We start from the raw sequence: 57,671 nt of genomic DNA on the forward strand, positions 1-57,671 counted from the left end.
CATCCGTCCTAACGTTCGGCGGTCATTATAGGGGGCGGGCTTTTGGTGTCAATAATATTTTTAGATATTACAGCCGGATGCTGCAAAAGTAGTCGTTTTTGTTGGCGTTGCTGACGCCTTGTCCAAAAGTAGCCGACGAAATCGCCATTGTTATTTCGCTGCGACCAAGCGGCCAAAGGAGCGGCAGAATGGCAGACAAAACACCGCCTTATTGCTACAATAGCGCCCATTTTTCGACAGACCTTCTGGAAGCCTTATGTCTACTGTGACCCGTTTTGCCCCAAGTCCTACCGGTTACCTGCATGTCGGCGGTGCCCGTACTGCGTTGTATAGCTGGCTTTATGCCAAAAAAACCGGTGGTAAGTTCATTCTGCGCATTGAAGATACCGATCTGGAACGCTCCACTCAGGCGTCCGTCGATGCCATTATGGACGGCATGAACTGGCTGGAACTGGACTGGGACGACGGCCCGTATTATCAGACCAAACGTTTTGATTTGTATAAAGAAGTCGTTGCTCAGCTGCTGGCCGAAGGCAAAGCCTATAAATGTTTCTGCACACCGGAAGAAGTGGACGCGATGCGCGAAGCGCAAATGGCCGCCGGCGAAAAACCAAAATACAACGGTATGTGGCGTGACCGCACCGATCATCCATCTGACAAACCTTATTGTATCCGTTTCAAAAACCCGCTGGATGGCGTGGTGGTCATTGATGACATGATCAAAGGCCGCATTGAAGTGGCGAATGCGGAGCTGGATGACCTGGTCATCGCCCGCAGCGACGGCACCCCAACTTATAACCTGACCGTCGTCGTCGACGACTGGAAAATGGGCGTGACGCACGTCATTCGTGGCGACGACCACGTCAATAACACACCACGTCAAATGAATATTCTGGCCGCTTTGGGCGCGACTTTACCGAAATACGCCCACGTGCCGATGATTCTGGGTGATGACGGCAAACGTCTGTCCAAGCGCCATGGCGCTGTCGGTGTGATGCAATATCGCGACAACGGTTTCCTGCCGGAAGCGCTGCTGAACTATCTGGTCCGCCTTGGCTGGTCGCATGGTGATCAGGAAATTTTCAGCCGCGACGAGCTGGTCGAACTGTTTGATTTATCCGCCTGTAACCGCGCACCATCGGCTTTTAATACCGAAAAACTGCTGTGGTTAAACCAGCACTATATCCGCACTTCACCGGTGGCCCATGTCGCCAAACACCTGCAGTGGCATGTCGAAGACCAGAAGCTGGATATCAGCAATGGCCCAAGCCTTGAACAGCTGATTGCGGTGCAGGGCGAGCGGGTGAAGACGTTAAAAGAGATGATCGAAGTCAGTCGTTATTTCTATGAAGATTTCTCTGCCTTTGAAGAAAACGCGGCGAAAAAGCATTTACGTCCGGTTGCCGCAGAGCCGTTAAAAGCCGTACAGGCGCATTTAGCAGCTCTTAATGACTGGTCGGCGGAAACTGTGCATGCGGCTATTAATGGCGCTGCAGAAAGCCTGGGCCTTGGTATGGGCAAAGTCGGCATGCCACTGCGGGTTGCTGTGACCGGCGGCGGCAATTCGCCGTCGCTGGACGTGACCTTAGCGCTGATTGGAAAAGCCCGTTGTCTGGCTCGCATCGATCTGGCGCTGGCCTTTATCGCCGAGCGCGGTGAAGCGGCCTGAGCCTGACTGGTTCTGTCCGAACAAAGCCAGTCAGTGACTGGCTTTGTTATTTCGGCATCCTGAGTGTTGGCAGCCGTGCTGCCGCAAGTTTTGAAAAGAGTGTGTTGTGAACAAGTTTTTATCTTTGATCATTTTGACGTTGAGTATTTCTGTGTCCTCAGCGTTCGCTGCTGTTAATCAGGCGGAATTTAGCAATAACGTGCAGGCGATCCCTATGGGGCAATCGGCATTGCCGCAGGAAAAACTGCGCTCTGGCCAGACGTATCAGCAGTTAAAAGAAAATGCCTTTTCGACGGACTCGGCGCTCGGTGGCGACAAAGTCCAGGCGATAGATCCGGATAAAATCTGGGGCGGCGACATTGAACTGGGGCTGGTGCTGAGCAGCGGCAACACCCAATCAACGGCTATTCGGACCAATGCCGAACTGATGCACGAATTGACAGATTTTCGGAACAAGTACCTGATCCAGACGCTTATTCAGCGCAACAGTCAGTTTGATGAAGCCACTGGCGAAAAAACGCGTTATACCACGGCGCAGCGCGTGAATCTGGTTGGCCAGAGTAACTACAAGTTCTATCAGAGCGAACACAGTATCTTCGGCCGTGCTGCTTATTTAAATGACCGCTTTGGTGCTTTTGAAGAGCAGGGCTCTCTAGCGGCTGGTTACGCGATGCGGGCCTACCAAAGTGGTGATGACTACCTGGATTTGGAAACCGGTCCAGGTATCGCTTATCAGCAAACCAGCGATAAAAATACCAGCACCGGTATGATCTGGTGGGTCGCAGCCAACCTCGATTATCACTTAACTGAAAGTAATAGTTTTCGCCAGGCGCTGGAATGGTCAGTGTCACTCGATGGCAAAAACTCCAGCTGGCAAAGCCGTTCCAGTCTGACGTCGCAGGTCAATGGCCGGTTGTCGATGCGGCTCAATTTCACTGTCAAATACGACTCAAACCCCGGCCAGTTCCGCCAGAAGACCGACACTGAAACCTCCGCAACCCTGGTGTATTCGTTCTGATGCGCGCTTTCATTCTTGTTGTTGGCTTGTGGCTGAGCACGGGTGTTAACGCCGGTGAGGCTTATCACTGGTTATTGCCAGATAGCTACCAGCCACAAGCGACCGATTCGGTGCTCAGTATCAACTTTAAAAATCCGCAGCAGGTGCTGCTGAACTTAAGTTTCCACGTTGACGATGAGTGGCGTGACGTGCCGGCAGAAACCATGCGCGATGAGTTTATCGATGGTTTATTGGCTGTGCCTGGCGTCAAATCCGGCCGGCGTTTTGTGATGAAACTACCGGCGCAGCAGCTGGGGAAACGCCAAATTCCGCCGCGCGATTGGTTTTGCCAGGACTGGCAGGGGCCGGGCCTTGGCAGCAAGCAGATTGGCCGCATTTGTGTGTTTGCCGACAAGGCGTTGCGGGTGGTGGTGAGTCTGAACAGTCCGTCGCAGTATGCTAAAACTGCAGCGGAAGATTATCAGGCCGCGCTCGCAGGATTAAGTTTAAATTGGAATGCACTGGTGGCGCTCAGGGACAGTCAGCCGTAGTCACTCCGTCATAAAAAAAACCGCCGATGGCGGTTTTTTCTGTTTATCTGCCAGCACTGTGATTAATGCAGTACCCGCGCTTTTAACGTGCCTGGAATGGCTTTTAATTCGTTCAATGCCAGTTCCTGGTCGTCGCTGTCGATATCAATCACCACATAACCAATTTCGGCGTTAGTTTGCAGATATTGGCCGGAAATGTTGATGCCGTGACGGGCAAAAGCTTCGTTGATTTTGGTCAGCATACCCGGCTGGTTTTTGTGGATATGCAGCAGGCGTGAGCGGCCTTTGTGCTCTGGCAGTGACACTTCCGGGAAATTGACTGCCGAAAGCGTGGAGCCGTTGTCAGAGTACTTCACCAGTTTACCGGCGACTTCATAACCGATATTTTCTTGCGCTTCCTGAGTGGAACCACCGATATGCGGTGTCAGGATCACGTTGTCAAATGCACGCAGTGGCGAGACAAATTCTTCGTCGTTGCCGGTCGGTTCTACCGGGAACACGTCAATAGCGGCGCCGGCCAGTTTTTTGCTTGCAAGCGCAGTGGCTAAAGCGTCGATGTCGACCACAGTACCGCGCGAGGCGTTAATCAGGATAGAACCGGCCTTCATCAGGTCGAGTTCTGCCTCACCAATCATGTTTTTGGTCTGCGGCGTTTCCGGCACGTGTAAAGTCACCACGTCGGAAGTTTTCAGCAAGGTTGAGAAGTCCACTTGTGTGGCATTGCCTAACACCAGCTTGTCTTCGATATCGTAAAACTGTACACGCATGCCGATATTTTCCGCCATGATCGACAGCTGGGTACCGATATGGCCATAACCGATGATGCCAAGCGTCTTACCACGCGCTTCAAACGACTGATTGGCGGTTTTTTGCCATTCGCCACGATGCGCGGCGGCGTTACGCTGTGGAATGCCGCGCAGCAGCATAATGATTTCGCCCAGCACCAGCTCGGCGACAGAGCGGGTATTGGAGAATGGTGCGTTAAACACCGGAATAGCCCGGCGCAGCGCCGCGTCTAAATCCACCTGATTGGTACCGATACAGAAGCAACCAATAGCCGCCAGCTTCTGCGCTTCTGCCAGCACTTTGTCGGTCAGCTGAGTGCGGGAACGGATACCGATAAAATGCACGTCGCGGATTTTTTCAATCAGCTCGGCTTCTTCTAATGAGGTTTTTAAGTATTCAATATTGCTGTAACCCTGATTTTTAAAGGTTTGCACAGCACTTTGGTGTAAGCCTTCCAGCAACAGGATTTTGATCTTGTCTTTGGGTAACGAGTACTTTTCCATCTTCACTTCTCTTAATGTTGCAAAATTCTGGCTCGGGCTTTGGTTGTATTCTTTTTTTAGTTTTGATTTTATTTGATCACGCGGGTGCCGTCCGGGCCACCAACCAGCACTATATCTGCAGCGCGGGCGGCGAACAGGCCATTACAGACCACTCCGGTGATTTGATTAATTTGTTGCTCCAGCGCCATCGCGTCGGTGATGTGTAAATCATGCACATCGAGAATGATATTGCCGTTGTCGGTCACCACCGCTTCACGCCAGACCGGGCGGCCACCGAGTTTTTCTAGTTCACGCGCCACATAGTTACGCGCCATCGGGATGACTTCAACCGGCAACGGGAATTTCCCCAGCACTGCCACTTCTTTGCTTGCATCGACGATACAGACGAACTTTTCCGCGACAGCTGCGACGATTTTCTCGCGGGTTAGCGCGGCGCCGCCACCTTTAATCATATGGCGGAGCGGATTGATTTCATCGGCGCCATCGACATAGACGCTGAAACTGTCGATGTCGTTCAGGTCAAACACCTGAATGCCCAGTGCCTGCATTTTTTCGGTACTGGCGATGGAGCTGGAGACTGCGCCTTTGATTTCATTTTTGATGCTGGCTAGGGCGTCGATAAAATGATTCACCGTAGAACCGGTGCCAACACCGACAATACTGTGGCGGGGGACAAATTCCAGTGCAGCCCAGGCGGCGCGTTTTTTCATTTCATCTTGAGAGATTGGGGTAGACATCAGACTGCTCTTTCACGTTTAGCCATACAGACGGATATTATATCGAAAGCGGGGGCCGGCAAAAGGCCAATTTTAGTTTGTGCTGATAAATTCAGTGAATAACCGGTATTTGCTGGTCTGTGTGACCGGACAAAACAAAAACGCCGCAACAAGGGCGGCGTTTTATCTGCATCAATCCAGATTAACCGGCGGTTTGTTGCCGGCGCTGGCGGAAATCATTAAGCAGTGAAAACACAACATACACGCCAATCACCGGCACTAAGCCGTACAGGATGTAATCCTGCAATTGCGCTAAGTAATCGAGTTTCAGTGTCAGTGCCACCAGATACCAGGTGTAAGCGACATAAGCGGCCAGGAAAAGCGCACCTTCGATGCGGTTTAAGATGGCGCCGGCGAAGAAGAACGGCACACACAATAAGGCAACGGTTAACATCACCGGAATATCCAGCGCCGCCATTTGGGCTCCGGCCAATAATGGGACTGGGGATACCAGGCCCGACAGGCCCAGCACACACAGGATATTAAAGATGTTACTGCCAACCACGTTACCCACGGCGATATCTCGTTCACCACGGATGGTCGCAACTATTGAAGTGACCACTTCAGGTAAAGAGGTGCCTGCGGCAACAATGGTCAGACCAATCACCGCTTCGTTGACACCCCATGCTGTTGCCAGCGCGACAGCGCTGTCGACCAACAATCGCGCGCCTAAAACCAGTAACCCAAGGCCGCCAACCACAAACAGCAAGTTTTGCCACATCGGATGTGGCTCTTTTAATAAAGCTTCGACTTCGTCATCACCAGCGTCTGCACCCTGTTTTTTACCCTGACGGAATAAAAATACCGTGTAGGCAATTAAACCGGCAAACAAGACACCCGCTTCCAGGCGGCTCAGTTGGCCATCTTGCACCATCCAGACGCATATAAAAGATGCTGCAACCATAATCGGCACATCTTGCCGAATCAGTTGCTTAGAAATAATCAGCGGTACAATGACTGCCGAAACACCGAGGATAAACAACACGTTAAAGATATTACTGCCAACGACGTTGGCAATCGCCAGTTCAGCCTGGCCAGCATAAGCGGCCTTTACGCTGACCGCCAGTTCCGGTGCGCTGGTGCCAAAAGCAACGACCGTCAGACCTATCACCAGGCTGGGAATACCAAAAGCACCTGCCAGACGCGCCGCTCCTTTGACCAGCGTATCCGCGCCCGCCACTAATAAAACCAGACCAAGGCCCAGCAATAACCACGTCATCATATTAAGTCTACCTGTTTGAAATATTTAGAAACAAATGTGACTAGCGTACTGGGACAAGCGTTGAAACTCAATCAAGATTAACCTGAGTGCGCCACAGCTTTGGTCGAAGATTTAAAGTCTGACCGGGCAGATTGGGTCTGATACAAAAACGGCACCCGCAGGTGCCGCTTGGTTTGCGCTGCGAACTCAGCGCAGTTATTTCGCCAGCGTCAGCTTAAAACCGCTTAAAGCGTTTTGCTCTTTTTCCGCAACCAACAGGTAGTTGCTGCCACTGACCAGCGCGGTCAGCTCGGTCTGCGCTAGCAGAATTTTGTTATTGTTATTGTCTTTATGCACGACGTACATGGTGTATTCACCGGCCGGTAAAGTCACGCTGGTTTGCGAGGCGTAGTTCAGCGTCGTGACATAATACGGCGTGTTTTCCATGGTGTAGCCAGGTTTAACAAAGTACAGGCTGACCTGGTCATAGTCCGGAATAGTATTGACGGCGTTAAAGACAAAGTCATACACCTGTGGTGTTTTTGAATCAGTCACGGTAATGGCCGCAGCTTTGGCATTGGCATCTAAATAAAACACCACAGATTTCACCGCGCCCTGACTTAACGTCATCAGGCCGTTGCGCATCACCAAAGTACCTTTGTCATCGGTCAGGCTGACGCGGTAATCACCGGCAACCACTTCGGTGTAGGCACTTAAAGTGTCAATCGGCAGTTTGGCGATAGCAGGCGTTGCGGTTACGTCACCGAGGAACACACTGCCGGTGCCGGTTTCATTGATGGAGTTATAAATCCGGAACTGGGCGTTGCTGGTGATATCTTCCAGTGTGGTGACAGTTGTCGTGTTACCAACCAGATCCAGCGCCAGTTTATCGCCGGCCGAAGGACCCGTCGCTGCGCGCAGTACCAGCAGGAATTCAGTTTCATAGCTTAATGTGACGGCATCAGATTTAAACAACACCGTTTTGTCGCCGCCTTTGGTAACGTAAAAAATGTAGCTGCCGGTGTCGTACGTCTGGAACTGCGTCAGTCCTTTAAAGCTCGCGCTATTGACCAGTTTTGCATCAGAAAAGGCCTGATCGTCTTCAGAAATGTATAAGTCGTAGCTGTTGCTGTTGTTGACCAGGTTCAACATAGCAACTTTGAACTGGTCGTCGAGTTCATCATCCCGGGTGAATTTAAAAGTCAGCAATTCTGGGCTGTTAAAATCGCCCAGCATCGCCAAAAAGGTTTTTTCACCGTCGGCTAAAGTCACGGTATCAGTCCGCACTGTGGCGGTCTCGCCACTGGCCGGCGTCCAGTTCAGTTCCAAATCGTAACTGCCGCCTTCCATCGTCACCAGGCTGGTGGCATCGGCAAACACGGCAGAACCGATAGCGATTTCATCGTCATCTGCCTCAATTAGCTGCAAAGTGGTGCTGGCACTGTTGGCTGAGCCGTTATAAAACTGGATGTAAGAATCAGGGTAGGTATCAGAACCACTGTTGTCTGAACTGCCGCCACAAGCGGTCAAAGTAAGGCTGCTGATGGCCAGCGCCAGGATACGGAATGTCGACATAACTGCTCTCTATTGACAGGAAAACCTGAGTTTAAACGCGCCAATAGGAGCAGATTTTTAAAGTTAAGTTTCTGATTTTACCGAGCTTTACTGCCCTTAATCTAAGTTTACATAAAGCTGCGTCAGCTTAATCCACCATGACATTTTCTTCATGTTGCTGCAGCGCCCACAGCGCGGCATAACGGCCTTGTTGCGCCAGCAGCTCGCTATGGCTGCCGCTTTCCACCAGCTGACCTTGCTCCAGCACCAGAATGCAGTCGCAATCGACGACCGTCGATAAACGATGAGCGATCACCAGTGCGGTGTGTTCACGTGCGGCGGCGCGAATGGCAGCCATCACCGACTGTTCGCTGTGACTGTCGAGGGCTGAAGTGGCTTCATCAAAAATCAATACCGGACTGCGTTTGAGCAAAGCCCGTGCGATAGCGATACGCTGTTTTTCACCGCCTGAGACTTTTAAACCACGCTCGCCAACCAAAGTGGCATCGCCCTCTGGCAGTTGATTGATGAAATCACGCAGGTGTGCCGCGTCAATTACTGCGTCGATGTCGGCATCTGTTGCCTCCGGCCGGCCGTAGGCGATATTGGCGCGGATGCTTTGATTAAACAGCACAGTATCTTGCGGCACTATGGCGATATTGCGGCGCAGACTATCGAGCGTGACGCGGCGGATATCCTGACCGTCGAGCAGGATTTCACCACGCTGTAAGTCATAAAAACGGTATAACAGCCGCGCTAAGGTACTTTTACCGGCGCCGGAGCTGCCAACAATCGCCACGCGTTGGCCGGGTTCGATGCTAAAACTCAGGCCGTTCAGAATAGAGCGCTGTGGCTGATAGGCAAAACCGACATTACGAAATTCAAGCCGGGCTTGCTGCAGTCTTAGCGGCTTCGCATCTGCTGCATCCCGCACTGCCGGTGCCCGTTTTAACAAACCGAGCATATTCTCAAGGTCGGTTAAAGCGCGGCGAATTTCCCGGTAGACAAAACCCAGGAAATTCAATGGCATAAACAGTTGCAACATATAAGCGTTGACCATTGCCAAATCCCCCAAAGTCAGCGCTTTACCGGCCACGCCCTGCGCGGCCAGCAACATCATCAGCGTCATCGCCAACGCGATGATCAGCGCCTGACCTGAGTTCAGGAAAAACAACGACATGCGGTTTTGTAGCCGGGCCTTTTCCCAGGCGGCCAGCGACTCGTCATAGCGGCTGGCTTCATACTGTTCGTTATTGAAATATTTAACGGTTTCATAGTTCAGCAGGCTGTCAACCGCCTGCGTATTGGTGCTGGAATCGGCCTGATTGGCGGCGCGGATAAACTGATTGCGCCACTCAGTGACGCGCACCGTGAACAGGATATAAATTGCGACAGCAACAGCGGTGATCACCGCATACCAGACCGAAAACAGATTCCAGAAAATCAGCGCCACCAGCACAATTTCCAGCACCGTCGGCACTATGTTAAACATCAGAAACCGCATCAGAAATGACAGGCCGTTGGTGCCGCGTTCAATATCGCGGCTGATGCCACCGGTTTGCCGGTCCAGATGAAAACTCAGTTCCAGCTGATGCAGATGTTGAAAGACCCGCAAACCGAGCTGGCGCATCGCGTGTTCGGTGACCCTGCCAAACAAGGCATCACGGACTTCACCAAATAACACCGAACCAAAGCGCAGCAGGCCATAGCCTAAAATCAGCCAGAGCGGTAGCAAGGCCGCGTTGTTAAGGCTGGGGTCGAGCGCATCAATAATCAGTTTCAGGCTATAAGGCAGCGCCAGCGTGGCGGCTTTGGCGGCGATCAACGCCAGAATGGCGCCTGTGACATGCCAGGGAAAGGCGGCGAAATAAGGCCGCATGTATCGAATGGTTTCGCCAAGGCTGGCAGCTTCGGGCCGGCGACTTGGTTCAGGTTGTTTGGCGGTTGAGCGCATGCCGCGCATAGCAAGTCCTTCAGAAAACAAGCAAATAGATAAGCTATTGTGCCTGTTTTTTCCGGCCGCGGAAAAACAAAATCCCGGCGCTTGCCGGGATTTTCAGGGATTGTTGCTATCCCCGTATCAATCAGCATAAGTACATAAGTAAGCTGTGTCCTGACTGACTTTGAGCTGAAATTTTTGCCCGGCGGCGACGGCAAACGACTGACCGCGCTGAAAGGTTTGCCATTGGCTTTCGCCCGGGAGTAACACGGTCAGCGCACCGCTGACGATAGTCAGCACTTCATGCTGACTGGTACCAAATTCATACTCACCCGGTGCCATCACGCCGACCGTAGCCGGCAACTGTTCACCGGCAAAAGCGATGGACGTCACTTTGCCATCAAAATACTGATTTACTTTAAACATAGAGCCCTCTGTTCGATAGTTTCCTGCAGTAAACCTGAAAAGCTGCAGCTTGAAAAGGGAAATGTAGAAGTTTAGACGGCTGAAATGTTTCGGTCTCCATTACAGATTGGGATCGCGGCGGTTTTTTGTGAAAAACCGGCAGAAAAACTGCCACTTCGCGATGAAGTCAGGCAGGCACTCAGTTATGCTGAGGCAAAGGGATATTGGGTTCTCTTTACGGAGTATTGATGACATTTCGCAATGTGCAGTTACTTGGCAATTATCTGGATTTACTGCTGGATATGTTGTGTGTCGTCGACGATGCTGGTCGTTTTGTTTATGTCAGCGCCAGCGCCGAACAAATCTTAGGCTATTTGCCTGCAGAACTGATTGGTCAGCCGATGCTGGATTATATCTGGCCCGATGACGTAGCGAACACGTTGGCCAATGCCAAAGCAGTGATGCAAGGGCAGAGTCTGGTGCATTTTGAAAACCGCTACCGGCATAAGCTGGGCCATGCCGTGTATCTGTCCTGGTCCGCGCGTCGCTCTGAAACAGAGCAGGTGCGGGTCGGCGTGGCACGTGATGTCAGTGCCGTGCATCAGGTGCAGGCGCGCCAGCAGCTGTTGTATGCCATTGCAGAAGCGACCCATCAGACCGAAGATTTACCCGCCTTGTACCAGCACATCGCTTGTTTACTCAGTCCGCTGCTTCCGCTGGCGCACCTGCGTATTGCCTTTGGCGGTTCTGCCGGGGAGCCATGGCAAGTTCTTGCTGTGCCGGTGGTTGGTCAGGAATCCGTTGCGCCTGAGCTTGATGCGCAGCGGTTATGCGAACGGGTGGTTCAAAGTGGGATGCGGCAATGGGCAGAGCCCGACCTGAACAGCAGCTGGCTGGCTCTGCCACTGCCGGGTGCTGAAACGCTACAAGGTGCACTCCTGCTGCACCCTGGTGCCGGTCAGCGCTATCAGCCCGATGATTTGGCGTTGTTGGATTATCTGGCGGTGCAGCTTGGCGCTGCAATTGAACGCAAAACGATGTTGCTGCGTTTGCAGCAACTGGCGCTTTATGACAGCCTGACCGGACTCGCCAACCGCACTTTATTGCTGGACCGTTTACAGTCTGGATTGCAACGAGCCAGCCGCGATGAACAGCCACTGGCGCTGCTCTATCTGGATTTGGACCATTTTAAACAGGTCAATGACAATTTCGGTCATGCGGTTGGCGATTTGCTGCTGCAACAGACAGCACAACGTATTTTGCAGGTGGTGCGGCAAACCGACACTGTGGCTCGCGTTGGCGGCGATGAGTTTGTAGTGTTGCTGGAACAATTGCATCAAGGGGATACTGCGCTGATAGTTGCCGAAAAAATCAGAAAGGTGTTGTCCCAGCCATTTTTACTGACCGGTCAGCAGTTTTTAATTGCGCCCAGTATCGGTCTTGCTTTGTTTCCACAGCATGGCGCAGACAGCCGGCAGCTGTTACACAGTGCGGACAGCGCCATGTATCAGGCTAAACGTGCAGGTGGTGGCCGGATACATCTGGCGTGACCCAGACTCAGATCTAAAAACAACGCCGGCAGATGCCGGCGTTGTTTTTTACAGTTTTAACTTGATTCAGACTTTGACACAGTCGACGTAATACACCAGTTTGCCGTCTTGCTGCATGGTACTGAGGCCGTGGATATAGGTCTCAAAACCCGGGAACTTATGGTTAAATTCGCGGGCGAACTTCAGGTAACTGACGATTGTCTCGTTAAAGACTTCGCCCGGTACCAGCAGCGGAATGCCTGGCGGATAGGGCGTCAGCATCACAGCGGTAATGCGGCCGGTTAACTCGTCCAGCGGCACCCGTTCAATGCGTTTGTGCGCCATGCGGGCAAAAGCATCAGCTGGTTTCATCGCTGGTACCATTTCAGATAAGTACATCTCAGTGGTCAGTTTGGCGATGTTGTTGGCTTTGTAGATCTCGTGGATCTGGTCGCACAAATCTTTTAAGCCAATGCGCTCATATTGCGGAAACTTCTGGATAAATTCCGGCAAAATCCGCCACAGCGGCGCATTCTTGTCGTAATCGTCTTTAAACTGCTGCAGCGCAGTGACCATGGTATTCCAGCGGCCTTTGGTGATGCCGATGGTGAACATGATAAAAAACGAATACAGACCGGTCTTTTCAATGACAACGCCGTGTTCAGCCAGATATTTGGCAACTATCGCCGCCGGAATACCGCTGTCGGAGAAGTTACCGTCCACGTTTAAGCCCGGTGTCAGAATAGTGGCTTTGATCGGGTCGAGCAGGTTAAAGCCCTCGGCGATATCACCAAAGCCGTGCCAGTTTTCGTCGGCATGCAGCATCCAGGACGCACGTTCATCCAGGCCTTCGTCGGTCAAATCATCCGGGCCCCAGACGCGGAACCACCAGTCGTCGCCATATTCCTGGTCAACTTTGCGCATGGCACGACGGAACTCCAGCGCTTCGTCCAACGATTCTTCCACCAGCGCTGTACCGCCCGGCGCTTCCATCATGGCGGCAGCCACGTCACAGGAGGCGATAATGGCGTATTGCGGGCTGGTCGAGGTGTGCATCAGATAGGCTTCGTTAAACAGATGCGTATCGAGTTTGTTCTGATTGGCGTCCTGCACCAGAATTTGCGACGCTTGTGAGATACCGGCCAGTAGTTTATGCGTGGACTGAGTGGCAAATACCATTGAAGTATCGCAACGTGGCCGGCCTTCACCGATAGCGTGGTAATCGCCGTAGAAGTCGTGGAAAGCGGCGTGTGGTAACCAGGCTTCGTCAAAGTGCAGCGTTTCAATTTCACCGTCGAGCAGCGTTTTAATCTCTTCAACGTTATACAAAATACCGTCATAGGTACTTTGCGTGATGGTTAAAACGCGCGGTTTGACGTTCGGATCTTTGGCCAGAATGTCGCGGATAAAAGGGTTGGCTTCCATTTTGCGACGAATGGTCGCCGGCTCAAATTCACTGCGTGGAATAGGGCCGATAATGCCGTAGTGGTTACGGGTTGGCATCAGGAACACCGGCACGGCGCCTGTCATCATGATGGCGTGCAGAATCGATTTGTGACAGTTACGGTCAACCACCACGATATCACCCGGCGCCACAGTGCTGTTCCAGACGATTTTGTTGGAAGTTGAAGTGCCGTTGGTGACAAAAAACAAATGGTCGCAGTTAAAAATCCGCGCGGCGTTGCGCTCAGACGCAGCGACCGGGCCGGTGTGGTCCAGCAGCTGGCCCAGTTCATCCACCGCGTTACAAACGTCAGCCCGCAGCATGTTTTCACCAAAGAACTGGTGGAACATCCGGCCAACCGGCGATTTTAAAAATGCCACGCCACCGGAGTGACCCGGGCAGTGCCAGGAATAAGAACCGTCCTGGGCATAATGGGTCAGGGCGCGGAAAAATGGTGGCGCCAGGCTGTCGAGGTAACTCTTGGCTTCACGGATAATATGGCGGGCGACGAATTCCGGCGTGTCTTCATGCATGTGAATAAAACCATGTAGTTCGCGCAGTATGTCGTTTGGAATATGGCGCGCGGTGCGGGTTTCGCCATAGAGGTAAATCGGAATATCCGGGTTACGGTGGCGGATCTGCTCAACAAAACTGCGTAGCTGCGCCAGGACCGACTGCGCTTCTTCGATGCTGCCACTGCCGAATTCTTCATCGTCTATCGACAGGATAAAGCCGGCGGCGCGGCTTTGTTGCTGGGCAAATGACGTTAAATCGCCATAGCTGGTGTAGCCAACCACATCCATGCCGGCCGCTTCGATGGCACTTGCCAGTTCGCGGATGCCGGATCCGCTGGTGTTTTCAGAGCGGAAATCTTCATCGATGATCACAATAGGAAAATAAAAACGCATGGGCGGTTCCTCAACAGGGACTCCACAATGGGAGCAACACCTGGCTGCACAGATATGCAGTTTGGTATGGCAATTCAGGTTTGAAATTTGCTTCGGCTGACCCGGCGCCTGGCCTGGTCGGAAAACCTGCACAAGATACCTGAAATCTGGTTTTTTTCCAGTGAAAATCTGATGAAAACGGCAAATTGGTTAAATTGGCTGGCCTGTGGTGCGCAGCCTTTGGTCGTCGTTCGGCCTGTTGATAGATATGCGGTTTTTATGGGTCAACATGCAGTTGCTGTTGCCTGAAGGCGATGTGTGGGAATTAATTACACGAGCATTGATTTGACACATTTTTCACATCTGCTCTGCCACTGTCTGCGGCAGTGAAAAAGGAGCTGAATCATGTGGAAGAAAATCTTGCGGGTCTTTGCGTTTGGGGTATTGCTGCTATTGCTGTGTGGGGCCGGCGCTGGCTGGTGGTTGGCTGGCTTGTTTGATGCTGAAGTGGATGGGGTTGCCTTGCAGAAAACTGTGCCGGCGCAAGTTGCTTATCTGCAGCAATTGCCGCCCGCCAGCCGCGGTAAAGTGCTGGCGGTAGTCAGCAGTACCGGCCAGTATCCGGTTGAAAAAACTGCCGGCAAACTGAAAAAAACTGGCTATGAACTGACTGAACTGGCGCGGTTTTATTGGGTGCTGCGCGCCAATGGTTTTGCTGTGGACATCGCAAGCCCGCAGGGCGGTGCAGCGCCGCAGGTGCTGGATGATGACGATATGGCTGAATATGACTACAGCTTTTTAAATGACCCGCAAAGCAGTGCGCAGGCGCGCAACACGTTGAAACTGGCTGACGTCGACGCGGCCGAATACCAGGCGATTTATTTTGTCGGCGGCAAAGGTGCCATGTATGACTTTCCGCAGAACCCTGACATCAGGCGGCTGTTGCAGCAGATGCTGGCTGTACAAAAACTGATAGTGGCGGTCTGCCATGGCCCGGCAGCTTTACTTGCACTCGATTCTGCCAATAGCCCATCCTGGCTTGCCGGTAAAAAGCTGACAGCTTTTACCAATGCTGAAGAGTTGCTGCTGATGCCGGATGCCGCGCAGCGCTTTGAGGTTCTGCTGCAAAGTGCGTTAGAGCAACAAGGGGCAACCTTTGACGCCGGGCCGCGTTATCTGCCTAATCTGGTGGTCGATGGCAACTTGCTGACCGGTCAGAACCCCTGGTCGGTCTGGCAACTGGCAGAAGCCACAGTGCGCGCGTTGGGCGTGACCCCGTTGGCGCGGCCTGTGACAGGCGAAGAACAGGCGATGTTGTTGCTGCAGATCCAGCGACAGCAGGGCACTGCTGCCGCAAAAGCGCAGCTGCCGCAATTGCTGCAACAAGGCCCGCTGCAGCGTGATCTGTTGATCATGATGGCGCTGGTGTCTGCGATGGCCGGCGACTGGACTGAAAGCATAGAGCAGCTGGCGTTGGCTCAGGCGGTGAAAAGCCGGCAGCAACAGCTGACACCCTGAGATTGTGCAGGAGCGGCTGACTCGTGTTGACCAGCAACAGGTTCAGCCGCCTGACAATACCGGCAGATAACAGCGTAATGCCAGACCAATACCCAGGCTGATGCTGATACTGAGCAAAGTGCCGAGTAGCACATATTCGGTGAATTTGACGTCCTGGGCGCGGGATAAATCGCCAAAACGGAAAATTGACTTGGCAGCCAGTAAAAAGCCAACCGCAGCAAACTGATCCAGCAGAACAAAGGTCAGCAACAGGGCGCGTTCCAGCATACCGATATAATGGCCGCCGGCTAATAGACCCTGAACCGGTAGCGCCAGCAATTCCGGCCGCCAGCTGCGCAGCAGCTGACCAATCAGCACTGAAGCCGGCGTTAACACCAGCAGGTAAGCTATGCCGACAACCAGCCAACCCGCCGGTAGCCGGGGTGGCCACCATTGCCAGTTATCGGTGTAGGCTGACCAGAGCAGCAGCAGCACGGTCAGGTGGGCCAGCTGGTCCAGTAAAAAAGCCGCAAGACCGTTATTGCTGTAGGACTTGGCGACATCAATCAAATAATGGCTACCGCCTATGGTGAGTGCCAGTAATACGGCCATCAGGCTGTCATGCTGCCAGCCATAACCCCATTGCCACACTAATAATGCCAGCAGGCTCAGCCCCATATGGACTGAGACATGTAACTGCAATTTCGGTGATTTAAAATGCCATTTCAGTCGGTCTTTGACCCAGCTCAGCGGCTGCAGGTAAAAATCACCAAGAACATGCGCCAGCAACAACAACAATAACAAATCCAGGTCAGTCATTGATTGTCGCTCCGTGGTGCCCGGCATAACGCTCGGTGAAATAATCTACGACCTGACTGATTAAACCGTACTGAGCCTGATTGAGCAAATGGGTGATATTGACCCTGGACGTTTGAAAAGCTGTGGCCAGTTGCTGATGCGCTGGCCGTTGCTGTTGCAGATAGGCCAGCAGCACAGCGGCCTGGCGCGCGGTCAGTTGTTGCAGCTGTACCGACACCAGCTGCAACAGTAGTTGTTCTGCGGTTGTTAGTGGCTGTTGTGGGTCAAGCCAGTCCCAGTATTGTTCCTGCAGCCGGTCAAGCAGCTGGCCGGACAAGGTAAAAGCCTGACCGGTCGACTGATTTAAATCTGCGCGTAGTTGTTCGGCCGGCGCGACCGCAATCGCGATCCGGGCGTCCGATCGCAGGCTCAACAGCGTGAGCCTGGTTTGCAGGGCCGCGATAAAAGCTTGCGCTGGCAGGGTCGCGAGCTGGAAACCGTCGCCGCGAAACAGTACCGGCGGGGCTATACCCGGAGGGCAGAATTGCTGCAGGCATTGTTGCAGGGCCTGCAACAGCGCCGGATAACGACTGGTGTCGATGGCTGAAGAACGCACCAGATCGCCGGTCAGGATGGCATATGATGTCATAACAAACTCCGGCTTTAGTCTGGTTCTGAGCATAGCGGATTTGTTGATGTAATCAAATTTAATTACATTCTCATAGGTAATCTAATTTAATTACATGTGTAGTTGGCCGGATAGCCACTGCCAGAGAGGGGAGCCGCAGACGTAACCCTATAGTTACGCCTGCGCTGCTGGTGGATTAATGCCCTGATAATAACAAGACCTGCGCGCTATTGGCTTTAAGGCTCAGCGGCATGGTGGCAACTCCGGCGTCGACCCGCAACGTCAGCGCATTTCCGCTGAATAATTCAGTGAGGGTCAGCGGGCCGCTGTTCAACTGCCATTGTTGCACCAGCTCAGCCGGTAACTGCAGTTTAAACCGTGCTGCGGTATCGGCGAAATTAGCCACCACAATCAAGCGTTGCGTAGCATGGCTGCGGGCGAAGACCAGCATCTGTTCGCTGTAACCCGGTGTCTGTAAATGTTGTTGATGTAACGGATAGAGTTCACCCCGCAGTGCCGGTGCTGTGGCGCTGAAATGCAGCAGCTGCTGGTAAAATTGTCGCAGCTCACGCTGTGCCGGCGTCAGATTACCGCCGTCATATTTGCCACCATTAAGCCAACCCTGATGTGCCGGCACCCCGGCATAATCAAAAATACTGGTGCGGCTTGGCTGACCGAAACCACTGGCCAGCGCCCCGGCTTCACCCACTTCCTGCCCGAAATACAACATGGTAGGGGCGGTGCCAATCAGTGTGGATACAACCATCGCCGGCTTGCCTTTGATTGCATTGCCGGCAAATTCCGGACTTGCGATGCGCTGCTCGTCATGATTCTCCAGAAACTTCAGCATGTGCCGGTCGATGTCCTGCACCTGTTGCTGCGCGGCCATTACGGCAGAGGCGTTGCCTTTGCCCTGCATCAGCAGTTTCAGGCTGTCATAAAATCCAACTTTGTCATACAGATAATCCATTTTGCCAAGCTGAATGTAATCGCGGTACAGCTGCGGCTGATACACTTCGGCCAGTAGCAGTGCGTCCGGCTTTTTTTGTTTAATCTGGCTGTTCAGATAGCTCCAGAACTCAACCGGCACCATTTCTGCCATGTCATAACGAAAACCATCTACGCCCATATCTAACCAGAATTGCGTGATATCGCGAAATTTCAGCCAGGAATCCGGTACGGATTTGTCTTGCCAGAAGGCCAGATGCTCGGCAGCCGGGCGGCTGGCGAAGTCGGCGGGCAGCCGCTCGAAGTCATAGCTGCCGTCAGGCTTCACGCCATAGTTAATTTTGACGGTTTCAAACCAGTCATTAAAATCCGGCCGCGCGGCGCGGGCACCGTTGCCGGTCCATTTCGCCGGATTTTCGGCAAACTTGCCGTCAGCTAATGGATGGGACTCGCCGCCTAATGGCGCGAAACCGGCCGGATACACCGGCACTTCAAAGGCCTGACCCGGGACATAATAAAAATTGTTATTGCGGGCATATTCAACCGAAGTGTCATCGTCAGCGCCAAAATCACGCACGCCGGCAGGTTTGCCCAAAGACTGATAATGCCGGGCGACGTGATTCGGCACTATGTCGATAATGACGCGGATGCCGTGTTGGTGTGCCCGCTGTAACAGAGCCTGAAATTCGGCCATGCGCTGCGCCGGGTCGACCGCGAGATCCGGGTTGACGCTGTAATAATCTTTCACCGCATAAGGCGAGCCGGCGCGGCCTTTGACCACATCCGGGTCGTCGGCGCTGATGCCATAAGCGCTGTAATCAGCGATCAGCGCGTGATGCGGCACCCCGGTCAGCCACAAATGCGACACGCCCATTTGTTTCAGCGCGAGCAGTGCCGCATCGTTGATGTCGTTGAATTTACCAACGCCGTTTTCTGCCGCCGTTCCCCAGGCTTTATTGGTTGGGTTGCTGTTGCCAAACAAGCGGGTGAAGGCCTGATAAATGACTACTTTGCCGGCAGGTTCCTGCATCGCAGCTGTGCTCATGGGGACAGGCCGGGCGTTGATCTGAACATCGGACGGCGCTGGTTTACAGGCACCGAGCAGCAATGCTGCTGTGCAAATTGAAGCTAATAAACTGAATTTCATCATGATTTTTCATTTTTGCTTAAGTTCCGGATAACGAGCATGCTAGCACGCAGCAGCTGTGTTGCTGCAACTGTCGCCGTTGCATACGTTTGCAGCTGCGGCGTTAAGCATTGTAGCGCCGATCAAGCTGGTCAATCAGTTCCAGCAGATATTGATTGTCAGCCGCCTGCGGTCGCTCAGGCCGCACGGCACCGGTTTCTGTCAGGACCAGCACCGCATCACCGGCAGTAAAATACACATGATGGCCAAAAAAGCTGACCGCCACCGACAGATCCTGTAAGCGGTAACCGCAACCATAAGGCGTGTCAGCGACCACGCCAAAATGTTCAGTGGTAGCAAATACCCGTAACAATTTCTGACTCGATGGTAAAGTGGACATAGGCAGCGGACTGGTTCCGGCTATTTGTACAAGTGCAGACCCTAGCATAGTTCAGTCAGGTTTAACCTGTTATCCCAGGAGTTTAATCATCACCATGCGGACTTTCCAAATGACAACAATTCTGGCAACGCTGTTTGCCATGCAGTTGCCAATATCACTGCCGGCGCAAGCCAAGGCTATTAACGCGACAGCATCCGGCACCGCGTTGCTGCAGGCGTTGCAGCCTTATTGCGGCAAAGCCTTTGCCGGCAAACTCATTACCAACGCAGCAGAAGATGCCGCGATGGCGGGACAAATGCTTGTTGTGCATGTGGCCAATTGCCGCGCCGGTGAAGTGCGGATGCCGTTTCATGTCGGTGAGGACCGCTCCCGTACCTGGGTGCTACGCGAATTGCCACAAGGGCTGCAGCTGAAACATGATCACCGCCATCAGGATGGCAGCCATGATGAGTTGACGATGTACGGCGGTTTATCCTCTGACGCGGCCGGTGCGCTGACGGTACGTTTTCCGGCGGATGCCTACAGTAAACTGATGTTTCAGGCTTTAGGCAGAACCGCAGCGCCGGCCAATGTCTGGTCTTTTACGCTGGAACCGGGTCAGCAGCTGATTTACCGGTTAAGCCGGCCTGGCCGCGAATTCGCTGTGGCGTTCGACCTGAGCCGGCCGGTTCCGCTGCCGCCACCGGCCTGGGGGGCACCGGCGACGCATTCACACTGAATCAATGCGCTTAAGTGCACTGAGGTTGAGGCTGCCGGTGCTGGTACTTCTGCGCCTGCTTTAGTAACATCAGGCGGCTGTCACCCTCGATGGCAACCTGATAACGACAACAATCACCCCAGGTGATGGAGATTTTATGAAACCACAATTCTGGTTTTCAGGAACATGGTTAGCACTCAGTGCCTGCCTGAGCCTGGCGGCCTGTCAGAAGCAGCCAGAACCGGCAGCAACGACAGCAGCGCCGGCAGCAGCCACAGCCGAACAGGTAGCTCCGGCTGCTTTGCCGGACACTGAGTTCAACCCAAAGCTTGCTGAATACATTAAAACCTTATCCTCTGATGAGTTCCAGGGGCGGATGCCGGCCACCAAAGGCGAAGAACTGACGCTGGCGTATCTGTCTGAGCAGTTCAAACGTATCGGCTTAAAACCGCTCAGTGACGGCAGCTACATTCAACCGGTACAGCTTGTACAGATTGATCCGAAAGAAGTGTCAGAAATGACCTTCAGCGGTGACAAAGCGCCGGCGCCTTTTAAATACCGTGACCAGATGTTTACCTGGACGACGCGGGTCACTGAATTCAGCGAAATCAAAGATTCTGAGCTGGTGTTTGTCGGTTATGGCATCGTCGCACCGGAATATGACTGGAACGACTACGAAGGCCTTGATGTGAAAGGCAAAACCGTGGTGATGTTTGTTAACGATCCGGGTTTTGCTACCCAGGATCCGAAACTGTTCACCGGCAATGCCATGACTTATTACGGCCGCTGGACTTACAAATTTGAAGAAGCAGCCCGCCAGGGCGCTGCCGGTGCGCTGATTGTGCATGAAACCGATGCGGCGTCATACGGCTGGCATGTGGTCGCCGGTGGTTCTGCTACCAAATTTGACCTGATCAATCCAAACAAAAACGCCGATCGCGCGGCCATTGAAGGTTGGGTCACTACTGAGTCGGCCAATACGCTGTTTGGTGTCATTGGTGAAAATATCGAGTCAATGCGCAAAAAAGCGCTGAGCAAAGATTTTGCGCCGATTCCGCTTGGTATCAAAGCGTCAGTGTCGGTGAAAAGCAATGTACGCGAGCTGACGTCGGGCAACGTGGTCGGCATCATCGAAGGCAGCGAAAAACCGGATGAAGCCATTTTATACATGGCGCACTGGGACCACCTGGGTCTGGATTTCGCCAATCCGAACAACAAAGTCTTTAATGGCGCGCAAGACAATGCTTCCGGTACCGGCGCACTCATTGCTATGGCGGAATATTTTGCGACGCAGCCGAAACCAAAACGCTCTATTGCCTTTGTTGCAGTGACGGCCGAAGAGCGCGGACTGCTGGGTTCTGCCTGGTATGCCAATCATCCGATCTTCCCGCTGAACAAAACAGTGGCAGGGATTAACATGGACGTTATTAACGTCTATGGCCCGATGAAAGACATGACGGTGGTTGGGTATGGTAATTCCGAGCTGGAAGTCATTCTGAAGAAATACACCGAGCAGCAGGGCCGTTATGTAGCGCCGGAAACTAATCCTTCTGCCGGTTCCTATTACCGCTCAGACCACTTCAACCTGGCGAAAAAAGGCGTGCCGATGTTGTACGCCAAAGGCGGAGTTGACAGTGTTGACCACGGCAAGGAGTGGGGCATCGCCCAGCATGCGGAATTTACCAAGTGCTGCTATCACAAAGTCGAAGATGAGTTTAAAGACAGTTGGGACTTACGCGGTGCGCAGCAGGATATGTTCCTGTATTACCGCGTCGGCCGTGAGCTGGCCGATGACACCAGCGCCTGGCCAAACTGGTTCGAAGGCAAAGAGTTTAAAGCCGCCCGCGATGCGTCTTTAGCGAAATAAACCTTTGATTTAATGAAAAATCCCTGCCCGGCAGGGATTTTTTTTGGCTTCTATTCATCCAGATGTTGAGTCGCCGTTGGCGGCACTCTTTTATCTTTACTGCTGCTTCGCGATTTTTTCAGCACCGTTGCCAGTGGCTCAATCAAATCATTGTGGCGTTGATGCAAATAATGAAACAACCCTGCACTGGCTAACACACCGGGCAGGGCGGAAATACCCACTTGTTCGGTTTTGGCCGGCAGTACACTCAGAACCGACTGCCGGTCTTCGAGTAATACGTCAATTTTGCCTTGTGTCAGCATGCCAACAGCCTGCTCCAGCGTGGTGACCGGCACCGGATGCCCGGCATACTCAACCTGGCTTGCTAAGCGAAAACCACGGACATAACCGATACGCAGCTGTTTTTGCAGCGGCCATTGCCGCAGATTTTGTAGCTGTGCGGTGCGGACAAAAGCCAGTAATTCGATGCGCGCAAGTTCCACCGGCACTTGTTTGAGTTCGGCAAATTCCTGCTGGATACCGTCGATGCGGAATAATTCGCCATCATACAGACCGCGATTGGCCATTTGCAGCGAGCGTCCGGCCGGCAGACGGACCAATTGCATCTGATAACCGAGCCGGCCATAAGCCCGGCGCAGCTGTTGTTCGATTTGGCTGGAAAACTCTGACTGACTGAGGCTGGTGGCAATTTGCAGCTGATGCGTTGATGACGGTTTGGGCTGCTGCGCAGCAGGCGGCTTTGTGGTTGTCAGTTTTGTTGCTGGTGGCGCTGCCACAGGCAGTTCTGAAGCAAAAAGTGGCAACGCCAAAACCAGGCTCAAACACCCATTTAGCCAGCATGAGGCCATCCGTACTCCCGTCCGCAGCTTTTGTTACGCTGCTATGAAACACCTTGTTCTTATCCGACTATACCCAGTCTGTGGTTATTGCGGCAGTTGTCAGACAAAAAAAAGCCCGCGATTGCGGGCTTAGTAAGCAGTATCAGAATTTGTAGTCCTGCACTTTCAGGCCCAGCGTTTCAAGCTGGTCCAACTGCGGCCTGATTTCTTTGGCCGGACCTACAACCACAACGCTGAAAGATGCCGGGTCCAGATGGCGTTTTGCCAGCTGATTCAGCTCGTCCAACGTTATATCGCGGACGATTTGATTGCGCTGTTGGGTGAAATCAGCGGCCAGCTGATACTGTAGAATTGCGGCCATAAACCCAAGTTTGGCGCCTGGCGTTTCATAGGCGAGGGCATCCGACTGATTAATGGCTTTGCGCATAAACTCCAGTTCTTGCGGCGTCATGCCCTGTTGCTGGTAGCGGCTGATTTCTTTGTAAAATTCCGCAATAGATGCTGCAGTGACGTCGGCGCGCACTGCTGCCGAGGCGCTGTACAAGCCGGCATAACGGTCAGCACTGAAGCCACTGCGGGCGCCATAGGTGTAGCCTTTATCTTCGCGCAGATTCAGGTTGATCCGACTGTTAAAGTTGCCGCCCAGCACAAAGTTCATCAGGCCGGCGCGGAAATATTCGCCGGTGAAATCTCTGCTCAGGCTACGCTTGACGATGCGGATCTCGGATTGTGGTGCGTCCGGTTTATCGATGAGATAAATGGTGCCTGCTTTGGCAATAGCATCCGGGATTTGTACTTGCCGCTCCGCCGCATCACCTTGCCAACGTTGCAGCCTTGGTTGCAGTTCCGCCAGCACTTGCGTCTGAGGCAGGTCAGATACCAGAATGAGTTCAGCCCGGCCCGGTTTAAACAGACGCCGGGCATAAGCTTTGACATCCGCAAGCGTCAGCGTACTCACCGACTGCAGCGTGCCTTGATTTGGATAGGCGCTGATATGATCACCATACATCAGCTGTTGCACGGCGTGGGATGCCATAAAACCGGCATCTTTTTCCGCATGTTGAATGCCTTGCAGGGTTTGCTGGCGCAGCCGCTCAAAATCCTGCGGATTAAAGCCCGGCAACAGCAGTTTCTCCATCAGCAGTTCTAAGGTCTGTGGCAGGTTTTTGCTGAGGCTTTGTACCGATACTTCCAGATATTCGTCACCGGCAGAAAAGCTGATGGATGACCCGAGTTTTTCCAGCGCCAGACTCATTTGCTCGGTACTTTTGAGCAGGGTGCCTTCATCCAACAGCGCAGCCAGCAATTGGCTGATGCCAACTTGTGCCGGGGTTTCGTCATAGAGGCCGAGCGGAATACGCAGCAATAATGACGTAGTTGGTGTTTCCTGGCTTTGTGCACCCAGCACCCGGATACCGTTACTCAGGCTCTGCTGCCAGGTTGTTGGTAACTCAATAGCGGGGTTCGCGCCGGCCTGCGGAATTTTACTGCGATCCAGATTGTCTTTGACTGGTCGCAGCTGCAAATCTTCCGCTTTGGTGGTAGAAGGGCCACCAAAATCATGCTGGACCGGCGTGAAGTTGTCGGCTTTGGCAATCAGCTGGCGCTGGCCTTTAGGCACCACACTCATAATGACCGCGGCTTTACCTTTTAAATACTGCTGATAAACGCGCTCGACATCGGCCTTGCTGACGCTCTGGTAGCGGGCCAAATCGGCGGCGGTTAAATCTGGCTCACCGAAGAAGGTCTCATTCAGGGCCAGCTGACTGACTTTACCTTCGACACTTTGCAGGCCAAAGATACTGGCGGCTTCCATCTTGGCTTTGACCTTATTCAGGTCATCGTCGGTCACACCCCGTTGTTCAAATTCGGCCAGACTCTGGCGGATTTGCTGCTCAGTTTCGGCCAGCGATTTAACCGCGCCTGGCGCCGGCAATGCCAGCAAAGTGAATTCACAAGCCAGCTCCTGACAGCCATGGCCAGATTGGGCCTGCACGGCTTTTTGCGTTTTCACCAGATTTTTATACAGCAACGAGTTATTACCGCCACCAAGGATCTCGGCGAGGATGTCCAGCGGCGCTTCGTCAGCATGACGCACATACACAGTGGGGAAGGCCATATACAACAGCGGCAGATGAACATTGTCTTCCATTGAAATGTAACGGTCCTGCGTCAGTGTCACCAATGGTTTGGCTGCAGGTGTCACTTCAGGCCCTTGCGGAATAGCGCCAAAATACTGTTGCACCAGCGGCAGGATTTGCTCCGCTTTGACCGCACCACCAATAGTTAAAGTCGCATTATTCGGGCCGTACCAGCGCAGAAAAAAGGCTTTAACATCATTGACGTTTGCGCGGTTTAAGTCGGCCATATGGCCAATCACCGGCCAGGAATACGGGTGCCCGTCCGGATAAAACGCCTGATCGACCCGCTCTGACAAACGGCCATAAGGCCGGTTATCGACACTTTGGCCGCGTTCGTTTTTCACCGTTTCACGCTGTACTTCAAATTTCTTTTCGGTAACGGCGTTGAGCAGAAAACCCATCCGGTCTGATTCTAACCACAGCACTTTTTCCAGCTGATTGACCGGCACAGTCTGGTAGTAGTTGGTACGGTCGGTATTGGTCGAACCATTCATTTCACCGCCGGCTTCGGTGATGATTTGAAAATGCTGCTCGTCAGCGACATGTTCCGAGCCTTGAAACATCATATGTTCAAAGAAATGTGCAAAACCGGATTTGCCAGGTTCTTCGCGGGCCGACCCGACATGATAAGTGACATCGACATGCACCAGCGGATCGGACGCATCTTCGTGCACGATCACCGTCAAACCATTCGACAGCCGATACTTTTTATAGGGAATAGCCACTGCGGCGACAGGCTTGCTGGCATCTTTCACCAGGCTGACTCCGGCGGGCAGAGCCGCCGCTTCAGTTGCAGTGTTGGTGGCTTGCTGACAACCGGCAAGCAACAGGCTGAGGCTCAGCAGTGATAAAGCGAATGTTTTCATCAATACTCCGGGCAAAAACTGCTTGTTGGCAATTACTAAGGTGAAAGGGGCTACCAGTAGAAAACTGGGGGCTGGCTGCACTTTAAATTTCTGAAACAAAAAATCAACATATTCTGCATCTGATGCGTCGTGTGCCTGCATAGTTGCGGCTAATGGCCATGAGCCGCGGAGGCTGCGCTGACCGGCGCCGGTCGTCCGTGCTGTCCGCTGTCCGCATGCTGGCGGACAGAAAAAGTGTCCGCGGACAGCTGGGAATCACTGTGCTTAATCGCAAGATATTGAAAAATAATAAAAATAAAGTTGGCATGTCAACTGCAATACCAGTGGGTAACCCGACGCCGCACACTGTTCGCGGCCCGCAACGGACAGAGGATAAGAGAAAAGATGATCAAAGGTACAGAGCAACAGGATGTACGGATTGAAAAAGTACCACAAACGCCGGTGTTGAAACTGGCTGCGGCTTTCGCCGGCATCAGTCTGTTGTTATGGGGCAGCTATCAGCTGATGTTTTCGACCGGCGCCAATGCGGCCATGGTGCTGGCGCGCAGTGAAGTACAAACCGCTGTGGTCAGCCGCGGTGATTTTGTCCGCGATTTGGCGGTGCAGGGCAAAGTCGTTGCCGCCAACGCGCCAACACTGGTCAGTCAGCAGGACGGCTTAGTGCGTTTTGTCAAACAACCGGGTGAAGCCGTCACCATTGGTGATTTGCTGGCGGTGGTGGAAAGCCCGAGTTTAGAAAACGAAGTGAAACAACAACAAGCGCTGTTGTTGTCGATGCAGTCTGAGCATGAACGCGCCAAACTGCTGGCCCGCGAACAGCAGCTGGATATGCAGCAAATCGAAAGCTCAGCGGCTGTCAATCTGCAGGCTGCCAAACGTGAACTGGCGCGCGCCGAGCAATCGATGCAGCTTGGGGTGATGCGTCAGATTGATTTGGATATCGCCCGCGACAAGCTGGCGCAAACCGAACTTGAATACAAACATGCCCGCGCCAAAGTGGCGCTCGCCGCTGACAAACTGAACTTTGAGCAGAAGTCCGGCGAGCAAAGTCTGGCGCGTCAGGCTCTGGTAGTGGCGGAGCTGGAACGCAAACTGGCGGCACTACAAATCAAAGCGCCGGTGACCGGTCAGGTCGGTAACTGGCTGGCCACTCAGCAAACTCAAGTCCTGACCGGGCAGGGCCTGCTGACCGTCATCGATTTAAGCCAATACGAAGCAGAACTCAGCGTGCCGGAAAACTACGCGGCCGATTTATCGCCGGGCCTGGCGGTGGAAGTGACGCTGAACGGCCAGAAATTGGCAGGCCAGCTGTCGCATGTGGCGGCAGAAGTCAAAGACAGTAACGTCACAGCCCGGGTGCGCTTTGCCGATCAGGACGCCAAAGCGTTGCGGCAAAACCAACGGGTCACGGGCCGCATCGTGTTTGACGAACGGAAAAATGTGCTGCGTATCGCCCGAGGTGAATTTGTTTCCAGCGGGGGTGGCCGCATCGGTTACCGGCTGGAGCAGGATGTGGCGGTGCGCACCCCCCTGGAACTGGGCGCTTTATCGGTGCAATGGGTCGAAATCATCAACGGCGCGAAAGAAGGCGATGAGCTGGTGGTCTCCAGTCTGACGGAATTTAAAGATGCCGCCCGGGTGCGGCTGAACTGAACAAAACAGAAGATCATAAGGACGAATAACATGATTAAAATCAATAATCTGAGCAAAATTTTCCGCACTGAACTGATTGAAACCCATGCGCTGAAAAACATTCAGTTGCACGTGAGCGAAGGCGAATTTGTCGCGCTGACCGGCCCATCCGGCTCGGGCAAATCCACACTGCTGAACGTTTTGGGCACGCTGGAACACTTTGACAGCGGCGATTATTTGCTGGATGGCCAATCAGTCAAAGGCTTGTCGGACAAAGCTTTATCAGCGCTGCGTAATGAAAAAATCGGTTTTATCTTTCAGGGTTTTAACCTGATTAAAGACTACAGCCTGTTTGACAATATCGAATTGCCGCTGCGCTATCGCGGTTTTAACGCCGCCGAGCGTAAACGCCGGGTTGAACATGCGCTGGAGCAGGTGGGCCTTGCCGCGCGGCGCGATTATCACCCCAGTCAGTTGTCCGGTGGTCAGCAACAACGCGTTGCGATTGCCCGCGCGATTGCCGGTCAGCCACGTATTCTGCTGGCGGACGAACCCACCGGGAACCTGGATTCCCTGATGGCGCGTCAGGTGATGGAGCTGCTGGAACAAATCAACCAAAACGGCTGCACCATTTTGATGGTGACACACGACCCGGAACAAGCCCGCCGTGCCGGCCGGCAGGTGCAGATCATCGACGGACAGCTGAGCGATGCGGCGATGTATGACCCGCTGGCACACAATAACGCGCATGCGCAAAGCAGCCCTGTGGCCGTGGCTTAAGGAGAGGGTCATGGAACAGTTTCTGTATTACCTCAAAGTCAGCCTGAAAAGCATTCGCCGTGCGCCTTTGCCGTATGCACTGACCATCCTGATTTTAAGCCTGGGTCTTGGCGTATTTTTCGCCAATGCGACCTTTTATTACCGCTTAAATGCCGACCCTTTGCCGCATAAAAGCGACAAATTATTTTTCCCGTTTATGAATCTGGTGCCTTATGAGTGTCAGAACTGTGAACCGCCCAATGTGCTCAGTTACAGCAATGTGCAAAAGCTGAGTGCGACCGATATCCCATCGGCCAAAGCGGCGATGTACAGCGCCGATGGTTATTTACGTTTAACGCCACAACAGCCTCCACTACCGGTAAAAATCCGCCTGACCCAGCCTGATTTCTTCCGCATGTTTGAAGTGCCGTTTTTGCATGGTTCCGTCTGGCCGGATGCCAGCGCCCGAGCGGAAGTGATCTTAAGCCGGCATACGGCTGAAAAATTATTCGGTGAGACTGATGTGGTCGGCCGTCGCCTGACGCTGGATGACTTTGAGTACACAGTCTCGGCGGTACTGGCGGACTGGACTATGCTGCCGCGCTTGTTTGACGCCAATAATAACAATCACTTATCTGAAGTTGAGGATATCTACCTGCCGCTGGAAACCGGCTATGACCGCAATTATTTATCCAATTCGCAATCGTCCAGTTTTCAGGATGCCGACTACCGGAAACTCGCCACCGACGGGCGCACCAAAGCGATTCATCAGCTGCAGTTTTGGGTACAACTCGACACACCTGAACAGCAGCAGGCTTACCGCCAATTTATGGCCAATCTGACCGCTGATGAGAAAAAAGCCGGCCGTCATCCCAGCACCATCAACAATAGACTGGTAGGCATGCGCGATATCGTGGCGCATTTCAATCAGCAGGGCGGCGATATCAAAGCCTTTGCACTGGTGACCTTGCTGTTTTTACTGGTGTGTTTGTTTAACGCCAGCCATTTATCACTGAACCGCTATATAGCCAATCAATATGAAATCAGTTTGCGTCGCGCCTTAGGAGCCAGTCGTTGGCACATTCAGCAGCAGGCGATGGCGGATGTATTGCTGATGGCGGGCATTACCTCAGTAGCAGCGTTGTTGATTGGTTATAGCGGCATCAGCCTGATGAATTACCTGCTGCCGGCGAACCGCTTGTTTTCCAGCTGGGACTGGGCGCTGTTGTTAAGCCTGTTGGCCGTGACACTGGGCTGCAGTTATCTGGTCACTTTGTATCCATCCCTGCGTGCATCATTTGGCGCGCTGAATCAGCAACTGAAGGAATAAGTCATGATTTCGCTGCATTTAATTCTCAAATCGATGTTACGCCGCAAAGTCGTCACCAGCTTGTTGCTGGTGCAACTGGCCCTGACACTGGCGTTGTTGTCCAACAGTAGCTTGCTGGCACTGCAGACCTGGAACCAGCTGAGCCAGCCGACCGGCCTGGATTTAGACAACATTTTGTATGTGTCGCTTAAGCCGACCAGCAAAAACCTGCAGGAATACCCGGCCTTTGCTGATTTGCTGGAGCGTCAGTTGGCTGCAGTGCGGCAGATGCCGGGCGTTGCCGCCGTGTCATTTACCAACCAGTCTCCTTTGATGGAAGGGGGTTCGAATGGCAACGTCAATGACGAAAACAACCGCGAAAATAATACGCAAAGTGTGCCGCAATATACGGTTTCGCCGGACTTCTTAAAGGTGCTGCAGCTGGATGTGCTGGAAGGGGAGATCCCGCAAAAGATCGAGGCCTGGGATGGCGAAAGCACAGTGCCGGTAGTGTTGACCAAAAGTCTGGCCGAACGGGTATTTCCCGGGAAATCAGCCATTGGTCAGCTGACCAACGGTGGCCCTGTTGCGGCAGTGATTGAAGATTTTTATGGCCAGCGTAATGCTGAGCGGGTGATGTACAACCGTCTGCAAATCGCGCAAATTTATGGTGTAGCCTGGGGCTACGGCATTATTTTGCGGGTAGAGCCAGGACAAGCGCAGCATATCCGTAGCCAAATTCCGGACGTTCTGAAAACCGCGGATTCGAATATTGAAATTTTCTCGGTACGGACTATGGATGAGCAGTTACACCGGATGTTCCGCAATGAGTTTGGCCTGGCGACTTTATTGGCCGTATTAAGCGGTTTGATGTTGCTGGTGTCGATGATCTCCAGCTACAGCAACGCTCATTTTAATGCGTTAAAACGCCAGCAGGAAATCGGTATCAAGCGAGCGCTTGGCGCCAGCAAACACAGTATTCTACTGGAGATGCTGACGGAAAACTGGTGCACTACCGCGGCCGGCGCAGGTGTTGGGATAGTGGCGGCCTGGTTGCTGAATCAGGCGCTGGCGTTGGTCATCAGCATTCCGGCATTACCGGTCTGGTTACCGCTGAGCGCCTTGTTGATGTTAATGTGTTGTGTCACGCTAGCCACATGGTATCCTGCCACAATCGCCACCCGGGTGTCGCCGGCAACCGCAACTAAGACTTTGTAACTCATGGCAAAAATACTGGTAATTGATGATAACGACGCGGTGCTCACCGCGTTGTTAACCTTGTTCCGGCTGGAAGGCTACCAGGTTCTGACGGCAACAGATCCGTCGCAGGCGCTGGCTTTGTTGCAGACCGAACCGGTGGACCTGATTCTGCAGGATATGAATTTTGCCAAAGGCGAAATGACTGGCAGCCAGGGCAAAAACCTGTTTTACCAGCTGCGGACTTCATATCCACAGCTGCCGGTGGTGCTGATGACCGCCTGGACTGCGCTCGATATGGTAGTGGAGCTGGTCAAAGCCGGTGCCTGTGACTATATCGCCAAGCCCTGGGATGACCAGCGTCTGCTGATGACAGTGCAAAATGCACTGAAATTAAAACAGTTGCAGGACCAGCAACGTGATGCGGATCGCAAACAACAAGAGCGGCAGCAGGCTTTCGCCGGTAAAGATCTATGTGGTCTGGTGTTTGCCAGCACGGCGATGGAGCGGCTACTGCAAACAACGTTGCAGCTGGCACCATCGCAGGCGGCGGTGCTCATCACCGGTGAAAACGGTAGTGGCAAAGAGGGCATTGCACAGATTTTACATGCCAACTCGCCGCGTGCCACGAAACCGCTGGTGAAGGTCAATATGGGCGCTTTGCCGGCCGACTTGATGGAAGCTGAGCTGTTTGGCGCTGAAGCCGGTGCTTACACTGGCCTCACCAAAGCGCGCATCGGCCGGTTTGAAGCGGCCGATGGCGGTACTTTGTTTCTGGACGAAATCGGCAATTTGTCATTATCCGGCCAGATGAAACTGCTGCGGGTGCTGCAAACCGGCGAATTTGAACGCTTAGGCTCCAGCGTGACCCGCCGGGTCGATGTGCGGTTGCTGTCGGCCACCAACGCAGATTTGACCAGAGCTATTGCACTGGGACAGTTTCGCCAGGACTTGTATTACCGTATCAATGTGGTGCAGTTACAGGTGCCGGCGCTACGCGAGCGGGTCGATGACATTCTGCCACTGGCGCGGCATTTTCTCGGTGGGCACAAACAGCTCAGTCGCGAAGCCGGGCAGCAGCTCTGTCAATATCATTGGCCTGGCAACGTGCGCGAGTTACAAAACGTTTGTCAGCGCGCGCTGTTATTGTGTCAGAGTGAGACGATTTTACCGGCAGATCTGGCGCTCGAAACAGATTCAGGCGCTAAAGCCAGAGCCCTCGACGATATTGCCCGCAGCGACATCGAACAAGCGTTAGCGGCGCATCAGGGCATCGTGTCGCGCGCAGCGAAAGCACTCGGCATTACCCGTCAGGCGCTGTATCGGCGCATGGAGTTTTATGGCATTGCTACGCCTTAAGTTGACCCGAGCCCGCTTATATGGCATCTGCGCGCTGTTGTTTGGCGGTTTTGCCGTGCTGTTGTGGCAGCTGACGCAGCAGTATGTTGTTTTTGCCGGTTACGCTGCTTTAGTGCTGTTGCTGTGGCTATCCCTACGTGGCTACCTCCGGCAACTTGACACTGAAGTGATGGCGCTGAATCTGCAGGCCGACAGCCTACGCGACCAGAGTTTTAATTTTTCAGCCAACCGCGCCGTGCTGCGTGAATTAACGCCGCTGGCCGATGCGCTGAACCAGATGTCGGCGGAGCTGGCGCAACAACGCGCCACTTTGTATCAGCGTGAATTGCTGCTTGATACCGTGCTGCAGACCAACCCCAGTGCTTTAGTGCTGACTGATGAGCAGGGCCGGGTACTGTTCAGTAATCCGGCCGCGCGGCATTTGTTGTCTGGCGGGCGACGTTTTGATGGCAGCTATTTTGCAGAGGTGCTGGCGGATTGGCCGGAACTACAACAGGCCTGTCTGTCAGGCTCGCAAGGCCTTATTCATGCCGGTGATGCGCAAAATGTCTGGCATCTGTCGGTCAGTCCGTTTCGGCTTAATCAACGCGAACATTGGTTGTATCAGCTCAAGCCGATGACGCTGGAGTTTAAACTGGAAGAAATCAAAGCCTGGAAGAAACTTATCCGGGTGATTGGCCATGAACTGAATAACAGTCTGGCGCCGATGTCGTCGCTGGCATTTTCCGGCGCCCGGCTGTTACAAAAGCCGGCTCTGAGTGCGGATGATCAGACACAGCTGGCGCAAATGTTTGCTGTGATTGGTGAACGCGCCGCGCAGCTCAATCAATTTCTGCAGGCCTACCTTAATTTTGCTAAGTTGCCGCCGCCACAGCCTGCACCTGTGCAATTTTCATCGTTGATCAACAGCTTGCAAAATCAATATGAGTTTGAATTAGTTGGGGATCTGCCGCAACAGAGTTGGTTAATCGACCAGGCGCAACTGACGCAGTTGCTGCTGAATGTGCTGAAAAACGCTCAGGAAGCGGGGGCCAGCAGCAATGGCACCACTGTCTGTTTTCGTGAGTCGCCGCAGCAGCTGGTGCTGGAAGTGCAGGACGATGCCGGTGGCTTAAGCGACGAAGTATTGCAATTTGCACTGGTGCCGTTTTATACCACCAAGCCACAAGGCTCCGGCATTGGCCTGACGCTGTGCCGCGACATCATGGCTTCGCACGGCGGCAACCTGGAGCTGTTTAATCAGCCGCCGGGTTTATTAGTGCGGCTTATTTTCCCGCGTAGCCCGGCAGACACCACATTCAAGCCAGCAATAGTCTGAACCTCCGGCTGGGAAAAATGGCGCAGTGCGGGTAGACTGCAGCTTAAATTTTTAGCCATCAAGCCTTCCAGAGATAACTATGCAAGTACAGACAACAGTTGTGGATCTAGACACAAAAACAGGCCCGATGCGGGTCGCAGTTTATCAGCCCAAATCAACAAAGCCTTGTCCGGCCGTGCTGCTGTATTCGGAAATATTCCAGATCACTGCGCCAATCGCCCGGATGGCGGCCATGCTGGCGGGCCAGGGTTTGTTGGTGCTGGTGCCGGAAGTTTTTCATGAACTGAATCCTGCCGGCACTGTGTTGGCTTATGACGATGCCGGCAAGGATAAAGGCAATCAGGACAAATGGACTAAGCCGCTGGAGCATTACGACAGTGATAACCGCGCCATGATCAATTTTCTTGGCTCTCACCCATTGTGGAACGGCCGGCTTGGAGCCATGGGCGTTTGTATTGGTGGGCATCTGGCGCTGCGGGCTGCCTTGCAGCCTTTTGTCAATGCAGCTTTGTGTTTGTACCCGACTGATTTGCATAGTGACACACTACCAGCGGGCAATGCTGGCCAAACCTTAGCCCGGGTCGGCGAAATGACAGCGCATCTGGTTTTTGTATTTGGCCGGCAAGACCCGCATGTACCCGAAGCCGGGCGACGCCAGATCCAACAGCAGTTGCAGCAGGCTGGCGTCAGTTTTGACTGGCACGAAGTCAACGCCGAACATGCTTTTATGCGCGACGAAGGCGAGCGTTATGACCCGGCATTGGCGCTGTGGGTTTACCAACGCGCCCGCGAGTTATTTCTGCAGATGTAACAAATAGTGTTTGGATGTTTTCGGGAAGTTTGTTATTTATTTGTATTAGTAGATTTAAAAGATTCATAAATAGCAAACTAATCAAAAGGATTTGTCGATGCGTTCATCGTTAAAACCGCTATTACTGGCTGTGTTTTGCAGCCTGTGCAGTCCAGTTTCTGTTGCTGCAACCCCCGACTTACCTGCTTTACTGGCAAAAAATCCTGCCATTTTTGATTTTAAAATTTCACCCGATGGCCAGCACCTGGCGGCAAAACTGGTCCATGAAGACAACATCGCGCTGGTGTTTTTTGACCGGCCCACGATGAAAATGCTGAATTCAGTCAAAATGGGTGGTGATGGCCAGGTCGGTGAATATCACTGGGTCAATAATGAACGGGTGATTTTTAAGCTGACTCAAACCGATCCCTGGCAGCAAGAACCGCAATACTTCGGTGAGCTGTATGGTGTCAATATCGACGGCAGTAAACGCGGTTTATTGTTTGGCTATCGCGCCGGCGAACAGCAGGTGGGCAGTAATTTTAAAGCGCGCGAGGCCCGCCGCGCCTGGGCTGAGTTTATCGATGTGGTGCCGGATGAAAACAACCGCATTCTGATTAAAAGCACGCCGATGACATTTGATGGTGCCGCGGTACCTGAAGTGCTGGCGATGGATATTTTTAGTGGCAAGTTTGTGTCCCGCGGCCGATTACCGGTGTCGCAAGGCGAAGTCAAAACTGGCCCAGATGGCCGGCCACGGGTGGTTGCCGGTTTAAACAGTAAGTATGAAACTGAGGTGTACATCCGCGAAGCGGGCAGTACCAGTAATGACTGGCAGCCGTTTCCGGCACAGCAATATGGTGGCACTTTCACTCCGGTCGCCGTGACCAAAGATAACAAAGCGTTGTATGTGCTCGACAACAGAGATAAAAGTCAGACCGGTTTACACAAACTCGATTTAACCAGCGGCAAATTCAGTGAGGTCTACGTCGACCCGTTAGTGGATGTGTCTGAGGTGATCACCACGACAGATCAGCGCGCTGTGTATGGTCTTAAAGTTGACGATGGTCGGCCGTCATATTTGTTGCTAACCAGCGAATACGATGAAGCAAAAGTATTTAAAGACTTGCTGGCGACCTTTCCGGGTGAGAACGTCAATATCACCAGCCGGACCGCAGATGGTAAACAGTGGGTGGTATTTGTCAGCTCCGACGTTAATCCCGGCACCTATTATCTATACGATCATGAAAAAGTCAGTCTGGCGAAACTGTCGGACACAAAACCCCATCTGGCGGGGGTGAATTTGGCGCCGATGGAACCGGTCAGTTTTGCTGCCGCAGACGGTTATAAAATCCATGGTTATCTGACCAAAGCGCCGCAACAGTCCGCGGAAAAACCGCTGGTGGTACTGGTGCACGGTGGCCCGCATTTTGTGCGGGATCAGTGGAGTTTTAACAGTGAAGTGCAATTTCTGGCGCTCAGTGGCTATAACGTCTTGCAGGTTAACTACCGCGGTTCCGGTGGTTATGGTCAGCTGCACCAGCAAGCCGGCTTTAAGGAATGGGGTGGATTAATCCAGCAGGACATCATTGACGGCACGCGCTGGGCGGTGGCTCAGGGCCACGCCAAGGCCGGCAATATTTGCCTGATGGGTGCGTCCTTTGGCGGTTACTCGGCGGTGCAAGCGGCGACGATGGCGCCTGACCTGTATAAATGTGGTGTGGCGGTAGCTGGTGTCTACGATTTAGCGCTGATGAAAGTCAGCGGTGATACACCTGATGCGTATTACGGCAAAGCATTTCTAGAAAAAGTGCATGGGAATGACCCCGCGCAACTGGCGCAGTTTTCGCCAGTCCAGCAGGTCGCCAAACTCAAAGCAGACTTGCTCATCATGCACGGTGAGCGCGATGAACGTGCGCCGATTGAACACGCCAAAAGGTTAAAAGCGGCGCTGGATAAAGCGGGTAAACCATATCAGTGGCTGGTGTTTAATGACGAAACGCACGGTTTTTATTCCGAAACCAACCAGACGATATATCTGAAAAACGTGCAGGACTTTTTGGCAAAACAGCTTAAACGCTGATCTTTGGTTCTGGTGTCAGTATGGAAAAAAACAGCCCGCCTTGTCGCGGGCTGCTTGTTTGCGGCAGGAGTGACAACAACAGCGCTTAAGTACCCTCAGCGATAACCAGCTGAAATAAAACAATTAACCGCCTATACTGCTGACTCAGGTGCATAATGCGCCTGTATGACAATTAAATGGCTGTTGTCATTCGGTTGACAGAGAAGGTTGCTACTTTAGAACCAGTCCAAGTAGAAGGCAGATCCATGTCGTTAGCTGAACATATCTTTATCATTTTGCTGCTGATTGCCATCAGCGCATTCTTCTCCATGTCTGAAATTGCGCTGGCTGCGGCGCGCAAACTCCGCTTGCGCCAGCTGGCTGCTGATGGTGAAACCCGCGCCAGCCAGGTATTAGAGCTACAACAACATCCCGGTAATTTTTTCACCATAGTACAGATAGGCCTCAATGCTGTGGCCATTCTCGGCGGTATTCTCGGTGAAGCTGCTTTTACGCCTTATATCGCCGATTTACTGCGTGGCGCTTATGACGGTGTCTGGCTGGAAAATATAAGTTTTGCGTTGTCGGTGCTGCTGGTCACCACTTTGTTTATTTTGTTTGCTGATTTAATGCCAAAACGGCTGGCAATGCTGGCGCCGGAACAAGTGGCGCTCGTGGTAGTGCGGCCTATTCTGACCTTGCTGGTGTTGCTCAAACCGCTGGTATTTTTATTTAACAGCGTGGCGAATCTGGTGTTTCGTTTGTTTAACGTGCCGATCCACCGCAAAGACCAAATCACGCCGGAAGATATTATTTCGATGGTGGACGAGGGCGCTGAAGCCGGTGTGCTGCAGCAGCAGGAACACAAACTGCTGGAAAACGTCTTTGATATGGAGCAGCGCACTGTCACTTCCGCTATGACCACGCGGGAAAGTCTGGTGTATTTTATCCTCGGTGAAGCCGAAGACAGCATCAGGAAAAAGCTGCTGGATTCACCGCATGCGCGTTTTCTGGTCTGTGATGCCAGCCTGGACCGGGTGGTCGGTTATATCGAATCACGCGAACTGCTGGTGCAGGTGTTAAACGGCCTGCCAATTTCCATCACCCATCCCGGTATGCTGCACACGCCGCTGATTATTCCGGATACTCTGTCGCTCTATGAAGTGCTGGAGCATTTTAAAAGCAGCGGCGTCGATTTTGCCGTGATCCTGAACGAATACGCCATGGTGGTCGGCATGATCACGCTCAAAGACGTGATGAGCATTGTGATGGGCGAATTGGTGCATTCGGAAGAGGAACAAATCGTTAAACGTGATGACGATTCCTGGTTAGTTGAAGGCCTGACGCCGCTGGATGATGTGATGCGTTCGCTCGGTATTGATGCTTTCCCGGATCAGGAAAACTACGAAACCATCGCCGGCTTTATGATGTATATGTTGCGCAAAATCCCCAAGCGTACCGACTCAGTCAATTACTGCGGCTATAAGTTCGAAGTGGTTGATATCGATAGCTACAAAATCGATCAGTTGCTGGTGACCAAAATCAAAGCGGAAGAAAAAGCCTGATAAACATCAGGCTTTTTGTTGTTCAATAAGAGCAGGACTAAAACAGATAGCGGTACAAACTGGCGCCGGTCAGGATCAGATAACTAACTGCAACCGTTGGTTTTAAACCCGCTTTGATGTAGCCACCAATTAAACCGGCAAAACCAGGCCTTTGCGCCTGCCAGCTGCTCTGCCACTGACAGGCAATTTCCAGTCCTTCGCGTGAAGCCGCTTCGAGCGCCATTAATCGTGCGCCGGCACGGTCTTGCTGCGCTTTCCACAGCGCTTCATTCAGCCAGCAAAAACCAATCAGACCGGCCTGCAACACCACCGTACTCTCCGTTTGCACGAGCCAGAGCCACAAGGTCAGGCATAACAGCCTTAGCCACAGTGCATGTTTTTCCATCTGGTCATAACTTTGCTGCAGTTGCAGCCACTCTTGCTGATTGGTGAGCATCTGGACATCCCTTCGCAGTATTTCTTTCTGAAACTTTGGAATCCAGCCTGCGGCAAAATCACAGGCTGGTCAAGTGGTTACTGCTGCTGTTGTTTGATCCACTGATCAGTTTGCTGTTCGAGGATCTGCATTGGCATAGCACCGCCCAGTAACACCATGTCGTGGAAAGCGCGGATATCAAATTTGTCGCCCAGCGCCGTGCGGGCTTTTTCGCGTAGTTCGACAATTTTCAGCATGCCGAGTTTGTAACCGAGCGCCTGTCCAGGCCAGGCCATATAGCGCTCGATTTCGCTGATGACATCTGACGATGCAGTGCCGGTGGTCGACGCCATGTATTGAATGGCTTGTTCACGGGTCCATTTTTTCGCATGAAGGCCAGTGTCCACCACTAAACGTACCGAGCGGAACAGCTCGGCTTTCAGCCGGCCTAAATCACCAAACGGATCGTTTTTATACATGCCCATCTCGGCTGCAACCAGCTCGGAATAAAGGCCCCAGCCTTCGGCATAAGCATTGTACGGTGCAATCCGTTGTAATAAAGGCAGCTGTTCCTGTGCCAGATTCAGCGCGATTTGCCAATGATGGCCCGGATTGGCCTCATGATAAGTCAGGGTTTTTAAATCAAATTTGGCATTGGCTTTCATGTCAGCCAGATTGATCCAATAAATCCCCGGTTTGCTACCATCAATGGCTGGTGACGTGTATTGGCCACCGGCGGCGCTGTCCTGAATTTCCACCGGAATACGCCGTACTTCAACTGCATAAGGTGGCCGGGTTTTAAATTGCTCGCTGATGCGGCCATCCATCTCTTTGATATAACCGTTCAAGTCGGTCAGCAGCTGGGCGCGGCCCGCATCAGAATCTTCGTACAAAAAGCGCGGTTCTTCATTCAACGCTGCCATGCGGTCGCCCACGCTGCCTTCGTTATAACCATTTGCTTTGAGGATCTTATCCATGGCTTTAGTGATACGCGCCACTTCGTCGAGGCCAATCTGGTGGATCTGTTCCGGCGTTAAGTTGGTGTCACCAAGCTGGCGTACTGAATAGGCGTAAAATTCACTGCCATTAGGCTGTGCCCAGATACCGGCCTCAATGCGGGCATTGGGCAGGGCCGCTTTAACTTTGTCGTGCAGCTGCTGATAAGCCGGCGCAACGACAGTTCCGACTAATTCTGCGGCTTTATTCAGTAGCTCTGTTTTACGGGTTGCGTCTATTTCATTGACTGCGTTGAGTTTTTTCTCGAAATCTAAATACAGACTATGCGCCTTGGCATCCGCTTGCGCATAAGTACTGAGAATTTTCAGCGACTTATCCAGCAACACTCGTGGTGGAACCCAGCCGCTGGTTAAATCGGTACTGAATTTATCGCCAACCGAACTCAATGCCGGGCCAAACTGACTGAGGCGCTGCAGATAATTTTGCGCATCCTGAGCGTTATTGATCGGGTGGGAATTTAATAAAGCGCCCGGCATATCAATAGTCGGGCCATTGATTTGGTTCACAATAAATGGCGAATGGCCCATCCACATATCAATGTATCCCTGCGGGAATTTATTGTCGCCGGCATAAAACGCCAGGATATTCGCCATCACCTGCTGGCTGACGGCTTCCTGCGGCAGCTCTGGCAGTGGCAGGGCGCTCAGTGCTTTAGCGTTATCACTCATGCTCTGACGCAGCGCATTTTCGCGGCTGCTATTGTAAAATTCCATCTCGGCGGCAAATGGCTTGCCGACTTGTGCTTCGCTCAGGCTGTAGGCCGACGCGCTGAGAGGACGGGCCTGGAACAGGGCCTGCGTTGCGGCCTGGTAATAGTCTTGAGCATAAGGACTGTTGGTGGTGGCGGGAGTTGCTGCTGGTACTGCGACAGGAACTGATTCTGGCGCTGGCTTGCAGCCAGCCAGCAGAGCGGTGGTGATGGCCAGCGCACACAGAGATAAACGCATGGAAAAGTCCTCAGAGATCAAACGAAGAAAAGTCGCTATCATACACTTTTTGGCAGTGTCCGCATGACTTCCGGCCCTAATCACCGGCCAGTTTATCCATATTCGGTGCGGTTGACGTTTTGGAGATTCTACTGATGTATGGCAAAGGCAGCCGGCAATACCGGCAGATGACCGCAGTGCTGAGTTTTGCCGCTGTGGTGGTATTTGCCAACCTGCATGCGTTGCAGCCGTTATTGCCAGAGCTGAGCCGTCTGTATCAGTTGACACCGCTACAGGCCAGTTGGAGTTATGGCATCGGCACCCTGACACTTGGCTTGTCGCTGCTGTTTTATAGTGCTGTATCCGACGCTATTGGCCGGCGGCTTTTGCTGGGATTGAGTTTGCTGGGGATGACCATCAGCACTGTGTTGCTGACTCAAGTCGAATCCTTCAGTGCGTTATTATGGGGCCGCGCTTTACAGGGCTTTTTCTTGGGCGGTCTGCCGGCGATTGCTGTCGCTTACCTCGGTGAAGAGCTGGAAAAACCGGCGCTGCTGAGTGCGGTTGGAATTTACATCAGCGCCAGTTCGTTAGGCGGCATTTCCGGTCGGGTACTGGCCGGTTTCAGTGCTGAAATTGGCCACTGGCAGTGGGTATTCTGGTTATGGAGTTTGCTCGCTATCCTGCTGCTGGCGGCGTTTTGGCGTTTTCTGCCGGCGTCGCAGCACTTTGTCGCTAAGCAATTTTCTGCAGCCCAGGCGCTCAAAGATAACTGGTTCCACCTGCGCCAACCTGTGCTGCTGCTGACCTTTTTACTCGGCGGTCTGAATTTTTTTATCTATTTAAATCAATATACTTATATCGCCTTTGTGCTGGCTGAACCACCGTATGCACTTAGTTCCGGCTGGATTGGCCTGCTGTTTTTAACTTATCTGACCGGCACTCTGGGGTCGGCTATTTCCGGCAAAGTGGCACGGCGCATGTCGATGCCCCAAGGCATGGCTTTGGGGGTTTTGATTATGATGGCGGGGACTGTCTGCACCTTATTACCGGGGCTGGTGTTTATCGTGCTGGGATTTTTTATCAGTGCTTTTGGCTTTTTCTTAACCCACAGCCTGGCAACCGGCTGGGTCAATCAACATGCGACGCGGGCCAAAGCCAGTGCCAGCGCGTTGTATCTGGTGTTTTATTATCTGGGTGCCAGCACCGGTGGTTTATATCTGCATCTGTTTTGGCAATGGCAAGGCTGGACTGGGGTAGTGCTGGGGTCATTACTCGGTTACGGACTGGCGCTGTGGTTGTGTGCACGCCTAAGAGGTTTTCCGCTGCCGGTTATGGCTGCTGAGCCGCCAATATCACCTGCTGCGGCTGCAACTCGAGCAACTGACCGACGCTAAGCTCTGGTAAATACAACTGACCAATGTGGGTGCGCTGCAGCCTGATTACTTTGAGTCCAAGCTGTTTGCACATATAACGGATCTGACGGTTTTTGCCTTCGGTTAGGGTCAATTCCAGCTGATAGGCGGCGCTGAGGGTTGCCAGACAGGGCCGGGCTTCAATCCATGCTGGGCCGGCCTGATATCGCATACCTGTCCTGAGCTCAGCCAACATGGCCTCGGTCACTGTTTGATCAACATCTACCCGATAGGTCTTTTGATGCTGCTGCGTCGGATGCAGCAAGCGTTGGGCAAATTGGCCGTCATTAGTTATCAATAACAAACCGCAGCTGTCCTTATCAAGGCGACCGACCGCGAAAACGCCTGGTGGCAGCTGTTGTAGCACGCTTGCGATACTCTGCGGGTCATCCGGGCGCACATTGCAATCAATACCCACCGGTTTATGGTAAGCCCAATAGCATCGCGGTGGCACTGGCGGTAAAGGCTCGCCGTCCAGCCAAAGTTGTGTTTCCGCCTGTACCCAGTGTGACAGTTTCAGTGTATTTGGTTGCAGGCGGCCAGCATCCAGTAACGCCTGATGACTGGCCGGTGCGATACCGGCCTCCGTCAGACGTTGCCACAGACGCTGGCGCTGGCTCATGTGGTGTTAAGCCGAAGTGCCTTGTGGCTTGCGGGCCGGGCGGTTTTGCTGTGGCCGTGCCGGGTTTTGGCCCTGACCACTTGCCTGCGGCCTGCGCTGACCTTGTGGCTGACCCGGACGACCTGATGGTGTGCCTTGGCCATCGGCCTTGGCTGCCGCAGGTTTACGCGGCGGACGTGGCGCACCCTGACGTGGTGTGGCACGTTCGCCGGCCGGGCCTTTTGGTTGTGGCCGTGGCGGACGCGGTGGCCGCTGCGTCAGCTCTTTGTCGTTCAGCTGTAAAGTTGGATCGACTTTGATGCTGCCTTGCGGGATCTTCATGCCAATCAGCTTTTCGACTTGCTTCAGCTGGCTAACTTCATCCGGATACACCAGCGACACGGCAAGGCCAGTCATGCCGGCGCGACCAGTACGGCCGATGCGGTGCACATAATCAGCGGCACTGCGTGGCAATGTGAAGTTGACAACATAAGGCAGCTGCGCGATGTCGATGCCACGGGCGGCGACGTCTGAGGCGACCAGCACGCGGATCTCGTTGGATTTAAAACCGGCCAGCGCGGCGGTACGCGCATTCTGGCTCTTGTTGCCGTGAATAGCGGCAGCACTGATGCCGGCTTCATTTAATTTGTCGGTCAGGCGGTTGGCTTCGTGTTTGGTCGCCATAAACACCAACACCTGTTTCCAGTCGTTTTGCGCAATCAGCTGAATAAGCGTCGCTGATTTCTGGCCTTTGGCCACCTGATAGACTTGCTGCTCAACTTTTTCCGCCGTGCTGTTTTGTGGTGCCACGCTAATCGATTGCGGGTTATGCAGCAGTTTGCTGGTCAGCTGTTTGATATCGTCCGAAAAGGTGGCTGAGAACAGCAGGTTTTGCCGCTGTTTTGGCAAAAGGGCCAGGATTTTTTTGATGTCGTGGATAAAACCCATGTCGAGCATGCGGTCGGCTTCGTCCAGTACCAGCGTTTGCACCTGGTTGATTTTCAGGGCATTTTGGCCGATTAAATCCAGTAAACGGCCTGGGGTTGCGGTCAAAATGTCGACACCGCCGCGCAGCGCCATCATTTGTGGGTTGATGGACACACCACCAAACACCACCAGATGTTTTAATTTCGGCTGTAAGTATTGGCTGTATTTTGCCACTTGTTCACTGACCTGGGCGGCCAGTTCACGGGTTGGTGTCAGGATGAGTGCGCGGACAGGACGCGGCTGACTGACCGGCTGGCTCATCAGCTGCTGCAGGATTGGCAGCACGAAACTGGCGGTTTTGCCGGTACCGGTCTGAGCTGCAGCCATCAGGTCACGGCCGCTCAGCACTGCAGGAATAGCCTGCTGCTGGATTGGCGTTGGCGTGGTATAGCCAGCTTCAGTGACGGCCTGTAACAGCTTCGGATCTAAATTTAACGCAGAAAACGACATATCAACCCCAGGTAGCACAGCGCGCCGGGGTGGGGCTGTACGAAAAAGTCGCGCATTCTACCTTGGATGCAGGGCGCTGGCTATCTTTGAGTCGTCTTTTATCTAATCCTCATAGCCTCTAGCCAAAATACAACGCAGCCAGCGTGCACAACCCTTTACCGACCGAACCGAAACGATCGCCGGCGATCAGCGGCACATCAGGTAATAAGTTTTGCATCTGTCGTTTCACGCCCGGAGCCGCTGAAGCGCCGCCGGTTAAAAAGATTTGGTCTGGCTTGACCCCGGCTGCAGCCACACAATCGTTGATGAGTCCGCGTAGTCCATTCATCTCGACATAAAGCGCGTGGTCCAGCATGGCCTGATCCAGCACGGTCGCCAACCCTGACTGCAGCCGGTCAAGTTGTACTTGTGTAGATGCGGCTTCGGCCAGTTCGATTTTGGCCTGTTCAGCCTGCTGCACCAGGTAATAACTTAAATGTTGCTGATGCAGGTGTTGTAGCCGTTTCACCAGCGCGGGCTCTGCGGCAAGCTCCAGTAATTGCGTTATCTGTTGAGCGCTCGCCGGTCGATAAAACTGCTCTTGAGCATAAATATCGATAATGTTAACGGCGTCGCTGAATAACGCCGATGGCAGCGGTTTGCCACTTAGCGCCAGACTGCCGCGGCCCAGTAACGGCATCAGGCCATAAATCGCCAGTTTGATATCCATATCGACACCGCCTAAACGGCGACCGGCATGGCTTAACAGATCCTGACTGCGATCTGCTACCCGGGCATGGTCCGGCCCGAGCCGGATTAAACTGATATCTGAAGTTCCGCCGCCAATATCAACGACCAGCACCAGCTGCTCAGCAGTTAAGGTGCGTTCGTATTCAACTGCTGCGGCCACAGGCTCATAAGCAAACTGCACTTCACGAAAGCCAGCCTGTGCTGCCGCGGTGCGAAGTAGTGCTTCGGCGCGGGCGTCGCCATCGCTGCCATCAATGCCCTGAAAGTGAATAGGCCGGCCTATCAGCGCAAACTCGGCTTGCTGTTGGCGATGTTGACCTGCCTGGCGGTGAATGTGCGTCAGCATCAGGCTGCAGACCTGCTGATACAGTTGAGTTTGCAGTGGGGTCAGCCGGGAACCCAACATTGATTTGGGCGAGCGGATAAATACACCGCCTAACGGCGCGGCACTGTAGCGGTCGTGGGCGGCCTGACCCAGCAAAGCGCGGTCCGGCTGACGCAGCAATTGCGCTAACGAGGGCTTTTTCTGTTCTTCATCTTCGGTGTCATATTCATCCGGCCAGGGCAGATATAAGGCGGAACTCAAGTACGGCGAGGCTTCGCTTAAGTGCAATAACTCAGGCTGACCAGCGGGGTCTAACCGCCCGGCAGTACAGTTTGAAGTTCCAAAATCAATTCCAAGATAATTTGCAGGCATCACAGCGCGGTCCGAAGCAGAAAAGCGCCGCAGTATAACAGCAGATATGCGGCATTTTTAGCGCTGCGAGCAAGGATATACACACTCTGGCAGGTTTTTTGCTCAAGCGAGAGTAGCAAATCATTTTAGGCGAATTGTCCGGAGGTCCTATGCGGCATTCCAGCTTGATCCTGTTGGCTTGCAGCCTGTTGTTGGCTGCCTGTCAGCAACAACCCGAGCGGCAGCAAACTGCCGCTGCGGTGCAGGAAGTGGCCGTAGGTCCAGTCCTGATGTATACCGAACGCTTGGCCGGCCGCTTGTTTGCCGGTGTACAACCACTACCCAAAGGTGCGGTTGCTGTGGTCAGTTTTACTGAATTACGCGCATTGACGCCGGACCCTTACAATTTATCGCAGAATTTGCTGGGTTTGCAGTTGCAGGAAAGCATGATTGCAGTCGCCAGCCAGCGTGGTTATCAGGTCAAAGAGCTGCGCACCGGGCAGGCTGTTGAAGTTTTTGCCGATCACGAACGTCTGCTGACCCGGGATCTGGCTGAGCTGGCGCAGCAGCAGGCGGTGCGTTATGTCATTGTCGGCACGCTGAACCAGGCTGAACAATATACTACTGTGAATGCCCGAATGGTCGATATACAAACCAATACAGTCGTGGCGGCGGCATCTGACCTGATCCCGGCCGAGGTATTAGGCGCAACAGAACAGGTGCAGTTGCGTCAGCAAAAATTGTATCGTCAGAGTGACTATTAATTGCGCCAGAATGAGTTGGAACCAGCTATGAAAAAAATTCACGGTCTTTTACTGCTATCTCTGAGCTTGTCCGGTTGTGCAACCTGGGAGCGTTACTCATTGTTGACCGGCTCAGAGTCTGAACCGGCGGAAGTGGAACTGACTGCACCGGCGCAGCAAAAAGCGCGGCCTCAGTATTTTGTCAGTCCGGCGCTTTATGACGGTGCCGCCTACCAGGCGACTCAACAGGCGGCGCAAAAACTTCACCCACAGTATCAGCCACAGGCTACCGTCAACGTGAATCATTATGTGCAAAGCATGATGCACGATTTGGTCGCCAATCTGGATTTGGTGAACCCGCAAATGGTCATCGGCATGACCAGTTTTGTGTATCTGGATGGCCCCTACGATCAGACGGATTTACTGGGGAATCAGCTGTCAGAAAGTTTTATGCACGAAGTGCATCAGTTTGGTTTGGGTGTAGTGGATTTTAAAACTACAGACTACATCCGGGTGACGCCACAAGGCGACTTTGTCTTTAGCCGCGATTTTATGGAACTAAAAGAAGAACAGCCGATTGAGTTTGTATTGGGCGGTACTTTGGTGCGCCATCAGGGCGGCACTTTGATCAACGCCCGTTTAGTCTCGGTTGCCAGCAAAAAAGTGGCAGCGACTGCGCAGGGATTTATTCCGCAACATGTAGTGGATGCTTTGTACCAGTCCGGCGGCTCGGAAAAGCTGTTACTGAAGCAGGGTGAATAGCATGAATAAAACCTGGTTGAGTCTGTTGGTACTAGGATTAAGCGGTTGTGCGCAGTTATGTGACTGCCAGAAAACCACTGCTGCGCAGAATAACACCGTAGCATCTGCGCCTTCAGCGGTACCTTCGGCCCCTGCTGAACCAGCTGTTGGCAGCGATGGTTATGTGCTGGAGGACAGGCCCATGGCCGAAGCAGAACCTGTCGGCACTATCCAACGGCCATCGCAACTTGATTTAGTGGCACAAGATCCAAATGCCCGGCCATTTTTAGCTACGGCCCCAGCGCCAACCCGCTTGACGCGGAAAATGCTGCCGTCTGAATTTCCAGTTGCGGTAGAAGGTCAGCCGTTGCCAGCCTCAATGTATCCCAATTTATCGCATAGTAAAAAACAGCTGTCGGATTATGCCAGCCAGTTGGGGTTTAAACTGGCGGCATTTGAAGCATTAAAAGGTGCCAAAGTGGGTGTCGCCAGCTTTGTCGAGTTTGATGACAACCTGCAACAGAGCAATGCGCTCGGTAATCAGTTTGCCGAAGCCATGGCCACTACTTTACCGCAGCACGGGGTTGAAGTGATTGATTTTAAACTGACCCGTAAAATTACTGTCAGCCGGGAAGGGGACTTTGCTTTATCGCGTGACGTGCGGCAATTATCTGAAAAGGCCGGCATGGATTACATTCTGGTCGGTACCTTGGTCACGACCCGGCGTGGCGTACAGGTCAATAGCCGTATTGTGTCGGTGAGGGGGCAACAGGTCGTTGCTGCAGCCAGTACGCTGTTACCCCATCTGGTACTGCAGCAAATTCAGCCATAAATAATGGCCGGATATATCGGCGGCCATTATTTAATCTGTTGATTTTCTGACGATTCACAGGCCGCTAGCCATCTGATAGACTCTGCCCGTCTTGCCCTGTAGTTAAACTGGATATAACGGGTGCCTCCTAAGCGCCAGTCGTGAGTTCGAGTCTCGCCAGGGCAGCCAGTTTTACTCAATCTTCAGTTGTATCTGCCGGATCTCCAAACTCATCCACCGGTAGCCTTGCCGGCATTGCCACATCACCCGCCTGAATGTTTGCCAGTAGCTTAGCGTCGACACTTTCGGCCCAGGCCGCTTCGCTGCTGAGTTGCGTGACACGGACCGTGAGTTCAGTGACTGCCAGCAATGGCTGGATCCGGCCAAAACTATCCGGGACTTCACGGCGATGGACCAGCTTAAAAGTGTCGCCAATTTGCGCGCCGTGCGCTTTACCAATGTTAAGCAGCACCTGGTTTTCTTTCACCTGGGTGACTTCGGCCTGCAATGGTTCACAGCGGATGGCTTCTTCAACATCCATGGCTGCGGCGTTTAAGATCCGCTCAGCAGCTTGTCCGTACGTGGTCTCCCAAAAACGGTGATAACTGGGGTCCAGATCAGTTGATTTGCGGAAAGTCCAGACCGATGTCGTCTGGTACTTCTGACTGAACACTGTTCTTTCCTCAGCTAAATCAAAAACCTGCACTTGCAGGTGATAGTAGCGGTCCCGGTCTGCGTCAGTCCAGAATGTCCAGTTAGTGCCGGTGCTGCCGCCCAGTGACACGTCGTCGATGCTGGCAGTTAAAATATAGCGGGCACCCAATTGTTGTTGCAGCGCTTTACGCTCCAGATAGCTTAGTGCAGTGACATCAACCGGGTTATTGTAGGCGGCCGGCCAGCTGCTGTGGCCGACCTCCTCAAGTTTACTGCTGAAGACTTTGCCGCTGACTTTGCCGATATTAAACAGGTCACCGACGATGGCTTGCTCCGGATTAGCCAGCCTGAATGGCGTGATCAGCAGCTTCTTGCGATAGGCCAGCGTTGGACAGACTGATTCTGCCGGTTCGATGTCGGCACGAATGGTGACCTCAAAATATCCATCCCGGGTCGTTTCTGTCACCAGCTGGACATTTTGTACTTCGCCACTGCTTTCAACCTGCAAGCTCTCTTGTGTCAATAATCCGTCGGTGACTTGCTGGACACTTCTGACGCTGACCCCGGCAAACAGCAGCGCGCGTTTTACTGCATCTTCGGTGGCCTGAGCTCTGGCCGTTGCCTCGTCACCCTGGCGGATTGGTGCCCGGCCGGTTGTTTCATACCATTGCGCCTGCACAGGCAGCTGATACAAACCGAGTAAAGCGGGTAGCAATAGTTTGGCTGAGGTTGACATCGTCAGGCTCCGGAATTCGTTCTTCCTGATGACTAAGCAAAGACTGTGCCTTGCCTGCAAAAATCAGCAGTGATTCGTAGTGTTGGCGCGAATTCTGCTTAGAAATTGTCAGAGTACCGGTTCAAACTGCCGGTGGAACAGAAACTGGAGAATTCCGATGCGCGCAGCCTTTGTTATTTTGTCGGTAAGTTTGATCTCAGGGTGTAGTGTGTTCTATGACCGTGAAGTGCAATGGGAAACAGTGCCGCCGAAGACATTTCCGGTGCTGAAAGCGGTCGGTTATGCGCCGCTGGCAGAGCAAAAGGCCGATAGTGCAGAGCAGCGGATGTTAATGGCGATGAAGGCCTCAAAGCTGGAAGCTTACAAAGAGCTCGCTGAGCAGGTATATGGTCAAAAAGTCGACTACAAAGTCACGATGCAGCAGGCTGTGGTCGGTAATGACAAATTAAAAGGCTCTATTCAGGGGGTGATTAAAGGAGCCAGGGTCGTAAAAACATATCCTGTGGGTGAATTTTATGCGACAGAAATGGAGTTGGACTTTAAGCAGGTCTATGAAATTTATCAGAATTCTGCCCCAGTAAGACGCATTAAATCAGTTAAATACTACTAAGGACAAGACCTTGATGCTATAGGGGCAGATACAGCGTTGTGAAAAGGGGGGGGGAGAAATCAGGCTTTAATACCTTTTCCTACTGAATCAAGCGCTGGTTTACCTTTCGCGTTATAAGTTAATCCGGATTTTCCTCGTTGTTGCAGCAGTTCATGCTTAAATCTTTCGATGACTAACTGGCTCTGCTCCAGAGTCACCCTGTTAATTTCATTCTGTTCTTTACAACGCAGCATTACTTCATCAATGTCAGCAACGAGCTTGCGGAAATCCGGATTTGTTTTGAATTGGGGTAATTGTGCATGGCTGGCGATTTGTTGATCTAACTGCTGGATTTTGTCCAGTTGTTTGATCTTGTCTGCGGAATTAGTTTCAAGGGCGGCGATATTACGCTGACTGATAGCTGTCAGTTCTTGTTTTAAAAGCAACAAAAGCACGCAGAGGTGCTCTTGTTGTTGTGTCAGCAAGGAAAGGATAGTGGGTTGACTGGTCATTTTTTACCGAACAACTCGCCTTCGAACTGCACGATACGCCGTGCCAATTGCTCAACATTCACTTTATACTTGCCTTCCGAAATCGCCTGTTTAATTTCATCGACTTTTTTCTGGTCAATGCCAGAACTGCCTGATGCTTTTTCCTGAGCCTTAGTAAATTGCTGAGCCTGGCTGGTCAAAGATACCGAGTCCTGCCGCAATGCTGGCTGATTAACCACAGCTTGTTGTTGCGCAACTTGCTGTTGTTTTTGAATATTTTGGTCAACCTTATCGGTTTTTACCGTAGTTGTTGCTGGAACTGTTTGATTTACATTGATAGCCATTTTGACACCCCACAGACCTGTTGGCCCTTTCCTTGACCATTTTAACGGCAGTTCCGACCGGAACTTTAGATAAATTTACAGATTAATCGCAACTTTTTTTACCGCTGTGACATTCGCCTGAACTTTACGTCCTGAGTTCAGGTTTTGTACTTCAATATTATCGCCTAAACTGCCGTCGGATAACGCCTTACCACTGGTCGCAACAATCAGAGTACCAGAGATCCCTTCAATTGTAACCATGTCGCCTTTACATACAAGACAAAGATCTCGTAGTGTCAGGATTTGGCCAGGATTCAGTGCGCGCTTGGTACGGGCCCCGTCCACTATATCGGGATTGGAGATTGTCGCTCCCCGGCTGAACAACTGATCGCGGCTCTCGAGCTGAACCATGTCCATGCTAAGTACTGACCCCGGCGCGAGTTGTCGATTTGCGACGACGACCTCAACCAACCGGCTTGCTCTGGCACTCAAATACAATTGCCATCCATTGGTACCGCTGCAAAGCACCTTGATGCTGTTCTGGCTTTGAATTTTCGGATTGACCATGCTGAATTGCAGAGGTGCATCGCATTCCCGCGCTTTCATCCGTGCATCAAGCGGATGCACGCGGATTTGAACCTGATCTGCAGATTGCTGCTGCAGCCATTGTTGTGCAGCATTGGTTAAATCAGCCGCATTAAAGGTTTCTGAGTGTGCATCAGCAACCAAGCCTGACAGCAGGATTGCCAGCGCTCTTAGAGCTTTAAAATTGTCGTACATTTTCATATGGTTTCGGCTATGCTTTATCGACAAAGGGGAATAACATACAGCTCTTTGTATTTTCAGAACTTTGCTGCAGATATTCTGACTAAACGATGTGTCTGCAAGAATCGAACCGAACTGTTTTGGTTGGAGTGTTAAATGGCGAGTATTCTTGATTCTGTCAATCAGCGCACGCAATTGGTCGGGCAAAACCGTTTAGAGTTATTGTTATTTCGTCTTGCCGGCCGTCAAAGATTTGGCATCAACGTTTTCAAAGTTCGCGAAGTACTACAATGCCCACCGTTAACGGCCATACCAAAAAGAAATAAATTTGTGCGGGGCATCGCGCACATTAGGGGACAGACTATTTCTGTCATCGATTTGAGCCTGGCAACCGGCGGGCGTCCAATCGAAAACGTCAAAGACAGTTTTATTATCATCGCTGAATACAATCGCTCAGTTCAAGGATTCTTGGTCAATTCAGTCGAACGCATTATTAATATCAACTGGGAATCAATTATGCCTCCGCCAAAGGGGACTGGCGGACGTCAGAGTTACTTAACTGCAGTAACCGAAATTGATAAAGAGTTGGTAGAAATTATCGATGTTGAAAAAATCCTCGAAGAAATTTCGCCTTCACCGACAGCTGTTAGCACAACATTTGAGACCGCCACCATCCAACAGGACCTTGGTGACAGAATCATTTTGATTGCTGATGATTCTGCAGTCGCGAGAAATCAGGTAAAAAGGGCACTGGAAGGCTTAGGTATTGCAATGCATCTGGTCAAAAACGGCAGAGAAGCGTTGACCTACCTGCAGGAAATTGCCGCCCAGTGTGATCAATCGGTGACAGAGAAAATCGGCTTGTTAATCTCTGATATTGAAATGCCTGATATGGATGGATATACACTTACCGCAGAAGTCAGGCTGGATCCCAAATTGAAGCCGCTTCATGTTATTTTGCATACATCGCTTAGTGGTGTTTTTAATCAGCAGATGGTGCAAAAAGTAGGAGCAGATGACTTCATCGCTAAGTTTAATCCGGACGAATTGGCTGAATCTGTCCGTAAATGGCTGCACACTGACTGAGTAACTGACGGAATCCATACGAGTGAATAAAGAGCTGCATGACAGCGAGTACAAGACATTCCGTGATTTTCTGGAACAGCAGTGCGGTATTGTACTTGGTGAAAATAAACAGTATCTGGTAAAAAGCCGCCTCGCGCCTTTGATGCAGAGATTTAATCTTGGCAGTTTATCAGAGCTGGTTAATAAAACACTGAGCCCCTTTGAGCGCCAACTCAGGTCTGCTGTTATTGACGCCATGACCACCAACGAAACTTTATGGTTTCGTGACACATATCCCTATGAGCTATTAAAAAAACAGATATTTCCTGAACTTGAAAAAGATCACCGGAACGTAAAAATCTGGTCTGCCGCCAGCTCCAGCGGGCAGGAACCATATTCAATTGCGATGACCGGCCTTGAATATCAGCAAATGCGGCCTTCAGCCTTTGGATTGGGGATTCATATTCTGGGAACGGATATTTCGAACACCATGCTGGAACACTGTCAACGGGCGGAGTATGACGGCCTGGCGTTGTCACGGGGTTTATCACCTGAGCGTCGCAGTAAATTTTTTGAAGACAGCGGCAATGGCATGATGCGGGTGAAAGATATTGCCAGGCGCAATGTCAGCTTCCGGCATTTGAATTTATTGGATAGTTATACCTTACTCGGTAAGTTCGACATTATTTTTTGCCGCAACGTCCTTATTTACTTTTCACCTGAAGTCAAAGCGAAAATCATTCGGCAGTTTGCACAGGCTTTGAATCCAAAAGGATTTTTAGTTTTGGGTGCGTCGGAATCTCTCTCAAGCACAAACAGCGATTTTGACATGATCCGCTGCAATCCCGGCATAATTTACCGGCGCAAAAACTGAATAGCCCGCAAGGTGGCGCTGCTGCAAATCAACCTGCTGTAATTCTGACGCCTTCTTGGCCCGACTCTTGCTAACAAATTCACAAGGTTTGTTGGAGAGTCAAATCATGGCCATAAGTTTTAACAATGCTTTCGGGTTGCATGAGCAGGGAACTTTGTTGCGGGAACGTCGCACTGAGTTGCTGGCAAATAACATAGCGAATGCCGATACGCCGGGTTACAAAGCCCGCGATCTGGATTTTCATACCGCTCTTGCCAATGCTCAGGCGCGTCAGTCTGGCGCTCTGCAGCAGACAGATACCAAGCATTTTGAGATCTCCCCATCAACAAGACATGAAGTGTTGTTTCGTAATGCTGAGCAAACGGACACAGGCGATGGTAATAGTGTTGATATTCACCGTGAGCGAAATGCATTTAGTCAGAACTCCATGGAGTATCAGACTTCATTGCATTTTCTAAACAGCAAAATCAGCGGGTTGAAAAAAGCTTTAGGAGGACAGTCCTGATGAGCCTTTACCGAGTTTTTGATATCGCCGGCACAGGCCTGACCGCCCAGGCTCTGCGGCTCAACACAACAGCCAGTAATATTGCCAACGCTGAAAGCGTTAGCAGCAACCTGGAAACGACCTACCGCGGCCGTCATCCGGTGTTTGCCGCCGAGTTTGATAACGCGATGACCGAACAAGGTGCTGGCGTCAAAGTGCTGGGGGTGGTGGAAAGTGACGCGCCATTGAACAAAGAATATAACCCGTCTCACCCCTTGGCAGACGAAAACGGATTTATCTATAAGCCAAATGTCAATGTGATGGAAGAAATGGCCAACATGATTTCTGCGTCACGCTCATATGATGCCAACGTGCAAGTAGCCGACGCAGCGAAACAGATGCTGAGCCGGACTCTTACGCTCGGCCAGCGCTGATAAGGAGTAGCTGATGACCACGATTTCCAACACCAGCGGCAATAGCTATCTGGACAGCCTTAAAGGAACGGACACGACCACAAAAGAAGATAGCGGTGCACTTACGCAATCGGATTTTTTTGCTTTGTTAACGCAGCAGCTGGCGTTTCAGGACCCGACTAAACCGGTTGAAAATGATCAGATGATTGCGCAGATGACCAGTTTCACTATGGCCGACGGCATTAGTTCGCTGAACACCAATTTTAAAGACTTTGCCGCCAGTATGAATTCCAATCAGGCATTACAGGCTTCCAGCCTGGTTGGACGAACTGTGCGGGTCAATTCAGATACGCTGATTTTTGACGGTAAGAATTCAACTTATGGTGCTATTGACGTGCCGGCAAAAACCACATCGATGAAAGTCAGTATCTACGATGCCAGTGGCGCCTTGGTGAAAAGCGATACAGTGTCTAATCCCAGCGAAGGTAAGTTTGAACTTGCCTGGGACGGAACAAATGAAGCGGGCACTGTGCAAGATACCGGGCTTTATACGATGAAGATTGATGCCACTGTTGACGGAAAAGCGCAAAGCTTGGTTACGTCCAGTTATGTTCCGGTTGCCAGTGTGACCTTAGGTACATCAACCGCAGACATGAAACTGAATTTACTTGGCCTTGGTGCCAAAAAAATGTCAGACATTTTAGAAATTGCCGCAGGCTGATGCCTGACTATCGAGGTGAACTATGAGTTTTAATATTGCATTGAGTGGTCTGGCTGCAGCCCAGAAGGATTTGGACACTACTGCCAACAACATTGCCAACGTCAATACAACGGGTTTTAAAGAATCACGTGCTGAATTTGCCGACGTCTACGCCGGTTCCATTTTCTCACCAGGCCGGACCAAAGTCGGTGACGGTGTGACGACTTCGCAAGTGGCACAGCAGTTCAGCCAGGGTGCATTGAAATTTACGCAAAATTCTTTGGACATGGCGATTACCGGTGATGGTTTTTTTGCGTTGACCTCTGATTTAGCATCACGGGACATGACCTTTACCCGTTCTGGCGCTTTTAAACTCAGCAAAGACAATTTTATCGTGGATAATAACGGCAATTTCCTGCAGGGCTACCCGGTCGATCCTGCAACAGGTTCTGCCAGTTCGGTCAGCCTCAGCACGACCAAACCGATCCAAATTCCAAGTACGGCTGGTGCGCCCCGTTCGACCAGCAATGTTTATATGACAATGAATTTAAACTCAACGCTGGTAGCTCCGGCTGGTGGCTGGGCGACTTTTAATCCATTAGACAAATCGACATATAATACCGGTTCAACAACTTCAACGACTGTTTATGACAGTTTAGGTGAACCGCATGTGCTGTCTTTCTATTTCAGACGTACGGCAACAGCAACAGATAACAACTGGGAAGTCTATGCTGTTTTTGATGACAATACTGCGACAGCCGCAACTGCGACTGCAACAAATGGTCAGTATTTTGGTCCGACCATTTTAGATTTTGATGCCAATGGTATTCCGGTAACACCTACATCAACGTCAATGCCTGATTTGGTTATCCCTTCAACAACTTTGAACACAACTGCATTCCTGACCAATGGTGCGCAGTTTACCAGTAATCTGACAGTGAACTTCAGTAATCAGGCCGGGACAAATTTCCCAACGCAGTATGCCAGTAAGTTCGAAGTGGGTTCGTTGAACCAGGACGGTACTACTGTGGGTCGTCTTACCAGTATTGATATTGATGCTGCAGGTAAAGTCATGGCGAGTTATAGCAATGGTGATCAGACTTTTTTATCTCAGGTCAGTATGGTTAAGTTCGCAAATCCGCAGGGTCTGACCCAAGCTGGCAATACATCTTGGAAACAAAGTCTGCGCTCTGGTGAGGCACTTGCCGGCGAAGCAAACACTGGTACCTTGGGTGCTATCAACTCTTCGGCACTGGAAAGCTCCAACGTCAACCTGACCAATGAATTAGTGGACCTGATTGCTGCACAGAGAAACTTCCAGGCCAACTCACGTGCGCTGGAAGTCAACAGTTCGCTGCAGCAGACGGTACTGCAAATCCGCTAAGATACTGCTTTGTAAAAAACCACCTTCGGGTGGTTTTTTATTCGCCATCATCTCTGGCGCTCCCCCTTTGAGGCCAACGCTGTGTGTTGTTAAAAGCCGCTCCCTGTGTTTTTTGTTTGCCTCCGTCCAAAGCTGACTTGTCCGGTCGACAATGCGCTTTTTCAAAGGCGCTTCAAACGTTTTTTATGCCGGACAAGCGGCAAACGACTGCCACTACAACCGTATCGCCCCGTCTGCATGATTTATGGCACCATCCTTGCTTTAGCTGCTTAGATAGAGAAGGGGGATCACTATGGATCGCATGGTTTACATCGCAATGACAGGCGCAAAAGAGAACATGAATGCGCTGTCGGTGCGGGCCAATAACCTGGCCAATGCCAATACCGTTGGTTTTAAAGCCGATTTGGCGCAAGCCCGTGCTATGCAGGCCTTTGGTGACGGCCAGCCGACCCGGGTGTTTGCCCTGACCGAAATGCCAAGTCAGAATTTTGACGCTGGCGAAATCAAGATCACACAAAACGAGCTGGACGTTGCTATTCAAGGCGACGGCTGGTTTGCCGTCGAGGATGGCGAGGGCAATGAAGCCTACACCCGCGCCGGTAATCTACAAATTAGTCCGGAAGGTTTTTTGCAAACCTCCTCCGGCCTCAATGTGCTGGGTGAAGGTGGTCCGATAGAAGTGCCACAGCCACTCAGCAAAATTGAAATTACCAAAGATGGTGGTGTCAATGTGTTACCCCGCGGTGCGCCAGCGACAGCGATGGTCGAAGTCGCCAGAATAAAACTGGTCAAGCCCGACAATCAGGACATGTTCAAAAGCAACGATGGTTTGTTTCGCCGCAAAGACGGTGAGCCAGCCGAAGTGGACCCGACAGTGAATTTGCTGAGCGGGGCCGTTGAGGGCAGTAACGTCAACGCCGTTGCCGAGATGACTTATATGATCAACCTGCAACGCCAGTATGAGCTGCAGGTAAAAATGATGAAGACGGCCGAAGATATGGACCGTCAACATAATCAGGTACTTCGTATCATCTAGAGCTTAAAGCTCAGGAGGACTCTATGCATCCGGCACTTTGGATCAGTAAAACCGGCTTAGACGCCAAACAGCGCGATATTTCGGTGATATCTAACAATCTGGCCAACGCCAGCACGGTGGGTTACAAAAAGAGCCGGGCAGTGTTTGAAGATTTGTTATACCAGAATATCAACCAACCCGGCGGTCGCTCGTCGCAAAACTCAGAGTTGCCAAACGGCCTGATGATTGGTGCCGGGACAAAAGTGGTCGCCACGCAAAAAAACTTCACGCAGGGCAATCACATGACCACAGACAATGCGTTGGATGTGATGATCCAGGGGCCCGGTTTTTTTGAAGTGCTGATGCCGGATGGCACTATTTCTTATTCGCGGAATGGCCAGTTTACTACCGACAGCGAAGGCAATCTGGTGACCTCAGGTGCCGGTTATCAAATCCAGCCGACTATCACTATTCCGCCTGAAGCCACCGAAATCACTATTTCTCAGGATGGTGAGGTGTCAGTGAAGATCCCCGGACAAGTCGAGAATGCGGTGCTCGGTCAGCTGGTCGTGACTAATTTCATAAACCCGGCCGGTCTTGAGCCTATCGGTCAGAACCTCTTTAAACA

51 protein-coding genes and 1 tRNA gene (1 of these 52 cut by a window edge) are annotated in these 57,671 nt (G+C 52.3%); 30 read left to right on the forward strand and 22 right to left on the reverse strand.

Features of this window, described 5'->3' with window-relative positions:
* Positions 1 to 256 precede the first annotated feature (256 nt).
* The 3 genes from gltX (at position 257) to Q399_RS0120620 (ending at position 3,217) form a co-directional block, all read left to right on the forward strand.
* Positions 257 to 1,669 carry a glutamate--tRNA ligase gene (gene gltX / locus Q399_RS0120610; RefSeq protein ID WP_031571943.1) on the forward strand — a complete coding sequence of 471 codons (1,413 nt, stop codon included), beginning with the start codon at positions 257 to 259 and terminating at the stop codon, positions 1,667 to 1,669.
* Between the two features lie 106 nt (positions 1,670 to 1,775).
* Positions 1,776 to 2,687: a DUF481 domain-containing protein gene (locus Q399_RS0120615; RefSeq protein WP_051686216.1), complete on the forward strand. Its 912-nt coding sequence runs from the start codon at positions 1,776 to 1,778 to the stop codon at positions 2,685 to 2,687.
* Positions 2,687 to 3,217 carry a hypothetical protein gene (locus tag Q399_RS0120620; protein ID WP_031571945.1) on the forward strand — a complete coding sequence of 177 codons (531 nt, stop codon included), beginning with the start codon at positions 2,687 to 2,689 and terminating at the stop codon, positions 3,215 to 3,217. Before Q399_RS0120615 ends, Q399_RS0120620 begins: the two co-directional genes overlap by 1 nt.
* Positions 3,218 to 3,279: 62 nt before the next feature.
* On the opposite strand, the gene serA is transcribed toward Q399_RS0120620, so the two are convergent.
* The 6 genes from serA to ppnP form a co-directional block, all read right to left on the reverse strand.
* Positions 3,280 to 4,506: a phosphoglycerate dehydrogenase gene (serA, locus tag Q399_RS0120625; protein ID WP_031571947.1), complete on the reverse strand. Its 1,227-nt coding sequence runs from the start codon at positions 4,504 to 4,506 to the stop codon at positions 3,280 to 3,282.
* Positions 4,507 to 4,574: 68 nt separating this feature from the next.
* The gene (gene rpiA, locus Q399_RS0120630; protein ID WP_031571949.1) at positions 4,575 to 5,231 is read right to left on the reverse strand and encodes a ribose-5-phosphate isomerase RpiA; all 657 of its coding nucleotides are present in this window, start codon (positions 5,229 to 5,231) and stop codon (positions 4,575 to 4,577) included.
* 193 nt (positions 5,232 to 5,424) lie between these two features.
* Positions 5,425 to 6,504, reverse strand: a complete 1,080-nt coding sequence (locus Q399_RS0120635; protein WP_245612949.1) for a calcium/sodium antiporter — start codon at positions 6,502 to 6,504, stop codon at positions 5,425 to 5,427.
* Between the two features lie 195 nt (positions 6,505 to 6,699).
* Positions 6,700 to 8,058 carry a DUF4397 domain-containing protein gene (locus Q399_RS0120640; RefSeq protein WP_031571953.1) on the reverse strand — a complete coding sequence of 453 codons (1,359 nt, stop codon included), beginning with the start codon at positions 8,056 to 8,058 and terminating at the stop codon, positions 6,700 to 6,702.
* Positions 8,059 to 8,185: 127 nt separating this feature from the next.
* Complete coding sequence (locus Q399_RS0120645) at positions 8,186 to 10,000, reverse strand: ABCB family ABC transporter ATP-binding protein/permease (RefSeq protein ID WP_031571956.1); 1,815 nt, start codon at positions 9,998 to 10,000, stop codon at positions 8,186 to 8,188.
* 117 nt (positions 10,001 to 10,117) lie between these two features.
* Positions 10,118 to 10,402 (reverse strand): pyrimidine/purine nucleoside phosphorylase, encoded by a 285-nt coding sequence (gene ppnP, locus Q399_RS0120650; RefSeq protein ID WP_031571958.1) that lies wholly within the window; start codon positions 10,400 to 10,402, stop codon positions 10,118 to 10,120.
* A 227-nt stretch (positions 10,403 to 10,629) separates the two neighbouring features.
* Between ppnP and Q399_RS0120660 the strand changes: the two genes are divergently transcribed.
* Entirely contained in the window at positions 10,630 to 11,931 is a 1,302-nt protein-coding gene (locus Q399_RS0120660) for a diguanylate cyclase domain-containing protein (protein WP_031571960.1), read from the forward strand.
* Positions 11,932 to 11,997: 66 nt separating this feature from the next.
* On the opposite strand, the gene Q399_RS0120665 is transcribed toward Q399_RS0120660, so the two are convergent.
* Positions 11,998 to 14,262 (reverse strand): arginine/lysine/ornithine decarboxylase, encoded by a 2,265-nt coding sequence (locus Q399_RS0120665; RefSeq protein ID WP_031571962.1) that lies wholly within the window; start codon positions 14,260 to 14,262, stop codon positions 11,998 to 12,000.
* Between the two features lie 384 nt (positions 14,263 to 14,646).
* Between Q399_RS0120665 and Q399_RS0120675 the strand changes: the two genes are divergently transcribed.
* On the forward strand, positions 14,647 to 15,759 hold the full coding sequence (locus Q399_RS0120675; RefSeq protein WP_031571966.1) for a type 1 glutamine amidotransferase domain-containing protein: 1,113 nt from the start codon (positions 14,647 to 14,649) through the stop codon (positions 15,757 to 15,759).
* A 42-nt stretch (positions 15,760 to 15,801) separates the two neighbouring features.
* On the opposite strand, the gene Q399_RS0120680 is transcribed toward Q399_RS0120675, so the two are convergent.
* From Q399_RS0120680 to Q399_RS0120695, 4 genes are all read right to left on the reverse strand, one after another.
* Positions 15,802 to 16,557, reverse strand: coding sequence for a DUF3307 domain-containing protein (locus Q399_RS0120680; RefSeq protein ID WP_031571968.1), 756 nt, complete (start codon positions 16,555 to 16,557; stop codon positions 15,802 to 15,804).
* Entirely contained in the window at positions 16,550 to 17,185 is a 636-nt protein-coding gene (locus tag Q399_RS0120685) for a hypothetical protein (protein ID WP_031571970.1), read from the reverse strand. The genes Q399_RS0120680 and Q399_RS0120685 overlap by 8 nt, the downstream gene beginning before the upstream one ends.
* Positions 17,186 to 17,360: 175 nt before the next feature.
* On the reverse strand, positions 17,361 to 19,262 hold the full coding sequence (locus tag Q399_RS0120690; RefSeq protein ID WP_084164572.1) for an alpha-amylase family glycosyl hydrolase: 1,902 nt from the start codon (positions 19,260 to 19,262) through the stop codon (positions 17,361 to 17,363).
* A gap of 100 nt (positions 19,263 to 19,362) precedes the next feature.
* Positions 19,363 to 19,638 carry a hypothetical protein gene (locus Q399_RS0120695; protein WP_031571974.1) on the reverse strand — a complete coding sequence of 92 codons (276 nt, stop codon included), beginning with the start codon at positions 19,636 to 19,638 and terminating at the stop codon, positions 19,363 to 19,365.
* 109 nt (positions 19,639 to 19,747) lie between these two features.
* Here Q399_RS0120695 and Q399_RS0120700 point away from each other — a divergent pair, with 109 nt between their 5' ends.
* Positions 19,748 to 20,356, forward strand: coding sequence for a hypothetical protein (locus Q399_RS0120700; protein WP_031571976.1), 609 nt, complete (start codon positions 19,748 to 19,750; stop codon positions 20,354 to 20,356).
* Between the two features lie 136 nt (positions 20,357 to 20,492).
* Complete coding sequence (locus Q399_RS0120705) at positions 20,493 to 22,202, forward strand: M28 family metallopeptidase (protein WP_031571978.1); 1,710 nt, start codon at positions 20,493 to 20,495, stop codon at positions 22,200 to 22,202.
* Between the two features lie 50 nt (positions 22,203 to 22,252).
* Here Q399_RS0120705 and Q399_RS0120710 read toward each other — a convergent pair whose 3' ends face one another.
* Together Q399_RS0120710 and Q399_RS0120715 are read right to left on the reverse strand one after the other, a co-directional pair.
* Positions 22,253 to 23,050, reverse strand: coding sequence for a hypothetical protein (locus Q399_RS0120710; protein WP_157836364.1), 798 nt, complete (start codon positions 23,048 to 23,050; stop codon positions 22,253 to 22,255).
* Positions 23,051 to 23,183: 133 nt separating this feature from the next.
* Positions 23,184 to 26,048 (reverse strand): M16 family metallopeptidase, encoded by a 2,865-nt coding sequence (locus Q399_RS0120715; protein ID WP_031571982.1) that lies wholly within the window; start codon positions 26,046 to 26,048, stop codon positions 23,184 to 23,186.
* Positions 26,049 to 26,432: 384 nt separating this feature from the next.
* On the opposite strand from Q399_RS0120715, the gene Q399_RS0120720 reads away from it, so the two are divergent.
* From Q399_RS0120720 to paeA, 9 genes are all read left to right on the forward strand, one after another.
* Positions 26,433 to 27,701, forward strand: coding sequence for an efflux RND transporter periplasmic adaptor subunit (locus Q399_RS0120720; RefSeq protein ID WP_031571984.1), 1,269 nt, complete (start codon positions 26,433 to 26,435; stop codon positions 27,699 to 27,701).
* A 30-nt stretch (positions 27,702 to 27,731) separates the two neighbouring features.
* The gene (locus tag Q399_RS0120725; RefSeq protein ID WP_031571986.1) at positions 27,732 to 28,460 is read left to right on the forward strand and encodes an ABC transporter ATP-binding protein; all 729 of its coding nucleotides are present in this window, start codon (positions 27,732 to 27,734) and stop codon (positions 28,458 to 28,460) included.
* A gap of 10 nt (positions 28,461 to 28,470) precedes the next feature.
* A complete protein-coding gene (locus tag Q399_RS0120730; RefSeq protein ID WP_031571988.1) occupies positions 28,471 to 29,769 on the forward strand; it encodes an ABC transporter permease in 1,299 nt (432 codons plus the stop codon).
* Between the two features lie 3 nt (positions 29,770 to 29,772).
* Positions 29,773 to 30,966, forward strand: coding sequence for an FtsX-like permease family protein (locus tag Q399_RS0120735; RefSeq protein WP_245612950.1), 1,194 nt, complete (start codon positions 29,773 to 29,775; stop codon positions 30,964 to 30,966).
* A 3-nt stretch (positions 30,967 to 30,969) separates the two neighbouring features.
* Entirely contained in the window at positions 30,970 to 32,304 is a 1,335-nt protein-coding gene (locus Q399_RS0120740; RefSeq protein WP_031571992.1) for a sigma-54-dependent transcriptional regulator, read from the forward strand.
* Positions 32,285 to 33,622, forward strand: coding sequence for a sensor histidine kinase (locus tag Q399_RS21285; RefSeq protein WP_084164574.1), 1,338 nt, complete (start codon positions 32,285 to 32,287; stop codon positions 33,620 to 33,622). Before Q399_RS0120740 ends, Q399_RS21285 begins: the two co-directional genes overlap by 20 nt.
* 127 nt (positions 33,623 to 33,749) lie before the next feature.
* Entirely contained in the window at positions 33,750 to 34,433 is a 684-nt protein-coding gene (locus Q399_RS0120750; RefSeq protein ID WP_245612951.1) for a dienelactone hydrolase family protein, read from the forward strand.
* A gap of 97 nt (positions 34,434 to 34,530) precedes the next feature.
* A complete protein-coding gene (locus Q399_RS0120755; RefSeq protein WP_031571998.1) occupies positions 34,531 to 36,495 on the forward strand; it encodes an alpha/beta hydrolase family protein in 1,965 nt (654 codons plus the stop codon).
* A gap of 245 nt (positions 36,496 to 36,740) precedes the next feature.
* Positions 36,741 to 38,039, forward strand: coding sequence for a polyamine export protein PaeA (paeA, locus tag Q399_RS0120760; protein WP_031572000.1), 1,299 nt, complete (start codon positions 36,741 to 36,743; stop codon positions 38,037 to 38,039).
* A gap of 37 nt (positions 38,040 to 38,076) precedes the next feature.
* Here the strand turns inward: paeA and Q399_RS21800 are convergent, their stop codons facing one another.
* Positions 38,077 to 38,475, reverse strand: coding sequence for a hypothetical protein (locus tag Q399_RS21800; protein ID WP_051686217.1), 399 nt, complete (start codon positions 38,473 to 38,475; stop codon positions 38,077 to 38,079).
* 77 nt (positions 38,476 to 38,552) lie between these two features.
* On the reverse strand, positions 38,553 to 40,418 hold the full coding sequence (locus tag Q399_RS0120770; RefSeq protein ID WP_031572003.1) for a DUF885 domain-containing protein: 1,866 nt from the start codon (positions 40,416 to 40,418) through the stop codon (positions 38,553 to 38,555).
* Between the two features lie 119 nt (positions 40,419 to 40,537).
* Between Q399_RS0120770 and Q399_RS0120775 the strand changes: the two genes are divergently transcribed.
* Positions 40,538 to 41,794, forward strand: a complete 1,257-nt coding sequence (locus Q399_RS0120775) for an MFS transporter (RefSeq protein ID WP_245612952.1) — start codon at positions 40,538 to 40,540, stop codon at positions 41,792 to 41,794.
* Here the strand turns inward: Q399_RS0120775 and Q399_RS0120780 are convergent.
* From Q399_RS0120780 to yegD, 3 genes are all read right to left on the reverse strand, one after another.
* Complete coding sequence (locus Q399_RS0120780; protein WP_031572007.1) at positions 41,730 to 42,434, reverse strand: pseudouridine synthase; 705 nt, start codon at positions 42,432 to 42,434, stop codon at positions 41,730 to 41,732. The genes Q399_RS0120775 and Q399_RS0120780 overlap by 65 nt on opposite strands.
* 6 nt (positions 42,435 to 42,440) lie before the next feature.
* Entirely contained in the window at positions 42,441 to 43,850 is a 1,410-nt protein-coding gene (locus Q399_RS0120785) for a DEAD/DEAH box helicase (RefSeq protein WP_031572009.1), read from the reverse strand.
* Between the two features lie 118 nt (positions 43,851 to 43,968).
* Positions 43,969 to 45,276 carry a molecular chaperone gene (gene yegD / locus Q399_RS0120790; RefSeq protein ID WP_031572011.1) on the reverse strand — a complete coding sequence of 436 codons (1,308 nt, stop codon included), beginning with the start codon at positions 45,274 to 45,276 and terminating at the stop codon, positions 43,969 to 43,971.
* 149 nt (positions 45,277 to 45,425) lie between these two features.
* Between yegD and Q399_RS0120795 the strand changes: the two genes are divergently transcribed.
* The 4 genes from Q399_RS0120795 (at position 45,426) to Q399_RS0120810 (ending at position 47,739) form a co-directional block, all read left to right on the forward strand.
* Positions 45,426 to 46,019, forward strand: a complete 594-nt coding sequence (locus Q399_RS0120795) for a FlgO family outer membrane protein (protein ID WP_031572013.1) — start codon at positions 45,426 to 45,428, stop codon at positions 46,017 to 46,019.
* Positions 46,020 to 46,046: 27 nt separating this feature from the next.
* Positions 46,047 to 46,760: a FlgO family outer membrane protein gene (locus Q399_RS0120800; protein ID WP_031572015.1), complete on the forward strand. Its 714-nt coding sequence runs from the start codon at positions 46,047 to 46,049 to the stop codon at positions 46,758 to 46,760.
* Between the two features lies 1 nt (position 46,761).
* Complete coding sequence (locus Q399_RS21805) at positions 46,762 to 47,571, forward strand: FlgO family outer membrane protein (protein WP_051686219.1); 810 nt, start codon at positions 46,762 to 46,764, stop codon at positions 47,569 to 47,571.
* A 92-nt stretch (positions 47,572 to 47,663) separates the two neighbouring features.
* A tRNA-Arg gene (locus Q399_RS0120810) sits at positions 47,664 to 47,739 on the forward strand.
* A gap of 7 nt (positions 47,740 to 47,746) precedes the next feature.
* On the opposite strand, the gene Q399_RS0120815 is transcribed toward Q399_RS0120810, so the two are convergent.
* Positions 47,747 to 48,940 carry a flagella assembly protein FlgT gene (locus Q399_RS0120815; protein ID WP_031572017.1) on the reverse strand — a complete coding sequence of 398 codons (1,194 nt, stop codon included), beginning with the start codon at positions 48,938 to 48,940 and terminating at the stop codon, positions 47,747 to 47,749.
* A 157-nt stretch (positions 48,941 to 49,097) separates the two neighbouring features.
* Here Q399_RS0120815 and Q399_RS0120820 point away from each other — a divergent pair, with 157 nt between their 5' ends.
* The gene (locus Q399_RS0120820; protein WP_031572019.1) at positions 49,098 to 49,550 is read left to right on the forward strand and encodes an LPP20 family lipoprotein; all 453 of its coding nucleotides are present in this window, start codon (positions 49,098 to 49,100) and stop codon (positions 49,548 to 49,550) included.
* A gap of 59 nt (positions 49,551 to 49,609) precedes the next feature.
* On the opposite strand, the gene flgN is transcribed toward Q399_RS0120820, so the two are convergent.
* The 3 genes from flgN to flgA form a co-directional block, all read right to left on the reverse strand.
* Entirely contained in the window at positions 49,610 to 50,041 is a 432-nt protein-coding gene (gene flgN / locus Q399_RS0120825; protein WP_031572021.1) for a flagellar protein FlgN, read from the reverse strand.
* Positions 50,038 to 50,364, reverse strand: a complete 327-nt coding sequence (gene flgM, locus Q399_RS0120830) for a flagellar biosynthesis anti-sigma factor FlgM (RefSeq protein WP_031572024.1) — start codon at positions 50,362 to 50,364, stop codon at positions 50,038 to 50,040. The genes flgN and flgM overlap by 4 nt, the downstream gene beginning before the upstream one ends.
* Positions 50,365 to 50,439: 75 nt before the next feature.
* Positions 50,440 to 51,303, reverse strand: a complete 864-nt coding sequence (flgA, locus tag Q399_RS0120835; RefSeq protein ID WP_157836365.1) for a flagellar basal body P-ring formation chaperone FlgA — start codon at positions 51,301 to 51,303, stop codon at positions 50,440 to 50,442.
* Here flgA and Q399_RS0120840 point away from each other — a divergent pair.
* The 8 genes from Q399_RS0120840 to flgG form a co-directional block, all read left to right on the forward strand.
* A complete protein-coding gene (locus Q399_RS0120840) occupies positions 51,265 to 52,194 on the forward strand; it encodes a chemotaxis protein CheV (protein WP_031572028.1) in 930 nt (309 codons plus the stop codon). The two genes, flgA and Q399_RS0120840, sit on opposite strands and share 39 nt — an antisense overlap.
* Before the next feature lie 22 nt (positions 52,195 to 52,216).
* Complete coding sequence (locus Q399_RS0120845; RefSeq protein WP_031572029.1) at positions 52,217 to 53,047, forward strand: CheR family methyltransferase; 831 nt, start codon at positions 52,217 to 52,219, stop codon at positions 53,045 to 53,047.
* A gap of 106 nt (positions 53,048 to 53,153) precedes the next feature.
* Positions 53,154 to 53,552, forward strand: a complete 399-nt coding sequence (gene flgB, locus Q399_RS21990; protein ID WP_084164576.1) for a flagellar basal body rod protein FlgB — start codon at positions 53,154 to 53,156, stop codon at positions 53,550 to 53,552.
* Complete coding sequence (gene flgC / locus Q399_RS0120855; RefSeq protein WP_031572033.1) at positions 53,552 to 53,965, forward strand: flagellar basal body rod protein FlgC; 414 nt, start codon at positions 53,552 to 53,554, stop codon at positions 53,963 to 53,965. The genes flgB and flgC overlap by 1 nt, the downstream gene beginning before the upstream one ends.
* Positions 53,966 to 53,978: 13 nt before the next feature.
* A complete protein-coding gene (locus Q399_RS0120860; RefSeq protein ID WP_051686220.1) occupies positions 53,979 to 54,665 on the forward strand; it encodes a flagellar hook assembly protein FlgD in 687 nt (228 codons plus the stop codon).
* Between the two features lie 22 nt (positions 54,666 to 54,687).
* Positions 54,688 to 56,028 carry a flagellar hook protein FlgE gene (gene flgE / locus Q399_RS0120865; protein WP_031572035.1) on the forward strand — a complete coding sequence of 447 codons (1,341 nt, stop codon included), beginning with the start codon at positions 54,688 to 54,690 and terminating at the stop codon, positions 56,026 to 56,028.
* A gap of 292 nt (positions 56,029 to 56,320) precedes the next feature.
* The gene (flgF, locus tag Q399_RS0120870; RefSeq protein ID WP_031572037.1) at positions 56,321 to 57,064 is read left to right on the forward strand and encodes a flagellar basal-body rod protein FlgF; all 744 of its coding nucleotides are present in this window, start codon (positions 56,321 to 56,323) and stop codon (positions 57,062 to 57,064) included.
* 23 nt (positions 57,065 to 57,087) lie between these two features.
* Positions 57,088 to 57,671, forward strand: the 5' portion of a protein-coding gene (flgG, locus tag Q399_RS0120875; RefSeq protein ID WP_031572039.1) for a flagellar basal-body rod protein FlgG. 205 nt of this gene lie beyond the right edge of the window; the window shows 584 of its 789 coding nt (coding positions 1-584); it begins with the start codon at positions 57,088 to 57,090; its stop codon lies off the right edge, out of view.

Source organism: Rheinheimera texasensis DSM 17496, from assembly GCF_000711985.1.
Taxonomy (GTDB): Bacteria; Pseudomonadota; Gammaproteobacteria; order Enterobacterales; family Alteromonadaceae; genus Pararheinheimera; species Pararheinheimera texasensis.

What these genes read in the sequence shown, in the direction of transcription:
- gltX (WP_031571943.1), top strand. Translation starts at nt 257, where the DNA reads ATGTCTACTGTGACCCGTTTTGCCCCAAGTCCTACCGGTTACCTGCAT.
- Q399_RS0120620 (WP_031571945.1), top strand. Translation starts at nt 2,687, where the DNA reads ATGCGCGCTTTCATTCTTGTTGTTGGCTTGTGGCTGAGCACGGGTGTT.
- serA (WP_031571947.1), bottom strand. Translation starts at nt 4,506, where the DNA reads ATGGAAAAGTACTCGTTACCCAAAGACAAGATCAAAATCCTGTTGCTG.
- Q399_RS0120635 (WP_245612949.1), bottom strand. Translation starts at nt 6,504, where the DNA reads ATGATGACGTGGTTATTGCTGGGCCTTGGTCTGGTTTTATTAGTGGCG.
- Q399_RS0120640 (WP_031571953.1), bottom strand. Translation starts at nt 8,058, where the DNA reads ATGTCGACATTCCGTATCCTGGCGCTGGCCATCAGCAGCCTTACTTTG.
- Q399_RS0120645 (WP_031571956.1), bottom strand. Translation starts at nt 10,000, where the DNA reads ATGCGCGGCATGCGCTCAACCGCCAAACAACCTGAACCAAGTCGCCGG.
- ppnP (WP_031571958.1), bottom strand. Translation starts at nt 10,402, where the DNA reads ATGTTTAAAGTAAATCAGTATTTTGATGGCAAAGTGACGTCCATCGCT.
- Q399_RS0120660 (WP_031571960.1), top strand. Translation starts at nt 10,630, where the DNA reads ATGACATTTCGCAATGTGCAGTTACTTGGCAATTATCTGGATTTACTG.
- Q399_RS0120665 (WP_031571962.1), bottom strand. Translation starts at nt 14,262, where the DNA reads ATGCGTTTTTATTTTCCTATTGTGATCATCGATGAAGATTTCCGCTCT.
- Q399_RS0120675 (WP_031571966.1), top strand. Translation starts at nt 14,647, where the DNA reads ATGTGGAAGAAAATCTTGCGGGTCTTTGCGTTTGGGGTATTGCTGCTA.
- Q399_RS0120680 (WP_031571968.1), bottom strand. Translation starts at nt 16,557, where the DNA reads ATGACTGACCTGGATTTGTTATTGTTGTTGTTGCTGGCGCATGTTCTT.
- Q399_RS0120685 (WP_031571970.1), bottom strand. Translation starts at nt 17,185, where the DNA reads ATGACATCATATGCCATCCTGACCGGCGATCTGGTGCGTTCTTCAGCC.
- Q399_RS0120690 (WP_084164572.1), bottom strand. Translation starts at nt 19,262, where the DNA reads ATGATGAAATTCAGTTTATTAGCTTCAATTTGCACAGCAGCATTGCTG.
- Q399_RS0120695 (WP_031571974.1), bottom strand. Translation starts at nt 19,638, where the DNA reads ATGTCCACTTTACCATCGAGTCAGAAATTGTTACGGGTATTTGCTACC.
- Q399_RS0120700 (WP_031571976.1), top strand. Translation starts at nt 19,748, where the DNA reads ATGACAACAATTCTGGCAACGCTGTTTGCCATGCAGTTGCCAATATCA.
- Q399_RS0120705 (WP_031571978.1), top strand. Translation starts at nt 20,493, where the DNA reads ATGAAACCACAATTCTGGTTTTCAGGAACATGGTTAGCACTCAGTGCC.
- Q399_RS0120710 (WP_157836364.1), bottom strand. Translation starts at nt 23,050, where the DNA reads ATGGCCTCATGCTGGCTAAATGGGTGTTTGAGCCTGGTTTTGGCGTTG.
- Q399_RS0120715 (WP_031571982.1), bottom strand. Translation starts at nt 26,048, where the DNA reads ATGAAAACATTCGCTTTATCACTGCTGAGCCTCAGCCTGTTGCTTGCC.
- Q399_RS0120720 (WP_031571984.1), top strand. Translation starts at nt 26,433, where the DNA reads ATGATCAAAGGTACAGAGCAACAGGATGTACGGATTGAAAAAGTACCA.
- Q399_RS0120725 (WP_031571986.1), top strand. Translation starts at nt 27,732, where the DNA reads ATGATTAAAATCAATAATCTGAGCAAAATTTTCCGCACTGAACTGATT.
- Q399_RS0120730 (WP_031571988.1), top strand. Translation starts at nt 28,471, where the DNA reads ATGGAACAGTTTCTGTATTACCTCAAAGTCAGCCTGAAAAGCATTCGC.
- Q399_RS0120735 (WP_245612950.1), top strand. Translation starts at nt 29,773, where the DNA reads ATGATTTCGCTGCATTTAATTCTCAAATCGATGTTACGCCGCAAAGTC.
- Q399_RS0120740 (WP_031571992.1), top strand. Translation starts at nt 30,970, where the DNA reads ATGGCAAAAATACTGGTAATTGATGATAACGACGCGGTGCTCACCGCG.
- Q399_RS21285 (WP_084164574.1), top strand. Translation starts at nt 32,285, where the DNA reads ATGGCATTGCTACGCCTTAAGTTGACCCGAGCCCGCTTATATGGCATC.
- Q399_RS0120750 (WP_245612951.1), top strand. Translation starts at nt 33,750, where the DNA reads ATGCGGGTCGCAGTTTATCAGCCCAAATCAACAAAGCCTTGTCCGGCC.
- Q399_RS0120755 (WP_031571998.1), top strand. Translation starts at nt 34,531, where the DNA reads ATGCGTTCATCGTTAAAACCGCTATTACTGGCTGTGTTTTGCAGCCTG.
- paeA (WP_031572000.1), top strand. Translation starts at nt 36,741, where the DNA reads ATGTCGTTAGCTGAACATATCTTTATCATTTTGCTGCTGATTGCCATC.
- Q399_RS21800 (WP_051686217.1), bottom strand. Translation starts at nt 38,475, where the DNA reads ATGCTCACCAATCAGCAAGAGTGGCTGCAACTGCAGCAAAGTTATGAC.
- Q399_RS0120770 (WP_031572003.1), bottom strand. Translation starts at nt 40,418, where the DNA reads ATGCGTTTATCTCTGTGTGCGCTGGCCATCACCACCGCTCTGCTGGCT.
- Q399_RS0120780 (WP_031572007.1), bottom strand. Translation starts at nt 42,434, where the DNA reads ATGAGCCAGCGCCAGCGTCTGTGGCAACGTCTGACGGAGGCCGGTATC.
- Q399_RS0120785 (WP_031572009.1), bottom strand. Translation starts at nt 43,850, where the DNA reads ATGTCGTTTTCTGCGTTAAATTTAGATCCGAAGCTGTTACAGGCCGTC.
- yegD (WP_031572011.1), bottom strand. Translation starts at nt 45,276, where the DNA reads ATGCCTGCAAATTATCTTGGAATTGATTTTGGAACTTCAAACTGTACT.
- Q399_RS0120795 (WP_031572013.1), top strand. Translation starts at nt 45,426, where the DNA reads ATGCGGCATTCCAGCTTGATCCTGTTGGCTTGCAGCCTGTTGTTGGCT.
- Q399_RS0120800 (WP_031572015.1), top strand. Translation starts at nt 46,047, where the DNA reads ATGAAAAAAATTCACGGTCTTTTACTGCTATCTCTGAGCTTGTCCGGT.
- Q399_RS21805 (WP_051686219.1), top strand. Translation starts at nt 46,762, where the DNA reads ATGAATAAAACCTGGTTGAGTCTGTTGGTACTAGGATTAAGCGGTTGT.
- Q399_RS0120815 (WP_031572017.1), bottom strand. Translation starts at nt 48,940, where the DNA reads ATGTCAACCTCAGCCAAACTATTGCTACCCGCTTTACTCGGTTTGTAT.
- Q399_RS0120820 (WP_031572019.1), top strand. Translation starts at nt 49,098, where the DNA reads ATGCGCGCAGCCTTTGTTATTTTGTCGGTAAGTTTGATCTCAGGGTGT.
- flgN (WP_031572021.1), bottom strand. Translation starts at nt 50,041, where the DNA reads ATGACCAGTCAACCCACTATCCTTTCCTTGCTGACACAACAACAAGAG.
- flgM (WP_031572024.1), bottom strand. Translation starts at nt 50,364, where the DNA reads ATGGCTATCAATGTAAATCAAACAGTTCCAGCAACAACTACGGTAAAA.
- Q399_RS0120840 (WP_031572028.1), top strand. Translation starts at nt 51,265, where the DNA reads ATGGCGAGTATTCTTGATTCTGTCAATCAGCGCACGCAATTGGTCGGG.
- flgB (WP_084164576.1), top strand. Translation starts at nt 53,154, where the DNA reads ATGGCCATAAGTTTTAACAATGCTTTCGGGTTGCATGAGCAGGGAACT.
- flgC (WP_031572033.1), top strand. Translation starts at nt 53,552, where the DNA reads ATGAGCCTTTACCGAGTTTTTGATATCGCCGGCACAGGCCTGACCGCC.
- Q399_RS0120860 (WP_051686220.1), top strand. Translation starts at nt 53,979, where the DNA reads ATGACCACGATTTCCAACACCAGCGGCAATAGCTATCTGGACAGCCTT.
- flgE (WP_031572035.1), top strand. Translation starts at nt 54,688, where the DNA reads ATGAGTTTTAATATTGCATTGAGTGGTCTGGCTGCAGCCCAGAAGGAT.
- flgF (WP_031572037.1), top strand. Translation starts at nt 56,321, where the DNA reads ATGGATCGCATGGTTTACATCGCAATGACAGGCGCAAAAGAGAACATG.